Here is a 53,851-nt window from a genome sequence, read left to right as displayed (position 1 = left end):
CGACAGGAGCGGCGCCGGGTACCGGGTGGGGCCGGGTGACCCGCGTCGGGATCAAGCCTGACCGCCCAGAGCGGGGCACCCGGCCCCACCCCCACCGGCCCCGACGGGGAAGAAGGCGAAGACGGCGGCGGCGACGGCATCAGATTCCTCCCACAAAACGTCCCGGCGCCAGCCGCGCCTCCGGATCGAACCGGTCCTTCACCCGACGCATCAGCTCCAGCCCTTCCACCGGCCCCCACAGGTCGACCCGGTCGCGTACCCGGTCGGGGGCGGTCAGCACCACCGCATGCCCGCCGGCCGTTCCGGCCGCCCCCCGCAACTCCTCGACGACCCCGGCCACCCGGTCGGGTTCGGCGTTCGCCGGCAGCCCGGCGTAGAGGACCCCGGTGCCGGCCGAACCGCGTACCCGGATCGGCACGTCGTGCCGGTCGGCCACGGTCCGGGCCGCGCCGAGCAGGTCGGGTACGGCGGAGAGCACCCCGGTGAGCTTCAGCCCGGTGCCACCGGGCAGCCACGGGTACCGCGACCACCAGGGCGGCGGCGACCCGGCATCGACCAGAACCTCCAGATCGGCGCCGGTCGGACCCGGCCCCGCCGCCCCGGCCAGCAGTCGTCGGGCCGCCTCGGCCCGCCCGGCCACCCCGGCGGTGGTGCCGCCGATCAGCACCACCAGCTCGATCGGCCCGTCGACCGGGGCGTCGACCTCCAGCGCGTCCGGTACCAGCTGCGCCGCCCGCACGGTGGCGACCAGTCGTCCGACCAGGTCGGCGCCACCCGCCCCGGCCAGCGGGACCCGGCAGCGGACGTACGCCTGCGCGGCCGGCACCGGATGCAGCCGGAACGCGCACTCGGTGACCAGCCCGAGGGTGCCGTACGCGCCGGTCACCAGCTTGCCCAGGTCGTAGCCGGCGACGTTCTTCACCACCTTGCCGCCGGCGTGGGCGACCACGCCGTCGGCGCGGACCAGGGTGACCCCGATCAGCAGGTCGCGAACCGTGCCGTACCCCATCCGGCGCGGCCCGCTCGTGTTCGTCGAGACCACCCCGCCGACGGTGGCCCCGGGCAGCGGGTCGTCCAGCGCCAGCTGCTGACCGGCCGGGGCGAGCAGTTGTCGCAGTTCGGCCAGCGGGGTACCGGCCCGGACCACCACGATCAGGTCGCCGGCGGCGTGTTCGACCACGCCGGCGAGGCGACGGGTGTCGACGATCAGGTCCAGCGCCGTCGGCGGATGTCCCCAGTCGAGTTTGCTGCCGGAGCCCCGGGCGACCACGGTCAGACCGTGCCGTGCGGCGGCGGCCAGTACCGTCGCCACCTGCTCCGTCGTCGCGGGCTCGGCGACGAACCGGGCCGGTACGCCACCGACCACGTCCACCGGACCGGCCGGCCGGACCAGCCCGGCGTCCTCGATCGTGGCGAGCAGGTCAACCGAACCCGGTACGTCGGACATGGTCAGAACACCTCCGCGAGACCCGCCTCCTGCAGTGGATGGGGACCCTTGCGCCGGCCGGGCACCTCACCACAGAGCCGGGGCGTGGGGAAGATCTTGCCGGGGTTCGCCAGCGACCGGGGGTCGAAGGCGCACCGGAGCAGCTGCATCGTGTCGAGGTCGTCGTCGGTGAACATCCGGGGCAGGTACGTCGCCTTGTCCATCCCGACCCCGTGCTCGCCGGTGATCGACCCGCCGTACGCGACACAGAGGTCGAGGATCGCCCCGGAGAGTTCCTCGGCCCGGTCGGTCTGCCCGTCGATCGTCTCGTCGAAGAGGACCAGCGGGTGCAGGTTGCCGTCGCCGGCGTGGAAGACGTTCGCCACCCGGATGCCCCGCTCGGCGGCGAGTTCGCCGATCCGGCGCAGCACTTCCGGCAGCGCGGTCCGGGGGATCACCCCGTCCTGCACGATGTAGTCCGGGCTGAGCCGGCCGACCGCGGCGAACGCCGACTTGCGCCCCTTCCAGAACAGCGCCCGTTGCGCCTCGTCGGCGGCGATCCGTACCTCGAACGCCCGGTGTGTCCGGCACAACGTCACCACCTCGGCGAACTGGGCCTCCACCTCGACCGCCGGGCCGTCCAGCTCGACGATCAGCACCGCGCCGGCGCCGGCCGGATATCCACATCGGACGGCCGCCTCGGCGGCCTCGATGGCGAGCGCGTCCATCATCTCCACCGCCGCCGGGACCACCCCGGCCGCGATGATCGCCGAGGTCGCCGCACCGGCGGCGTCCGTCGTGGGAAAGGCGGCGAGCAGGGTACGTACCGACTCCGGCAACCGGACCAGCCGTACGGTGACCTCGGTGGCGATGCCGAGGGTCCCCTCCGAGCCGACGAACGCGCCGACCAGGTCGTACCCGGGGCTGTCCGGGGCCGCCCCGCCGAGCCGGACCAGTTCGCCGTCCGGGGTCACCACCTGCAGACCGAGCACGTGGTTGGTGGTGAAGCCGTACTTGAGGCAGTGTGCGCCGCCGGAGTTCTCCGCCACGTTCCCGCCGATCGAGCAGATCTGCTGACTGGACGGGTCGGGGGCGTAGTAGTAGCCGTGCGGGTGGGCGGCCCGACTGACCGCCAGGTTGATCACCCCGGGTTCGACCACCGCCCGCTCGTCGGCCGGGGCGACCTCCCGGATCTCGCGTAGCCGGGAGGTGACGACCAGTACCCCGTCCGGGTGCGGCAGGGCGCCGCCGGAGAGCCCGGTCCCGGAGCCCCGGGCCACGAACGGCACCCCGGCGGCGACACAGGACCGGACCACCAGGGCACACTCCTGGGCGGTGTGCGGCAGCACCACCAGGGCCGGCACGACCCGGTACGCGGCCAGCCCGTCACACTCGTACGTCCGCAGCCGGGCCCGGTCGTCGATCACCTGGTCGGCGTCGAGCCGGGTACGCAGTTCGGCGGCCAACCTCCCGATCGTCGCCGCGCGTTCCGCCGACCGATCCCCGTCGGGACCGGTCGTCGTCGATCGTCCGTCGTCGTCACCGGTCATCGCCGACCTCCGTTGCGGACAGCTTGTTACGGCATCCTCTCGTACGCGGGCAGCGTGAGGAAGTCCACAAATTCGTCCGCGACCGCGACCTCCGTGAACAGGGCCCGTGCCTCGGCGTACCGGTCCGGGTCGGCGTCGAGCCGGGCGATCTCCTCGTCGGCGATCCGTTCGACCAGTTCCCGGGTCACCGGCACGCCGGTGTCGAGGGTGACACCGTTGTGCAGCCACTGCCAGACCTGGGAGCGGGAGATCTCGGCGGTGGCGGCGTCCTCCATCAGGTTGAAGATGGCGACCGCACCGGAGCCGCGCAGCCAGCTCGCCAGGTACTGGATACCGACGCTGACGTTGTTGCGCAGTCCGGCCTCGGTGGGCCGGCCTCCGGTGGCGGCGACGTCCAGCAGTTGGGCGGCGTCGACCCGTACCTCGTCCCGGGTCCGGTCGAGCTGGTGTGGCCGGTCGCCGAGCACGTTGTCGAAGACCTCGCGGCAGACCGGGACCAGGTCCGGGTGCGCGACCCAGGAACCGTCGAAGCCGTCGTCCGCCTCCCGGGTCTTGTCCTCCCGGACCTTCGCGAAGGCGGTCTCGTTGACCGTCGGGTCGCGTCGGCTGGGGATGAACGCCGCCATGCCGCCGATCGCGTGCGCGCCACGCCGGTGACAGGTCCGGACCAGCAGTTCCGTGTACGCCCGCAGGAACGGCGCGGTCATCGTCACCGCGGCCCGGTCCGGGAGCAGGAACTCGGTGCCCCGGGTCCGGAACTTCTTGATCACGCTGAACATGTAGTCCCAGCGTCCGGCGTTCAGCCCGGCGGAGTGTTCCCGCAACTCGTAGAGGATCTCCTCCATCTCGAACGCGGCCGGGAACGTCTCGATCAGTACGGTGGCCCGGACGGTGCCGCGCGGGATGCCGAGCCGCTCCTGGGCGAGGACGAACACGTCGTTCCAGAGCCGCGCCTCGAGGTGGCTCTCCAGTTTGGGCAGGTAGAAGTAGGGCCCGGAGCCGGAGGCGAGCTGCGCCCGGGCGCAGTGGAAGAAGTAGAGTCCGAAGTCGACGAGTGCTCCCGCGATCCGCTCGCCGTCGACCAGGATGTGCTTCTCGGTCAGGTGCCAGCCGCGCGGCCGCACCACGATGGTGGCCAACTCGCCGTCCTGGCGCGGAAAGTACCGGCGGCCGTCCGGCGAGACGTACTGCAGGTAGCCGGCGATCGCGTCGCGGAGGTTGAGCTGCCCCTCGACCACGTTCGACCACAGTGGAGTGTTGGCGTCCTCGAGGTCGGCGAGCCAGACCTTCGCCCCGGAGTTCAACGCGTTGATCGTCATCTTGGCGTCGGTCGGCCCGGTGATCTCGACCCGCCGGTCGACAAGTCCCGGTGCCGGCCCCGCGACCCGCCACGACGGGTCCGCCCGGATGTGTTCGGTCTCCGGCAGGAAACCGAGCGTGCCGCCGGCGGCCAACGCCGCCTCCCGCTCCGCCCGCAGCGCCAGCAACTCCCGCCGCCGTGGCTCGAACTCCCGGTGCAGCTCCGCGAGGAACTCCAGCGCCTCCGCACTGAGAATCTCCGCGTACCGCGCACCCAGCGGGCCGGTGACCTCGATCATGCACGCCTCCAGGTGGGGAAGGGGCTCTCATTATCGCTTCCGGTGGAGGGCGGCACCCCTTCCCGACCTGCGCGGCTGATCACCGGTGGGTCAGCTGACCGCGCCGCCGTTGGCCCGGCAGGTGTCCCGGACGTGCCAGAAGTCGGCGAGGTAGTCGTCGTGCATGCCACGGCCCATGATGCGCAGCATCGCCTCGTCGGCCTGGCGCAGCGCCGAGACGTTGTAGTTGTGGCTGCCGGTGAAGACCCGGGGCACGATGTCGTCGTCGTACGCGCCGTCGATCAGCATGTACTTGTTGTGGGTACGGATGTCCCGGCCCGGCCCGACGTTGAAGTTGCAGCGGGTGACCTGCACGTTGCCGCCGAGCGCGTCGAGTACCCCGGCGTTGGCCTCGCTGTAGACCACGTCGACCCAGCAGCCGGCGTTGCGCAGGGCGGTCAGCTTCTTCGCCACCTCGGGTCGGTTGAACGAGTACATGTTGACCCGTACGTCGGTCTGTCGGCGGGTGCCGGCGTCGTCGTACGAGCACGAACTCACCGAGTCGAGCACACTGACGATGGTGTCGGTGGCCGGGTCGCTGACCGGCTGGCCGGACCGTTCCCGGCGGGGGAAGAAGTACGCCCGGTAGGTGGTCCCGGTCGGCGTGCCCCAGTAGTAGTTGTTGTTCCCGGTCGAGCTGTACCGGTGTGAGCGCAGGTCCGCGAAGTACTGTCGGTACGCCTGGTAAGTGGTCGCGTCGCTGAACGTCACCGCGTTGTTGTACGCCTCGTTCGCGTCCCACCAGCCGAGGTTGGCCGAGCCCTGGAAGACGACGTTGGCGACGGTGGAACCGTTGTCCAACACCACGCTCGACGCGGTCAGGAACTTGTTGTGGTTGTACGCGGTGACCGAGGAGGTGCTGTAGTCGATACGCCGGGTGCCGATGCAACCCCGGTCCTGGCTCGGGAACTGGTCCGCGCAGTGCACGATGTACGACCCGGCGGTGTCGTTCGCGCCGAGCACCGGCAGCAGCCGCTGGTACGGGCGCTGGCTGACCTGCTCGTGGTCGAGGATGATTTTGACGCGTACCCCGCGCTGGTGTGCGTTCAGCAGTCGGGCCGGCAGGTCCGGGGTGGTCGCCGAGTCGGTCACGTCGGTCACCCCGAAGCCGAACCACGACATCTGGATCTCGCCGCCGGCCGGTACCCGGTCGATGATCCGGGCCAGTTGGACGAAGATGGCGTTCTGCGCGGCGGTCGAACCGGTCGGCCGGTTGAAGACGGCCTTGTTCAGCACCGGGTCCGGCTCGACGGCGGCGGCCGGCCCAACCGGTGCGCCGATCGTGGCGGCGGCGACGGTGAAGACCAGTGCCGACCGTGTCGCCGATCGCGGAAAGAACCTACATATCGACATGCCTGGATCATCGCATCCTCGGGCGTCACGGACCAGGGCTCACCGCGTCGCGCGGAGTGTGAGCGACGAGACGCCCGGGTCCGGTACGGATCGACCACGGCCGGTGGTTGTCGCCGGTGTGAGCGGTCGGGATGTCGACGTGGTGGTGATCGGCGCGGGCCAGGCGGGGCTCTCCGCCGGATACTTCCTGCACCGGGCCGGGTTCGCCCCGGAAACCGGGTACGTGCTGCTGGACGGCGGGGCCGGTCCCGGCGGCGCGTGGCGGGAACGCTGGCCGACGCTGCGGCTCTCCGGTGTGCACGGCATCCACGACCTGCCGGGGATGGCGCTCGGCCCCGCCGACCCGGACCGTCCGGCCGCCGAGGTGGTGGCCGGGTACTTCGCCGCCTACGAACGGGAGTTCGGGCTGCCGGTGCACCGGCCGGTCAACGTGCGTTCGGTACACGACCGACCGGACGGCCGGCTCGACGTGCGTACCGACGCCGGCACCTGGACGACCCGGGCCCTGGCCAACGCCACCGGCACCTGGCGGCACCCGTTCTGGCCGGTCTATCCCGGGCAGAACACCTTCGCCGGCCGGCAGCTGCACACCGCCGACTACCGGGGCCCGGCGGAGTTCGCCGGCCGCCGGGTGGTGGTGGTCGGCGGGGGCACCTCGGCCGTGCAGCTGCTGGCCGAGGTCGCCGAGGTCGCCGCCGCGACCCGGTGGGTCACCCGCCGCCCGCCGGTCTTCGCCGAGCGGTTCGGCCAGGAACAGGGCCGGGCCGCCGTCGCCAGGGTGGAGGAACGGGTACGCGTCGGTCTGCCGCCGGGCAGCGTGGTCAGCGTGACCGGGCTGCCGTGGACCCCGCAACTGCGCCGGATGCACGAGACCGGGGTGTTGCGGCGGTTCCCGGTGTTCGACCGGATCGTCCCCGAAGGGGTGGTCTGGGCCGACGGTGACAGCTTCGCGGCGGACGTGATCCTCTGGTGCACCGGGTTCCGGGCCGTCCTGAACCACCTCGCGCCGTTGCGGCTGCGCGCGCCCGGGGGCGGCATCCCGATGGACGGCACCCGGGTCGTCGTCGACGAGCGGATCCACCTGCTCGGGTACGGGCCGTCGGCGAGCACGATCGGCGCGAACCGGGCCGGGCGGACCGCGGTACGCGAGATCCGGCGGCTGCTGGACCGGGTGTCGGCCGGGTCCGTCGCGGACGGCTGACCACCGCCTGGCGGCGGGCATAACACACGCCGCCGGACGGCTCACCGGAGTTGACGAATCAGGTTGGAAGCGGCAACGTAGGGCAAGTACGGCCTGTTGCCACACCCGCGAGTTCGAGAGAGACGCCGACCGCCGTACGTCAAGGCGCCAGCCCGGCCGCACGTCCGCGGCCCCTCCGATGGGCTGGCTACATGTTCGAGGCCTCCCCATCCTCTGCCGGCTCGCCCGCGTTTGGCACGGGTGTGTCGGGGGATGGTCCGGGGCACCCGCGTCAGGGGATGCGGCGTGCGGCCGGAGAGAATCCACAAGGAGTTTTTTATGCTCACGATGACCGAGAACGCCGTACTCGTGATCCGGGACCTGACCGCACAGCAGGAGGTGCCGGACGGCGCCGGGCTGCGGATCGTCAGCGACCTCGCCGCCGGGTCGCTCACCCTGGAACTCGCGGAGAGCCCGGCCCAGGGTGACCAGGTGGTGGACAGCGACGGTGCCCGGGTCTTCCTCGACCCGCAGGCCGCCCAGATACTCGACGACAAGGCCCTCGACGCGGCGGTGGACGCCGAGGGCACCGTGCAGTTCGGTTTCTCCGAGCAGCAGCCGCTCGGCTGAGCTCAGCACCTGGCGTGGTACGCCCGCCGGCGCCGGTACGGACCGGCCCGACGGGCGTACCGTCGTGCGTCGGCCCGACGGTAGAGTGACGCCCGTGCACCGGTGCTTTCCGATCACCCCGCCGCCGCGTTCCTGAGCGGGGCGACCAGGCCAGCGCGTCGAGCCGTCCCGGCCGACGTGCTGCTCCACTGTGGATGACTTCGATCCGGTGACCTGAGCCCGGGTACGCCCCGCTTCCGCGACCATCTCCCTTCTCGTCGCAGGAGCGCGTACGTCCATGCACACCTCATCCGAAGCGTTCACCTCGCCGGCCGTCGCCCGTCCCCGGCCCGGCACCGGCCTTCTCTTCCTGATCATCTCTGGCACCCTGTGGGGCACCGGAGGGCTGACCGGCAGCCTGCTCGGCCGGACCACCGCACTCTCCCCGGTCGCGGTGGCCGGTTACCGCCTCTGTGTCGGCGGTGGTCTGATCGTGGCCTTCCTCCTGCTCACCGGGCGGAGGCTGCCGCGTGGTCGGGCCGCCTGGACCCGGATCCTCGTCCTCGGCGCACTGGCCGCCAGCTACCAGGTCTGCTACTTCGGCTCGGTGGCGCTGACCTCGGTCAGCCTGGCCACGCTGGTCACCATCGGCGCCGCCCCGGTGCTGGTGCTCGCCGCCGAGGCCGTCTCCGGCCGTCGCCGGACAGACCGTCGGGCCGCCGTCACCTGCGGCCTCGCGCTGACCGGACTCGGCCTGCTGGTGGGTCTGCCGTCCGGCGACTTCGGCACCCCGGCCGTCCTCGCCAGCGCCGCCCTCGCCCTGCTCTCCGCGGCCGGGTTCGCCGCGATCACCCTGGTCGGCGCCCGACCGGTGGCGACGCTGGACGACCTCACCGGCACCGGACTCGGCTTCTCCGCCGGCGGACTACTGGTGACCCTCGTCGCCGGGAGTACCGTCGGGCTCGGGTTCGACCCGGACCTCCGGTCCGTGGGGCTGCTGCTCGCCCTGGGCGTCGGGCCGACCGCAGTGGCGTACCTGCTCTACTTCCGTGGGCTGCGGACCGTCCGGCCCGGTACCGCCGCGCTGGTGACGCTGCTGGAACCGTTGGTCGGCGCGCTGCTCGCCGCGGTGCTGCTGGGCGACCGGCTCGGCCCGGTCGGAGCGGTCGGCGCCGGGCTGCTCGCGGTGGCGGTGCTCCTGGCCACGGCGGCGCCGACCACCCGGGCCGGGGCGTCGGCGACCGCGCCGGCGGTGACCAGGTAACCGCTCGGCGGACAGGTCTGCTCGGCAGGCCCGGCCAGGTGGCACCCGGCCGGGCCGGCCGTCGGAGACGGCCGAGCTGAAAATCGATCCTCGAACGGGCTCACATCACACTCGATGCCCTTCTATTGTGGGCAGTCGTAGCCGGACGACCCCCTACGTCACGGCTACCCGTCCGGTGTCGCATCCGTTCGCCGGGCGGCCGAGCGTTTCCAGTCCTCGCGCCATGAGACCCCGGGGGCACCCCCATGCCGGAGAGTTCGCCTACTCCACCGCCGGACGGTCCACCCGCACCGGCTTCGTCGGCAACACCGCCGCAGGCAACACCGCCGCAGGCAGTACGGCCCCCGACGACGGATCCCGGACCGCCGCCGTCGTCGTCCGCTCCGCCCACCGGCCGCAAGATTCCCGACCAACCACCGGGATACCCGAACGCACTGGTCTGGCTGCGCGCCGGCATCCTCCGCGACTGGCGTGGGGTGCTCGGTGCCTTCGTCGCGACCTGGCTGTACGTACCACTCGCGCTGTTGCTCGGATTCTGGGCGGCGGTCGGGCTCGGGATCTTCGGGTCGCTCTCCGGCGGGCTGGACGTGACCGACCAGGTGCCCGCCGAACTGCTGGACACGCCGCTGGTCGGCAGCTTGCTCGACGCCTTCCTGACCCGGTCGGCCGGCGTGTTCGGCGGGTTGCTGGGGGTCGCCGTCGGTTTCCTCGGCGGTTTCCTCTACGTCGTGCTGGTGCCCTGGGGCGACAGCCTCGACAGCCCGGTCACGCTGGTGAGCGGCCTGGCCGGAACGGTCGCCGCCGCGATCGTGATCGGCGTGGCCTACACGCTCTACCGGGTACTGCTGGAGCCACGGCTGCTGCTGCTCTCCGGCGCACGCGCCCTCAGCGCACGCGAGCGGGCCGCGTTGGAGCCGGTGCTCCGGGAGTGTGCGCGCCGCCTCGGCCTGCCGACGGTGCCCCGACTGCTCATCGAGGACGATCCCGTCCTCACCAACGCCCGTACCTACTCGCGGCACATCGTGGTCACCACGAGCCTGCTGACCGAACCGACCGACGAGATCGAGGCGCTGCTCAGCCACGAACTCGTGCACTGGCGCACCGGCGACGAGGTCACCTCGGCCTTCGTACGCGGAGTGGCGTTGCCGTTGTTCCTGCTGCACGCGCTGCCGGTCTGGCTGATGCGCAGCTTCCCGCACCCGGCGACCAACTTCCTCGTCTTCCTCGTCTTCTGGCCGGTCCTGCTGACGATGAAGTACCTGGTCATGCCGCTGCACGCCCGCGACGTCCGGGCGGCGGAATACCGGGCCGACCTCGGCGCGGTCCACGCCGGCCGGATCGACGGACTGCGGGCGATCCTGGAGCGGCGCAAGTCCTTCGAGAACGGCCGCAGCGGGTGGGACGAGGTGGTCTGTGCCAGCCACCCCGCACACGAGCAACGGCTGGACCGGCTGGCACACCTACCCGCCACCTCCGGCGCCGGGTCCACCGGGGACGGCGGCGCCCCGTCCGGGTACGCCGTCGGGTTCGAGGACGCGGTGCCGGGCGGCCCCTCGCGTCGTACCGTGGTCGTCACGCTCGCGGTGCTGCTGGCCGGCTGCCTGGTCGCCAGCGGTCTCGGCATCGTGCAGTGGGCGTTCTTCGGGCCCCGGTCCGCGGTGAACGGCTACTTCTCCGCCCTCGAGGACCGCGACGCCGGCGCCGCGCTCGACTGGCTGGACCCGACGGTCCGCGAGGCCCTCGCGCAGGACGAGACGCTCGCCGCGATGGTCGCCTCCGACGACTACGAGCCGCCGACCGACGTGGACGTCACATCGGTGCGGCGCGAGGGTGACCAGGCGGTGGCGGACGTCTCCTACACGGTGGCCGGCACGCCGATGACCGTCGAGCTGCAGCTCCGTCGCGACGAGTCGACCTCGTTCGGTCTCCGCGGCTGGCACCTCGACGGTGGCCTCTCCGAGATGTCCGGCCCGGACCAGCCGGGCCTGCGGATCAACGGGGTGCCGGTCTCGGCGTCGGAGGGTGACCTCCTGGCGGTCACCGCGTTCCCCGGCCGGTACCTCGCCACCCTGCCGAGCAGCGTGTTGAGCGAGACACCACCGGTCCCGGTCGTGGTCGCGCTCGGCGGCCAGGGCGGCAGCATCGTCGTCACCCCCGCGCCGCGACCGGATCTGCAGAGCCGCGCCGAGCAGGCGGTCGAGGCGTACCTCGACAACTGTGTGCAGCAGGGGGCGGCGGCCGCGACGGGCTGCCCCTTCCGGTTGTACAACACGAGCGTGGAGAAGGTGCGGTGGACGATCACGGAGCAGCCGACGATCCAAGCCGAGTTGACGGGCGCGGCCACCGCCGCCGTCTCCACCCTCGAGGACGGCAGCGGCACGGTCACGGCCTCCTGGACGGCCGAGGACTACCTCGGCCAGTCGCGGCAGTACACCGAGGAGTACGAGTTCTTCGTACGCGGGGTGCTGGTGGTGAACGGCGACCAGGTCACCTTCCAGCCCCCCACCGACTGAGAGTGCTTGACAGCCACCCGACGAGGAGAAAGTGGAGCAGACCGTGACCGACCCGGACGCGGCGGCGTCGCTCGGGCAGACCGCCCGGCGACCGGCCGACCAACCGGTGCACCTGATCCTGACCGCCCACTCGGCGTCGTCGCCGCAGCAGGGGTTGGGCGACTGGCTCCGCCGGCACCCGGAGTACCGCAACGCGGTACGGGAGACCCGCGGACGTCAGGACGGGCGGGCGGGGTTCAGCGACGCGGTGATCATCGCGGTGGTGGCGCAGGCGTTGCTGCCCGGACTCTTCCAGGTGCTCCAGACCTGGGTGGCCCAGCAGCGCAGGGACACCCGGGTACGGCTGCGGGTCGGCGAAGCCGAGGTCGAGTTCCAGGTCACCGGGCGTACCGATCCGAAGGAGTTGCTGGCCGAGGTGACCCGGAGCCTGCCCGCGGTCGCCAGCCAGGCCCCGGCGGGCGGCACCGGGCCGGCGGCTGTGCCGGGGCCCACCGGTGGGGGTGTGACACCCCTCGGCGGCCAGTCGGGTGCTGGGACACCGGCTCCGGTCGACGGCGGCGGGGCCCCGGCAGCCTCCGGAGGCGAACCGGCGCCGACGGTTTCCGGGGGCGAACCGGCGCCGGTGGAGGATGTCGCCAGCGGCGGATAACAGCGCCGTGCCCGGGTCCCCGCCGGAACGGGATGGCCGCGGGCGTCGGCGGCGCCCGGCCCGAGGGCGAGGCGCTAGCCGGGGACGGCCGCCACCCTGTGGCCGGCGGGAACCTGGTCCAGGAGCCGGACCAGGTCCGGCAGCACCTGGCCCAGTGGTGCGTCGACGGTCAGCGAGGCGTGCTCGTCGCCCCGGGTCGGACCCTGGTTGACGATCACCACCGGGATGTCGTGCTTCGCCGCCCGGATCACGAACCGGCGGCCGGACATGACCGTCAGGGAGGAGCCGAGGACCAGCAGCAGCCGGGCCCGCTCGACCAGCTCGAAACAGGCCTGGACGCGGGCGGCCGGCACGGTCTCGCCGAAGAAGACGACGTCCGGTTTCAGTACGCCACCCGGACAGGCCGGGCAGTCGACCACCTGGAACCGTTCGGCGACCTCGTCGGGCAGGGTCACGTCGCCGTCCGGGTTGACCGTGTCGTACCGGGCGGTGAAGTCGGGGTTCGCGGCCCGCAGCCGCCGGTCCAGGGTCTCCCGGTCGGTCCGGTCGCCGCAGTCCAGGCAGGTGACGTGGGCCAGGCTGCCGTGCAGTTCGATCACCGACCGCGCGCCGGCCGCCTGGTGCAGCCCGTCCACGTTCTGGGTCACCACGCCGGCGAGCAGACCCCGTCGTTCGAGGTCGGCGACCGCGTGGTGCCCGGCGTTCGGGGCGGCTCCGGCCATCAGCCGCCAGCCGAGGTGGCTGCGGGCCCAGTAGCGGCGCCGGGCCAGCGGGTCCCTGACAAACGTCTGGTACGTCATCGGGGTGTGCCGGCGTGCCGCCCCGCTCGGTCCCCGGTAGTCCGGGATCCCGGACTCGGTCGACAGGCCGGCGCCGCTGAGCACCACCACGTCGCCGCCGGCCAGGAGTTCCGCCAGCGGGCCGTACCGCTCGGCTGTGCGCGTATCCACCCGTCCATGCTGCCTCGCCGGTGCCGGACCGGCGAGGCGGCATGTGGCGACGGTCACCGACGGGTCGGCGTACGGCGTCCGGTCCGGCGCCCCGGGGCAGCCGTCAGTGGACGACGGTGCACGGGGTGTCGCCGACCCGGAAGTCGCCCGGCGGTACGAACGTTCCGACGTACCGGCCGGAGAAGCCGAACTGGTACGGGGTGTCGGCCGGTGGCAGCGTCGGACCGTCCCAGACCGCGGGGGTCAGGGTGGCGCTGGTGCCGCTGCGCTGGATGCTGGCGTTCCAGACCTGGGTGATGGAGACGCTGGTGGCGATGGTGAACCGCATCGACCACCGGGGCGCCGGTTCGGGGCCGGACCAGGTGACGCTTCCGCTCACCCGGTAGCCGCCGTACCGGTCGACGGTGACACCGACGGTGCAGCCGAAGCCGCGCGGCGGCGTGGGTTCCTCGGTCAGCGTGGTGAAGGTGAGCGGTTCGGAGAGCGGACTCGTCGTGTAGCCCGTTCCGGGCAGGGCGGCGGCCCGGACCGCCACGGTGTACGACGTGTCCGGGGTGAGCTCGACGAGGGTCACCGAGTTGCGGGGCATGGAGAGCCAGCCCTGCCACTCGCCGTCGACCAGGCGCAGCATGGAGTAGCGGAAGACCGGGCCGTCGGGTGGGGACCAGGTCAGGGTGGCGCCGGTCGCGGTGACCGAGGCGGCCACCGGTTGGCCCGGCGGGGGGAGCGGGATCAGCGGGTCGGCCTGGGCCGGGGCCGGTGAGAGCGGCAACAGGGCCAGGCCGAGCACGGCGGCGAGCAGCGACGTGGGCAGCGTACGGCGGAGCATGGCGAGAGCCTTTCTGAGATCGTGATCCAACCAGTGCCCGGCTCGCATCGATATCTATCAAGCTCTGGTGGGCTCCGCCATCGGCCGGTCGGCTGTCGGCGGCCCGATGCTCCGGTGGCTGCCTGGTCGCATGGCCGTGTGGTCGCGGGCCAGCGTGTCCGTGATCGGACAGGCGTACTAACTGTGGTCAAGCGATAACGCAGAGTAGCGTCGATGTCGGAGGCACCGCCGTCCACCGGCCGGGGAGCCAACCGCTCGCCGCCCGCCTCCGTCCACTCCCTCCGGGCCGCACCCCGGCCCGACCAGGCAAGGAGCCACCACCATGTCCGAAGCCAACGACGCAGCCAAGGCCATCGAGGCCGAGTACGCCTCCGCCGAGCAGCCACCCGCCCTCGACGCCGACGCCGGGACCGAGGACGTCGGCCTGATGGCCGTACCCGCCACCGCCGCCGGACTGCCGGCGACCGCGCAGGGCCACTTCGCCGTGGTCAACGCGAACGGGACGCTGGCCCGGGGGTTCGGGGTGGTCTCCAGCGCCCGGCTGGCCCTCGGCCAGTACCAGGTGGTCTTCATCCAGTCGGTCGTCCGCTCGGCGTACACCGCCACCATCGGGCTGACCGGCAGCGTCGGCGCGTCCCCGCCCGGTGAGATCGCCGTGGTCGGCCGGGCCGGCAACGCCAACGGGGTCTTCGTACAGACCTGGAACAGCGCAGGCGCCCCCGCCGATCGCGCCTTCCACCTGCACATCTCGTCCTGACCCAGGTCGACCGCCGTACGGCGGGAGGCGCGAACCGACGTCGGGCCGGCGCGCCACCGGTCCGACGTCCCACCCCGGCCGGGCGGCGGCAGGCCCGGCCCCGGTCCCCGCGGTACGGCCCGGTACCGCGGGGACCGGCGTTTCCGGATTCCCTCCGGGCGACCGTTGCGAACGGGTGCCCTTTGCGGAGGGTCGAATCGATCGCCGACTCCTTAAGATCGGTCGATGCGTCGTATTCTGCGAACCGTCCTCGCCGGCGTTGTCGTCGCCGCCTGCCTCACCCCCGCCGCCCCCGCCGCCGCCGCGGTGACCAGCGGTGCCGTCTTCAACGATCCCACCAACCCCGACCGGCAGTACGCCATCGTCGACCACCTGCGCGGCCTGATCCGCGACGCCGCCACGGGATCGACCATCCGGATCGCGATGTACCACTTCAGCCTGACCCGGATGTCCGACGACCTGATCGCGGCGTACGACCGGGGAGTCAACGTCCGATTGGTGCTGGACAGCCAGACCCGGAGCAACCAGGCGGTCCTCGACCTCGTCGCCGCGCTGGGTACGAACCGGGCCAACCCCTCCTGGGTCACCATCTGCACGACCGACCGGGCCTGCATCGGCAACCTCGCCACGCCGATCATGCACAACAAGTTCTTCCTCTTCTCCCACACCTCCGGCTCGGCGAACGTGCTGGTGCAGAGCTCGGCCAACCTGACCGGCGACAACGCCGAGCGGTACTGGAACAACGCGGTGACGCTGGTCGGCAACACCGCCGTCTACAACTCGTACGTCGACTACTTCAACGACCTGGCCGCCCAGGTGAAGAACAACGACTACTACCGGAGCACGTCCAGCGGGAACGCCAAGTCGTACTTCTTTCCCCGGGCCGGCTCGGGCGCCAGCACCGACACGATCTACAACATGCTCGACGAGAACGTCAGTTGCGAGGGCAACACGTCGGTCGGCACCGAGACCGGGCGCACCATCATCCGGATCGGCATGTGGTATTTCAGCCGCAACCCGATCGCCAACAAGCTGCGGGAACTCGCCGACCGCAAGTGCTGGGTCGACGTCGTCTACACGACGATGGACGCGGACGTCCGGAGCATCCTCGACGGGCACGCCCGGATCAAGCTCTACCGGATCAGCGGCGACCGCATCGTGCACTCCAAGTACCTGCTGATCGAGGGGACGTACGCCGGACAGCGTGACACCAAGTGGGTGGTGACCGGCAGCCACAACTACACGAACGCGGCGCTGCGGGAGAACGACGAGGCGATGCTGCGGATCCAGTCGGCGACCATCCACGACCAGTACCGGTCGAACTTCTGGGCGCTGCGGGCCGCCGGGGTGCCGCAGACCTGATCCGCCGGGCGGATGTGGGACGCCGGCACGAGGGCGCGGTGGTGCCGGCACGAGCGCGCGGCGCCGCCCGATCGATCAAGGCGTCGCCGCGCTCCGGCCGTCTCCCGCCCGCGCAGCCCAGCGGCGGTACGCCAGCGGGGACCTGGCCCGCCGGTCCGGCGTGGTGGCCGTTCCGGCTACGTGTGGGGTTTCCCACCGTCCGGAGAAGCAAACCTGCCCCGGTACGGGACCTGGTAGAGCGGACGCCCCAGCCTCGGCCGCACCCGTGGCCCCGCCGGCAACCCTCTTCCCGCCGGCAACCGTCTTCCCGCCGGCCGCGCATCAGCTGTTGCCACCCTGGGTAAGGAACCGGGCATGGAGCACTTCACGATCGCCACCGTCGCCGAGGAGAGCCCGGACTTCCGGCGGGTGCTGTGGACCGGCAAGCACACCCAGTTGGTCATCATGACGATCCCGCCGGACGGAGAGATCGGCGAGGAGGTCCACGAGGAGATCGACCAGATTCTCACCTTCGTCAGCGGCACCGGAGAGGCACGGATCGCCGGTGAACGGCGGAAGGTGACGCAGGGCGACCTGGTCGTCGTACCGGCCGGAACCCGGCACAACTTTGTGAACACCGGCCCGAACCCGCTGGTGCTCTACACCATCTACGGGCCGCCGGAGCACGCCGACCAGGCGGTGCACCACACGAAGGAGCAGGCCGAGGCGCTGGAGGAGGCCGGCAAGGACGAACCGCCGACCGGGTGAAACCGGGCGACGTGGGTATCCGCGCCGGATGACCGACGTTCCGATCAGCGAGTACGCCTTCCTGTCCGACTGTCGGTCGGGTGCGCTGGTGAGCCGCGCCGGTTCGGTCGACTGGTGGTGCCCCGGCCGGTTCGACGCGCCGTCGGTCTTCGGTCGACTACTCGATCCGCAGGCCGGTTACTGGCTGCTCGCCCCGGTCGGGCAGTCGTCGCCCGGTCGGGGACCGTCGTCCGAGCGGGCCTACCTGCCGGGGACCATGGTGCTGCGCACCGAGCACCACACCGCCGACGGAGCGGTCGAGGTCGTCGACGCGCTCGCCGTCTCTCCCGGCGCCCGGGGGCACAAGATCGGCATGGCCTCCCCGCAGGTGCTGATCCGCGTCGTCCGCGGGTTGGCCGGCAGCGTACGGATGCGGGCCGAGTTTGTCCCGCGTCCCCAGTACGGCCTGCTCACGCCGTACCTGTACAACGGGTCCGACAGGCTGCTCAGCGACTGTGGGCCGGGCCGGCTGGTGCTGCGCGGCGACGTACCGCTGACGGCCCGGGACGACAGCACGGCGGTCGTCGAGTTCACCGTCTCCGCCGGTGAGCGGGTCGGTTTCGACTGCGCCTACGCGGAGACGTACGGTGATCCGGAGGCCGTGCTCGACCGGGTGGCCGCGGTCACCGACGCGGTCGAGGCGTGGCGCTCGATCCAGGCGATCCACCGCTACCAGGGGCGGTATCCGGAGCTGGTCCGGCACAGCGCGTTGGTGCTACAGGGCCTGACCTACCAGCCCAGCGGGGCGGTCGCCGCCGCCCTCACCACCTCGCTGCCGGAGGAGATCGGCGCGGACCGCAACTACGACTACCGGTTCGCCTGGCTCCGTGACTTCGCCTTCACCCTGCACGCCCTCTGGGTCGGCGCCTGTCCCGACGAGGCCGACCGGCTCTTCGACTGGATGGCCCGGTCCACCGGTCGGATCGGACCGCGCCCGCTACCGGTGATGTACGGCGTCGAGGGCGAGCGCTGCCTCGGTGAGACGAGCCTGGACCACCTGCGCGGCTACCGGAACAGCAGACCGGTGCGGATCGGCAACGAGGCGTGGCACCAGCACCAGCTCGACGTACTCGGCGAGATCATGATTGCCGCACACCGGCTGCAGAACACGCTGGGCGACTTCGACGACGCGCTGCGGACCCTGCTGGTCGGGATCGCGGACAAGGCCGCCGAGACGTGGCGGGAACCGGACGCCGGCATGTGGGAGGTGCGCGGCGAGGTCCGGCACTACCTGACGTCGAAGGTGATGTGCTGGGCGGCGTTGGACCGGGCGGTCCGGCTCGCGCCGAAGCTCGGTGACCGGGCCGACCCGGCACGCTGGACGGCCGTTCGGGACGAGATCCGGGCGACCGTGCTCGACCGGGGCTGGAATCCGCAGGTCGGTGCCTTCACCGGTGCCTTCGGCTCGCCCGACCTGGACGCCTCGGTGCTGGTGTTGCCGATCGCCCGGTTCCTGCCGGCGACCGACCCGAGAATGCGGGCCACCATCGAGGCGGTGCACGACCGGCTCGGCTCCGACGGGCTCATCCGTCGCTGGCCGGGCGATCCGGCCGGTTTTGTGCTCTGCGCCTTCTGGCTCGTCGAGTGCCTGGTCATGCTCGGCGAGATGGACCGTGCCACCGAGCTGTTCGAGCGGACCGCGCGCCGGGCCAACGACGTCGGGCTCTTCGCCGAACAGCTCGACCTGACCACCGGGGAACAACTGGGCAACTTCCCCCAGGCGTTGTCGCACATCGGGCTGATCAACGCCGCCTGGCGGCTGACCATGCCGGACCTCTCGGACCTGCCGTCGGACGACACCTCCTGACCGACGGCCCGGGCGGGCCCGGCCGGGCCAGGGGCCGGGTGATCAGCCGAGGTCGTCGGGCTTGGCGAGCAGGTCCAGGGCGAGGGCGGCGGTCCAGCTGAACGCCGGAGAGCCGATCCCCGCCCCGCTGTCCGGGTGGAAGTACTCGTGGTAGCCGGCGTCGCGGACCAGGCCGAGCAGGGCGGTCCGTAACGTGTCGGCCAGGGCGTCGTGCCCGTGCGTACGCAGGCCGCGCCAGAGCAGCCAGTTGATGTTGAACCAGACCGGCCCCCGCCAGTAGCGGTACGGGTCGAAGTCGGCGGCGAGGCGGTCGTAGCTCGGCACCGGCATCCGTTCCGAGACACCGAACCGGGGCGAGCTGACCGCCGCGACCAGGCTCGACACCTGCGCCTGCGGCAGGTCGGGCAGGACCAGCGGCAGCAGCCCGTTGACGCAGCGGGCCGGACTGCGCCGTCCGGTCCGCAGGTCCCGGACGTGGAACAGACCCGACTCCGGGTCGAAGAGCCGGTCGACCAGTGCCCGGGTGATCGTCGCCGCCCGGGCCCGGTGCGGTGCGGGGTCGGCGCCGACCACCTCGGCGATCCGGGCCAGCGCCCGTTCGGCGGCGCCCCGCAGCGCGTTGAAGCCCGGGCACTCGACCAGGAACGGATGCCGCCCGGCCAGGTCCGCGTCCCGATAGCCCCGGTCCCGGTACGACAGCGCGATGGTCAGGTACCGGGCGTAGTCCTCGTCCGTGGGCCGGTGGGTCGAGGAGACCACCTGGGTGTCCCGTCGGGCGTACCGGTGCAGTACGGCGAGGTCGGCCGGTACCGCGGCCAGCGCCTGGTCCCAGGCCGGGCTGTTGTCCAGGCCCGACTCCCACGGGTGCACGATCGCGCTCAGCCCGGCGCCGTCCACGTCGCGGGCGGTGGCCAGGTACTCCTGCTGGGCCACCAGCCGCGGATAGAGCCAGCGCAGTTCGGCGACGGCGGTTTCGCCGGGCCTCCGTAGCCAGGTCAGCCAGGCACCCAGGGCGTGCACCGGCGGCTGGACGATCCCGCTGCTCAGCCGTACCGGCCCCCGCTGGGCGCCGGTCGGCGGGGCCCCCGGGTACGGCTGAGTGCCGCCCCCGCCCCAGAACGTCGGCCCGGGAAAGTAGTCCCGCTCGGTGACGTTCGGGTCGAAGACGATGTGCGGCACCCGCCCGTCCGGCCACTGCGCCTCGAAGAGGCTGCGCAGGTCACGCCAGGCCCGGTCCGGCGCGATGTGGGCCAGGCCGACGCTGATGAAAGCCGCGTCCCAACTCCACTGGTGCGGATAGAGGGTCCGGGACGGCACGGTGTGGGTGCCGGTCCAGTTGGCGTCGAGGACCGCGGCGGCGCCGCGCCACAACGCCTCGTCGAGGTCACCGGCGGGTGCCGACGTACCGGTGGGATCGGTCGGCCCGTCTGCTCGGGCGTGCTTAGCCAGGTGGAACATAACCAGTCAACGCCCGTTTCCCGCGAGCCGTCGTTGTCTTCCGGCCCGCTGTCGCTGTCGGATTTCCGCCCACCGCCCGGCCGGCCCCCGTCAGTGATCACCGGGCGAACTACGGGCAATCTATGTCATCCGTCGACCACCGGCAGGCTGTCCACGTCGACGGTCTCCGGATACTTCAGACCGGCACCGGTGTTGAGCACCACGACCCGTTCGTCCGGCCGGATCCAGCCACCGGCGCGCAGCCGGCGGGCGGCGGTCAGGCAGGCCGCCCCCTCCGGGCAGAGCAGCAGACCCTCCCGGGCGCCGAACTCGTGCAGGTCGGCCAGGATCGCCTCGTCGTCGACCGCGATCGCGGTACCGGCGGTGTCGCGCAGCGCGGTGAGGATCAGTTCGTCGCCGAGCGGCGCCGGCACGTTGATCCCGAAGGCGACCGTCCAGGCGTCGGCCCATGGCTCGGCGCGGGTCGCGCCGGCGCCGAACGCCCGCACGATCGGGGCGCAGCCGGTCGACTGCACCGCGACCAGCCGGGGCATGGCGTTCCCGATCCAGCCCAGTTCCCGCATCTCCTGCAGTGCCTTGTGGATGCCGATCAGACCGACCCCGCCGCCGGTGGGATAGAGGATGACGTCCGGCACCCGCCAGCCGAGCTGCTCGACGATCTCGTACCCCATGGTCTTCTTCCCCTCCAGCCGGTAGGGCTCCTTGAGGGTGCTCGCGTCGAAGATCTCCCCGCCCGGCGAACCACCGGCGGCGGCGATGAGGGTGCCGACGTACCGGCCGGCGTCGCTGATCAGACCGTCGATCAGGTGCAGTTCGGCGTTGGCGGCGACACACTCCCGGCGGGTGATCGTCGGGGCGCCGAGCGGCATCGCGACCGTCGCCCGGAGCCCGGCCCGGGCCGCGTACGTCGCCCAGGCCGCGCCGGCGTTGCCGTTGGTCGGCATCGCCACGTGCTTGATGCCCAGTTCGGCGGCCCGGGAGACGCCGACCGCCGCGCCCCGGGCCTTGAACGAACCGGTCGGCACCAGCCCCTCGTCCTTGACCATCAGCTGGGGCAGGCCGATCGACTCCCCGTAGCGTGGCGCCGGCAGCAGCGGCGTCCAGCCCTCGCCGAGGGTCGTCACGTACCGGTCGTCGGCGACCGGCAGCAGCTCGCGGTACCGCCACAGGTCGGCCGAGCGTCCGGCGAACTCCTCCGGACGGACCGTCTGCCGGACCCTGGGCAGGTCGTAGCGGGCGAGCAGCGGGGAGCCGCAGGTGCAGAGATTCTGCGGACGGTCGGCGTCGTGGGTGGCGCCGCAGCGTGGGCATTCCAGGTGCGTGAGAAACACCGGCTGGCCTCCAGTACGTCGGGTCCTCCCATGATCCCCGGCACGGTCGCCGACCTTGGTGGTACCCGGTGCGGGCTGGATCACTCTTTTCCCGAAACCGATCGTCCGTTTCCTGCCGGGCAGGTTACCGGCGTCGGGTATGGTCCGCAGGCCGGCCGGCGAAGGCCGGAAACGCATGGTCCGGGCCGACCGGGGTAGCAGGTCCGGATGAGGACAGCCGACCGGGGCAGGAGGCCGAAGTGAGTCGAGTTGCCGACCAACCCACCGTCGAGCTGTCCGGTGGCCTCCGGATGCCGCTGCTCGGCTTCGGCACCTGGCAGATCACCGGCGATCAGGCGTACGACGCCGTCCGGGAGGCGCTCGACGTCGGCTACCGCCACCTCGACACCGCCACCATGTACGGCAACGAGGCCGAGGTCGGCCGGGCGATCCGGGACAGCGGGGTGCCCCGGGAGGACATCTTCGTCACCACCAAGCTGCCCCCGTCCCAGGTCGGAAAGGAACGGCAGACCATCGCGGCGAGTCTCGCCGCCCTCGACCTCGACCGGGTCGACCTGTGGCTGATCCACTGGCCGCCGTCCTCGGGCCGGCAGAGTCTTGCCGCCTGGCAGGAGTTCCGGGCCGTCCGGGACGAGGGGCTGACCCGGGCGATCGGGGTCAGCAACTACGACACCGCCGAGATCGACGCGTTGGTCGAGGCGACCGGGGAGACGCCGGCGGTCAACCAGATCCGCTGGGGTCCGGCGCTGTACGACGCGCGGATGGTCGCCGACCACCGGGACCGTGGCGTGGTGCTGGAGGGCTACAGCCCGTTCAAGACCACCAACCTGTCGGACCGGGTGCTGGCCGGGATCGCCCGCGCGCACGGGGTCACCCCGAGCCAGGTGGTGCTGCGCTGGCACCTCGACCACGGTTTCGTGGCCATCCCGAAGTCGGCGACCCCGGCCCGGATCCGGGAGAACTTCGACGTCTTCGGCTTCTCGCTCACCGAGGACGAACTGCGCCAACTCGACGCGATGGCCGGCTGACCCGGGCGGATCGACCGGCGGGGTGGGCGCCGGCTGCCCCAAGATCAGTCTCGCCGACTACCCTGACCGGATCCGCTGCCCGGGTTGACGTGCGCCGTCGTCGCCGTCGCCGCCGCCGGGTCGCGGCATCCGGACGGGGTGGGGCGAGGGGGGCACGTGATGGTGGGGGACCAGTTCTTCGGTGGATACGTGCCGCCGGGCCGGGGGGACGGCGGGCCGGAGCCCGACTTCGTCACCTGGCTGGTCTACGTCGACTCCGGCGACGACCCGGCGCGACTCGCCGCCCTGGCCCACTGGTGGTACGACGAGGCGTGCCGGACCCTGCTGCCGTACGTGCACCCGGCCGGCGCCGCCGCCCCGGCGACCTCGCTGACCGCGTTCGAGCAGGACCCGACCGGGCGGGGACGTCGTCGCCGACCGACCCGCTGGGTCGACGGACTCACCCCGGACTGCAGCCACCTGTCGGCCCGTTGGTTCGACGTTCCCCCACAGGCGATCGCCTCCGAACTGGACGTCTTCCTCGACCGGTTCGCCGGGTCCCGGCATGTCCGGCTGCAGATCTCGGTCGGCTTCGAGGCCCGGCCGGGCCGGCTGCCGCTGGTCGTACCGGCGCTTGTCGAACTGGCCCGCCGGGTCGGCGACGCGACGGACCCGGCGTACGGGGAGATCGTGGTCAACGCCGGCATCCTCGCCCCGGCCACCATGCTGGACGCGGCGCTGGGCCGGGACCCGTCCGCCTCGGCGGCGGCGAGCCGGCACCAACTGCGCGGTTACGAGTGGGTGACCATCTGCCCCCGGGAGCTGACCGGGCGGCTGGGCGGGCCGGACCGGCTGCGGGCCTCGGGGGCCTTCGCCGAGGTGTATCCGCTGCGCCACGGTGGCGTACTGCTCCGGGCGACCGACGATCCGGCCGACTACCGGGCCGACCGGGTGTGTGACGTGTTCCGGGCGCTGGCCCCGGTGCTGCCGCCCGGTCGTCCCGGGCAGTTGCCGACGGTGCCGCCGGTCGGTTCGGGCATGCTGTCGGCGGTGCCCGGCGTGCTGGCCGGCGACCCCGGCGGGCACGACCTGAGCCGGGTCGTCTTCTCCGACGCCCGGGACCGCGACGGGCTGGTCCCCGGCCAGCGCCTGGAGCTTGGCCCCGGCGGCGCACCCCGTACGCCGAGCGGATCGACCCTCAACTGAGTACGGGCCCGGAACCGGGCCGGTAGCCGGCTCGCGGCGTTCGGGTCGCGGACCGTCCGACCAGCGCGCCCCGGCCCGGCGCGGTCACCGGAGAGGACGGTGGCGGGAGCCGGGCCGGAGCCGCCGGTCTACGGGCCGCTGTTCGTGTCGGGCCAGGCGGTGATCCGTCCGGTGTCGGGGAGGTCCGGTGCGGCCGGGCTCTGCCCGGCGCCGGGGTTCGGGGCTGCCGGCCAGCCGGCGGCGAACCGGCGGGCCAGCGCCCCGATGATCAGCCGACGCTCCGGTACCCAGCCCAGGAACCGGGCGTGCAGAACTACCGGGTCCGGTCCGGGGTTCGGGTTGAGTGTGCAGAGGTCGGCGGTTGCCTCGTAGAGACAGATGCCGAGGTACACGAAGAGGGCCAGCGGGTCGAGCCGGAACTCGACGGGCAGTTTCGCCCTCGCCGCCGCGCAGGGCCAGTCGTTTCCGCAGGTCCGGCACGTCCAGGTGGGACGCCGGGGCGGGTGCTCCCGGTCGGGTCGGGCCAGCGCCGCGACATTCCGCATCACCACGACACCCACCTTTCAGAATCCGGGCTCGGCCCGGGACGTCTGGGCCGGGGTCAGTCGCCCCGCCCGTCCGATTCGGTGCCCGAGGTTCGTGGGGCCGTCCCAGGTCGGCCGTTGGTTCCATCCGCGTGGACGGGTGGTCGCGGGCGGACCGTCCGGGGTCGTCGGCGCTGGTGCCGGCGGGACCGAACCGGGGTGGAACGGCCGGGTCGGCTGCGGCGCCAGGTCGGGACAGGGCCACCGGAGGCCGCATCGGCAGTAGCGCCAGAGCCGCCGCCAGTCGCGTCGGTGTCGAGGACGGGGCTGTTGTTTTCGGGGTCGCATCGGTGAACCTCCGTGCTCTCGGTGGTCAGAGGGGCGGGGACCGCCCGGCGCGATACGGCGCTGCCGGTTGGGCGGCCCCCGCCGACGGAGCGACCCGTCGGGGTACGGGAGGGGCACGCAACGCCCGACGCGGGTTGGGTCGTGTTGTGCTCCGTCGATTTCCACTCTGGACCTGCCCCTATAGACAGTGGAAGATGAGTGGGAAGGAGTACTGGGGGATAACTGCTGGCTGACCTGGAGTGGGGGTGGATTACGTGAGTGATCTACGGGACGTCCTCAGAGCGGAGCGACGTCGGATGAGGATGACCAGAGATCAGGTGGGGAGGGCGGTCGGGCTCAGTGGGGCGTCGATCGCCGCGTTCGAGCAGGGCCGGTTGATTCCGCAGCCGGACACGGCAGTGCGGCTGGACCAGGTGTTCAAGACCGGCGACAAGATCCAGCGCGGGGCGGAGGAGGCCCGGGACGACGCCCGGCCGAGCTGGCTGCGCCCCTGGACCGAGCACGAGCAGCGGGCGACGATGCTGCGCAGTTTCGAGCACAGCCTGATCCCGGGACTGTTGCAGACCGAGGCGTACACCCGGGCGTTGCTGCAGAGCGGCCGGCTGCCGGACGACGTGATCGAGCGGACGGTGCAGGTCCGGCGGGAACGGCAGGCGGCCACCGTCGACCGGCCCAAGCCGCCGATGTTCTGCGCCGTCATCGGCGAGGCGGCGCTGGGTTACGGGCCGGCCGACGTGATGCGGGAGCAGTTGACGCACCTGCTCGAGGCGAGCCGGCGCCCCCAGGTGCAGATCCTGGTTGTGCCCCGGACCGCCGGCCTGCATCCTGGGCTGGCGGGGGCGTTCGTGCTCGCGACCCTGCCGCTGCGGCACCGGTCGGTCTATCTTGACGACCAACTCCGGGGCCGTACCGTGACCGATGGGGCGGACGTGGACGAGCTGGAGCGGTCGTGGGAGATCGTCCGGGGCCTGGCCCTGCCGGTAAACCTGTCGCAAGACCTGATCACGAAGGCGATCAATGACTATCACTGAGCCGAGCTGGCGCAAGAGCAGTCGCAGCAGCACCAACCAGGGCAACTGTGTGGAGGTCGCCGACAACCTGCCCGGCCGGGTGTTGGTCCGGGACACCAAGGACCGGGACGGTGGCACGTTGAGCTTCCGGCCCGCCGCCTGGCAGGCGTTCGTCAACCTGGCCAAGTCGCACGACTGATTAACGGCACCTACGACTGATCCGGCCGCCGCCGGCATCAGCGCGACGAGCGGCCCCCGGCCCGGGTGACATCCCAGGCGGGGGGCTTCGGCGCTCTCAGCACTGTCACAGCCGATCCGCGTCAAGATCGCCAATGTGGATCTTCTCGTGTCCGAGCGTCGGTGGTTGTCGGTTCGTCGGTTCTCCGCCTACGGGGCCGCCCTGGCGATGACGCCGTACCTGCTGATCAAGATCTCCTGGGTCGTCGGCGCCCTGCTGGGTCTGCTGCCCCGCGCGGAGCAGTTGAGCGTGCCGGGCTTCGTCTTCCTCAACGTGGTGACCATCGGGATGGCGGCGGCCGGGATCGCACTCGCCCTGGCTCTGATTCGACCCTGGGGAGAACGGATTGCCGCCGTACCGCTGCTCGCCTGCGGGTGGATCGGGTGTGGATTCCTGATCCCGATGATTCCCTACGCCCTGCTGGACTCGCTGTTGTCGGCCGACGACGGGGCATCCGGTGCCGACGCGGCTGTCATGCCCGGCTGGGAGGCGTCGCTGATCCAGCTCAGCTTCCTCGGCATGGGGATCGGGCTGGCCGTCGCACTCCCGCTCTATCTGCGCGGACGCTGGCCGGCCGCGTTTGTCGGCCGGGTACGGCCCGGCGCGGCAGCGGCAGCTCCGGAGCGGGCCCACCGGTCGTGGCCGGCGGTGACCGCCCTCGTGGCGACGACGGTTCTCGGTGTCACCGATCTCTACTGGGCGGCGGGCGGCACGCTGGGCCTGCGGCATCCCTCCGTGCGCATTCTCGAGTGGCATCTCCAGGCCGGCAATTTCGGCATCTGGTCGATTGTCGGCGCCGGGAGCGTCTGGGTCCTGGTCCGCGCCCGACACGCCGCGCTGCCGGTCTGGATACCGGTGAGCCTCGGCTGGCTCGCGTCGGGATTTCTCGTCGCCTGGAGTTGTTGGAAACTGCCGTTCGCGCTCTATCTGGCGGTGGCGTCACCGGCCGACACCGTGTGGCCGGAGAACCTGGCTGTCGCCGCCGTACACAACGCACTCGGCGTTGTCGCCGGCACGACGCTCCTGACGGTTCTCCTGCGGACCTACCGTGCCCGGCTCGACGGTGGCCATTCGCGGACCGTCGGTGCCGACCGGCCGACGGCGGCGTAGGAACCGAGCCGGTGGTCGCGGTGACCCGCCTCCGGCCCGGAGATCGGGCCGGAGGCGGGTGTCACGCTGGTTCTGTCAGCGGGTCAGGCCCGGGTGCAGGCTGAACCGTTGAGGGTGAACGAGGTGGGCGAGGAGTAGCTGCCGCTCAGCGTGCCCTGGTAGCCGAACGACGCGGTGCCGCCGGGGGCGATCGAACCGTTCCAACTGATGTTCCGGGCGGTCACCGCCGATCCGCTCTGCGTCACCGTGGCGTTCCAGGTGTTGGTCACCTGCTGCCCGGACGGCAGGGAGTAGTTCAACGTCCAGCCGTTGATCGGGCTCGAACCGGTGTTGGTGATGGTGACCGAGGCGGTGAAGCCGTTGTTCCAGGAGTTCGCCGTGTACGCCACCTGGCAGCCGGCGCCGCCCGGCGGGTTGGTCGGCGGGGTCGTCGGCGGGTTGGTCGGCCCCGGGTTGCCGCCGCCGTTGACCGAGGCGGAGAACGAGTTCACGCCGAGGCCGGCGCCGCCGATCCACGGCTCGAAGCCGGCCTGGATGCTGGTCAGGTACCAGGAGTTGGTGATCGCGCCCCGGTTGCGGGTGTCGTTGATGAAGTCCAGCACGCTGAAGTTCCAGCTGCTGATCGGGGACGACGAGACGTACGAGATGACGTTGTTGCCGCCGTTGTTGCCCCGCCACACCTCCCAGTTGCGCCCACCGACCGTGCCGTTGCCGACCGGGGAGCCGATCGGCTGGATCGAGCCCTGCCGGTTGAACCAGATCATGATCTCCATCTGGTTGACGCCGTCCCGCTTCGGGGTCGGGTCCAGCCAGATGTCGTACGAGGCGTTGTAGGTGGCGCCGCTGACGTAGTTGTAGCTGATGCTGCTGTTCGCACTGCTGATCTGGCTCACCTGCATCGGCAGGTTGGTGCCGGGGGAGCAGTTGGTGTAGTGGCAGCCGAGGAAGACCGACGGGTACGACACCGGCGCGCCGCTGGTGCTGCCCTGGCCGTCCTGCCGGGTGATGGAGAACCCGTTGTCGGTGACGTTGATGCACTGCTGGGCGGTGGTGCCCCAGCGGTTGTTCTGGACCACGTAGCGGCCCTGGATGGTGGTGGAGCCGTACTGGTCGCAGATCTGCACGTCGGCCTGGGCGGGGCCGGCGGCGCCGAACACGGCGATCGTGCCGGCGGCGAGCAGGCCGACGAGCGCCGCGAGGAGGGGGACGGGGCGTCTCATGATGCTCCTTGGCGTGGTGGGTGTCCGTGGAGATGTGTGGTGCCGCGCCGGTGATGGGCGTGCGGCGGCCATGTGTTGGGGAGCGCTCCCATGGCAGTTGGAGACACATTTACATGCTTCAAAATGGAAAGCAACCGGGAGGCGGTCGGGACGGCTTCTTGGGCCCATGGTGTGGCCGGTCAAGCTGTTCGGCAGGCTGAACGACGTACCGGATCGGTGGCGGGCGCGCGGCGGACGGTGACCGGAGGGTCAGTTGCCGGCGAGCAGGGTGCGGGCCGCCCGGACCTGGCCCACCGCGGCCCGCAGCGCCGTGACGATCCGCTGCTCGCTCTCCGGGCCGAGTCGACTGGTCGGTACGGAGAGACTGATCGCGTCCACCGCCGGGGTGTGCAGCGGCACCGCCATCGCGAAACAGACGATGCCCTCGGTGTTCTCCTCGCGGTCCACCGCGTAGCCCCGGTCCCGGACCGTCGCCAACTCGGCGTGCAACTGGTCGGGGTCGGTGACGGTGTGCCGGGTCAGCGCGGGCAGCGGCCAGCTCAGCAGCCGGTCGACCGCCTCGTCGGGTCGTTCGGCGAGCAGCACCTTGCCCAGCGCGGTGGCGTGTGCGGGCAGCTGCCGGCCGATCGCGCTGTACAGCCGGAGCGGATGGGTCGACTCCCGTTTCGCCAGGTAGACCACGTGTGGGCCGTCGAGTCGGCCGAGGTGCACGGTCTCGCCGAACTGGCTGGCCAACCCGTCGAGTACGCCGGCCAGCAGCCCGGTCGCGTCGTCCGCCTCCAGGTAGGCGGCACCGACCTGGAGGGCGCGTACGCCGAGCCCGAACCGGGTGCCGGTGGCGTCCACCTCCACCCAACCACGCTGGATCATCGTGCGGAGGATGCCGTGCAGGCTGCTCTTCGGGATCTCCAGGGCCCGGGCGAGTTCGACAAGTGACCGGCGCTGCGGGGATCCGGCCAGTGCCTCCAGCACGTCGAGGGTCCGGCCGGCGGACTTCACCGGCTGGAACGTCAGCCGGGTGTCGTCGCCGCCGGCGACGGCGACCGGCGCGGCCGGGTCGGCTGTGGTCCCGGCCGGGTCGGCGTCCCTGGTCGTCCCGGTCGTCATGGCGGCCACTCTAGTCGTCTTGACAGCGCCAACGGCGACAGTAGGGTCACCTACGTGACCAGTGTTCAAGATGATGAACAGTTAAAGAGTGTTCCGGAGACCATCGCCGCGACCCGGATCCTGCCCGTCGTGGTGCTCGAGAACGCCTCCGCCGCACCGGATCTGGCCGCCGCGCTCACCGCGGGCGGCCTGCGGGCCATCGAGGTGACGTTCCGGACGGCTGCCGCCGCCGACGCGATCCGGCTGATGGCCGAACGCCCCGACCTCCTCGTCGGCGCCGGTACCGTGCTCACCCCCGCCCAGGTCGACCAGGCCGCCGACGCCGGCGCGAGATTCGTGGTCAGCCCCGGCTTCTCCCCGGCCGTCGTCCGACACTGCCAGGAGCGGGGACTGCCGGTCTTCCCCGGTGCCGCCACCGCGACCGAGATCCAGATGGCCCTGGACGCCGGCCTGGAGACGGTCAAGTTCTTCCCGGCCGAGCAGCTCGGCGGCGTCGGGATGATCAAGGCGCTCGCCGCGCCGTTCCGGTCCGTCCGGTTCATCCCCACCGGCGGGGTCAACACCGGCAACCTCGCCGACTATCTCGGCGTACCGGCCGTGTTGGCGGTCGGCGGCACCTGGATGGTCGCCCCCGCGCTGCTCGCCGCCGGCCGGTGGGACGAGGTCACCCGGCTCACCACGGCCGCCGTCGCCGCCGCCCGGCCGGCCTGACCCGCCCCCTCCGCCACCATCAGTCGAAAGGCACGAAGATGCTGACCCTGCGTCCCGTCGAGGACTGCCGCTACGACCTGGTCTCGCTCGGCGAGGTCATGCTCCGACTCGACCCGGGCGAGGGCCGGGTCCGTACCGCCCGGACGTTCCGGGCCTGGGAGGGCGGCGGGGAGTACAACGTCGCCCGTGGGCTGCGCCGCTGCTTCGGCATGCGTACCGCGCTGGTCACCGCGTTCGCCGACAACGAGGTCGGACGGCTGCTGGAGGACCTGATCCTGACCGGCGGGGTGGACACCACGTTCGTGAAGTGGCTGCCGTACGACGGGATCGGCCGCAACGTCCGCAACGGGCTCAACTTCACCGAGCGGGGCTTCGGCGTACGCGGCGCGGTCGGCACCTCCGACCGGGGCCACACCGCGGCCAGCCAGCTCCGCCCCGACGACGTCGACTGGGACCACCTCTTCGGCACCCTCGGGGTGCGCTGGCTGCACACCGGCGGCATCTACGCGGCGCTCTCCGAGACCACGCCGGAGACGATCGAGGCGGCGATGTCCGCCGCGCGCCGGCACGGCACGATCATCTCGTACGACCTGAACTACCGGCCCAGCCTCTGGAAGGCGGTCGGCGGACAGGCCCGGGCCCAGGAGGTCAACCGGCGGCTGGCCCGGTACGTCGACGTCATGATCGGCAACGAGGAGGACTTCACCGCGTCGCTCGGCTTCGAGGTGCCCGGCACCGACGAGTCCCTCAGCGAGCTGGAGGTCGCCAACTTCCAGCGGATGATCGAGGCGGTGACCAAGGAGTACGACAACTTCCGGGTGGTCGCCACGACCCTGCGTACCGTGCGCAGCGCCACCGTCAACGACTGGGGCGCCATCGCCTGGTCCGCGCCGAGCGGCTTCGTACAGGCGACCCACCGGCCGAACCTGGAGATCCTCGACCGGGTCGGCGGTGGCGACAGTTTCGCCTCCGGGCTGATCTACCAACTGCTGGTCGGCGGCGACCTGGCGACCGCGGTCGAGTACGGCGCGGCGCACGGGGCGCTGGCCATGACCACCCCGGGCGACACCTCGACGGCGAACCTGAAGGAGGTCGAGGCACTCGTCCGTGGGGCGGGCGCCCGCGTCCAGCGGTGATCCGTCGCTGACCGGGGGGTCAGGCCGGGACCGCTGGCCGGCGGTTCCGGTACCCCGGCGATGAGCTGCGGCGGGACCGTTTGGATCTACCGCAGGAGGAGTCGCGGGGAGTAGTGTCTTGCCTTCAACGCGTGCCGCTCCTTCCGGAGGCGTCCCCATATGCCCGGATCCCCCCTGCGAATCCTCGTCGTCGGCGCGGGCATCGCAGGTCTCTCGGTAGCCCGCGCCCTCCGGCTCGCGGGGTTCCGGCCCGAGGTCACCGAGCGACTGCCCGGCCCGGCGGGCCCCACCGACGGCGGCATCTACCTGACGGGCAACGTCGAGCGGGCGCTACGGGAGATCGACCTGGACGGCCCGGTACGCCCGCTCGGCCAGGTGATCCGGCGGCAACGGTTCCTCGACGCCCGGGGCGGCCCGCTCTGCGAGGTCGACCTCACCAAGCTCTGGGCCGGGATTGGCGACTGCCGGGCGCTGCCCCGTGCCGACCTGCACCGGGTCCTGCTCTCCGGCGCCGGCGGCGAGGTGCGGTACGGCACGGTGCCACGCGCGGTCGACCTCGACACCGAGACCGTGACGGTGACCTTCGACGACGGCCGGCAGGCCGAGTACGACCTGGTCATCGGGGCCGACGGCCGACAGTCGGCGGTACGGACGCTGGCCGCGCTCGGCGGGCCGGCCCGCCCGGCCGGGCAGGTCGTCTACCGCGCCGTGGTGACCGGGCTGCCGTCGGTCGGCGAGTGGACCGGCCTGCTCGGCGAGCGGGCCGCGTTCGTCGTGGTGCCGATGGGCGCCGGTCGGCTGCACTGTCACGCCGACGTGACCGGTACCGCGCTTCCGGCCGATCCGCCGGCCCGGATCCGGGAGGTGTTCGGCGGCTACGGCGGCCCGGTGCCGGCCATCCTGGAGGCCTTGGAGGAGGTACGGGTCAGCCGTACCGACGAGGTGGAACTGGGCCGCTGGTCACGGGGACGGGTGGTGCTGGTCGGCGACGCCGCGCACGCGACCGCACCGACCCTGTCCCAGGGTGCCGCGATGGCGATCGAGGACGCCCTGGTGCTGGCCCGGATGCTGGGCCGGTCGACGACGGTGCCCGAGGCCCTCGCCCGCTACGAGAGCCGCCGTCGGCCCCGGATCAAGTGGGTGCTGGACCGGACCCGGGACCGGGACCGTACCCGGGACGTGTCGCCGGCCCTGCGGGACCCGCTGCTGCGTGACCGTGGTGCCCGGATCTTCCGGGACCACTACCGGCTCCTGGTCGACCCGGCCTGAGCCGGTCGGCGGCCGGCGGTAGAGACGGCGGCCGGCGGAGAAGACGCGGGAAGCGGCGCCGGGACACGTGCCGGGACAGGCGCCGGACGAGGGAATCGGACGACGCGGACGGGTCAAGTCGTACCCGACGCCGGACCCGCCGCTGGCGGGGACTATTCTGCCTGCGAGGTACGGCCCGCAGATCAAGAGCGCGTGCCGAGTGGGACGAACGAGAACCGGAGGCCACTCGTGACCACCGTCGCACCTAAGCCGATCGTGACGCGGCCATGGCCGGTACATAAGCCGGTCAAGGGCTCGGCACTGGCCCGGCTGCTGCGTACGACGGACGCGAAGCAGATCGGGATCATGTACATGGTCACCGCCTTCGCGTTCTTCATGATCGGTGGCCTGATGGCGCTGCTGATGCGCGCCGAGCTGGCTCAGCCGGGACTGCAGTTCCTGTCGGCGGAGCAGTACAACCAGCTCTTCACCATGCACGGCACGATCATGCTGCTGTTCTTCGCGACGCCGATCGTCTTCGCGTTCGCGAACTACATCGTGCCGATCCAGATCGGCGCGCCCGACGTGTCGTTCCCGCGACTGAACAGCTTCGCCTACTGGCTGTACCTGTTCGGCGGGACGATGGCGCTGGGCGGGTTCCTGACCCCGCAGGGCGCGGCCGACTTCGGCTGGTTCGCGTACACGCCGCTGAGTAGCGTCGAGCACTCGCCCGGCGTCGGCGCGAACCTGTGGATCATGGGCCTGGCCATCTCCGGCCTGGGCACGATCCTCGGCGCGGTCAACATGATCACCACCGTGCTGACCCTGCGCGCGCCCGGCATGACGATGTTCCGGATGCCGATCTTCACCTGGAACATCCTGGTCACCAGCCTTCTGGTGATCATGGTCTTCCCGCTGCTGGCGGCGGCACTCTTCGCGCTGGCCGCGGACCGGATCCTCGGCGCGCACGTCTTCGCGCCGGAGACCGGCGGACCCATGCTCTGGCAACACCTCTTCTGGTTCTTCGGCCACCCCGAGGTCTACATCGTCGCGCTGCCGTTCTTCGGCATCATCAGCGAGGTCATCCCGGTCTTCTCCCGCAAGCCGATCTTCGGCTACAAGGGACTCGTCGGCGCGACCATCGCCATCGCGGCGCTGTCGATGAGCGTGTGGGCCCACCACATGTTCGCCACCGGCCAGGTGCTGCTGCCGTTCTTCTCGTTCCTGAGCTTCCTGATCGCCGTACCGACCGGTATGAAGTTCTTCAACTGGATCGGCACCATGTGGCGCGGCCAGATCAGCTTCGAGACGCCGATGCTCTGGTCGATCGGCTTCCTGGTCACCTTCCTCTTCGGTGGTCTGACCGGTGTGCTGCTGGCCAGCCCGCCGCTGGACTTCCACGTGTCGGACTCGTACTTCGTGGTGGCGCACTTCCACTACGTGCTCTTCGGCACCATCGTCTTCGCGGTCTACGCCGGTATCTACTTCTGGTTCCCGAAGATGTTCGGCCGGATGCTCGACGAGCGGCTCGGCAAGGTGCACTTCTGGCTGACCTTCATCGGCTTCCACACCACGTTCCTGGTGCAGCACTGGCTCGGCAACGAGGGCATGCCCCGGCGGTACGCCGACTACCTGGCGACCGACGGCTTCACCACGCTGAACATGATCTCCACGATCGGCTCGTTCATCACCGGTATCTCGACCCTGCCGTTCATCTACAACGTCTGGAAGTCGTACAAGACCGGTCCGGTGGTCGAGGTCGACGACCCGTGGGGTCACGGCAACTCGCTGGAGTGGGCGACCAGCTCGCCGCCTCCGCTGCGGAACTTCGACCGGATGCCGCGGATCCGCTCCGAGCGGCCGGCCTTCGACGCGAAGTTCCCCGAACTGGCCGCTGGCGGACAGTCGCTCGCCGGCCCGCCGGAGGGTGGCGCCAAGCCGCTCACCAGCGAGTCCGACGGTGGCGCCAGCTACCAGGAGGACACCGAGACCAACGTCGACCAGCGGTAGCCGTAGAAAGCGATCGCGGCCGGTACCCCGGACGGGTACCGGCCGCGCGGCTTTTCAGCGCCGCTGTCGGGGGGTCAGCCGACCGGCGGGTCGTCGTTCCAGGAGGCCCGGACCAGCGCCCGTTCGGTGGCGGCGAGCTGGGTGGCGGCGGCCACCCAGGCCCAGGCGTACCGGTCCGGATCGGCATCCACGACCCGGCCGAAGGCGTCCCGCCCCTGCCGCTCCGACTCGGCCACCAACGCGGTCGCCAGCTCGGCGGCCATCGGAAAACCGGACCGCCGCAACAGTCCGGCCAAACCCGAACCAGCGCTCCGGGCCGGGCCGGCGATCGCCTGCCGGCCACCCGCGACCGCCGACTCCACCAGCCGCCGGACCCGCCACAGCGGAGCGTCGCCCACCGGGTCCGGCCCGGAGCCACCGACCGGTGCGTCCGGGAGCACCGGCTGCGACGCCGGAAGATGCCCGTTCTGGAGTACGTCGTACCCGAGGTCGGCGTGGCCCTGCCAGTCGTCCGGCAGACGCAGGGTCGACTCGGCGCCCGGCACCGGGGCGACCGCCAGCGGCCGCAGCGTGCTGGCCCGCCCGGTGTCGAGCCGGGCCACCACCCGGATCCGCAGACCGGGCCGGGACGCCAGCCGGCGCAGGTTGGCCAGGTGCGCCAACGTCGGATGCGAGCTGACCGGCATCAGCCGGATCAGCGGGCCGGTGGCGCTACGCTCCACCGCTGCCACAGGCTGGTCCGATCCGGCTGCCCCCACCGTTGCCGAGAGTCCCGCCGACGTGGCCGTGGTCGCCGACGGCTCCGCGGTCGTGGCTGTCGTCACCGCAACCGGCGAGAGTTCCCGGGCCAGGAGGTGGTCGCCGTACCCGCCGATGACCACCAGGTCGGCGCCGACGAGCTGTTCGGGCCCGCCGACCGGGTCGTCGCCCGTACCCGCCTCGGCGGCGTTCAGCTGGGCGTTCACCACCTCGGCCAGCGGACGGGCGAAGAGCTGCCCCAGCGGGCCGGCCGACCAGCCCGGCCCGGTGACCGGGGTGGCCCGTACCCCACGACCGGAGCCGAGCCGCCCGTCCGGTGAGACCGTGGTGCCGGTGACCAGGAGACCGGCCCGGGCGAGCCGGGCATGGCTGACCCCGGCCGGGCCGAGGTCGACCGGAGCGGTGGCGACACTCAGCGCCCGTCCCGGCTCACCCGGCTGTACGTCGGAGACGGAGAACCACCGGCCCTCGTCGTCGAGCAGGTGGGTCACCACCCCGGCATAACCGGTGGCGCTGATCACCGGCTCGCGGCAGACCCCGTACACCCGGAGGTTTCCGCCGGGCCGGTAGCTGCGGCGGCTGATCCCGACCAGGCCGGGGTCGGTGGCACCGGCGGCGAGCCGGCCCGCGGTGAGCAGCAGGTCGTGCAGTTCCTGGACCAGGTCGGTGAGCCGATGGTCGGCACGCCGGTCCCGGGCCGCCCGCAGGCCACGGACCACCCGCAACGCGGCACCCTCCGCGCGGGGCAGCGCGGCCAGCCGGGCGCTGTGCGCCGCCCGGAGCAGTTCCGCCTGGAGCACCGCTCCCGAACCGGGTACGCCGGCGGCGAGCACCGCCGCCGCGGCCCGCCACAGTCCGGCCGCCGCCGCACGCTGGGCGGCGTTCGGGCCGGCACCGGTACGGGCCCGGGTCCGGGACGCGGCCCGACCGGTGCCGGTCGAGCCGACGTCAGCCGTACCGTCCTCGCCGGCGGCGCGGTCCTCGGCGCTGCGGTCCTCGGCGCCGCTGGTGGCGGTCGACGCCGGCGCCGCGACGGGGTCGGCCACCGGGCAGGCGGCGAGCGCCGCCGCGCGGTGCAGGCAGCGGGGGGCCAGCAGACAACTACACCGGACCTGGTCCGCCTCGGTGACCGTCCCGTTCGGCCCGGGTACGAGCAGCACCCGGGTTTCCGGCCCCCAGTCGACCAGGATCCCGTCCGGGCTGCCCTGGCGGGGCGCACCGCCGATCCGTTCGACAGCCGTGTCGAGCCGGCCGCGGAGCCGGGAAGGCAGCGCGCCCGTGACCGCCGCGACCAGCTCCGGTGCCACCGGCGGCAGGACGACCGGGTCGTGCTCCGCCGACCCGGCGGGCGGCGCGGATACCGTGGCTGTGCTCAATGGGTTCCTCCGCGGAGCCGGTCGCCCACCCAGCGGGCGAGTTCAAGCGGGCTGAGTGCGGCCACCGGCATGCCGGCCGCGACGAGCTGCTGGGCGATCGGCACCGAGTACCGCGGCACCCCGTGGTCGTCGAGCGCGGCGCAGCCGAGCAGGTGAACGCCGGAGGTGGCCAGCGAGCGCACCTCGCCGAGCAGGCCGGCGAGCGGGTAGCCCTCCTCGAAGTCGCTGACCACCACGACGATGGTGCGACTCGGCACGGTGACCAGCGAACGGGCGTGGGCCAACCCGGCGGCGATGTGCGTACCGCCGCCGACCCGGACCTCCAGCAGCAGCGAGAGCGGGTCGGCAACCCGGTCCGACAGGTCGATCACCTCGGTCGAGAACGCGAGGAAGTGTGTCGACAGGGTCGGCACCCCACCCAGCACGGCGGCGGTCAGCGCCGACCACACCACCGAGGCCTCCATCGAACCGGAGACGTCGACGACAAGCACCAGCCGCCAGTCGGCCTGCCGGCGGGCGAGGGTGTTGAAGACCGGCCGTTCCGGGATCACCACCATGCGGCCGTCGTCCAGCCGCCGGGCGTGCGCGAGGTTGGCCCGCAGGGTCCGGTCCAGGTTGAGCCGGCCCGCCGGACGTCGGGTCGGTCGGGGCGTGGCCAGGCCGGTCAGCGCGGGCCGCAGTTGGGTGGCGAGCTGCCGGGTGAGTTCCTCGACCAGCCGCCGGACCAGCGGCCGGAGCCGGGCCAGCCGCTGCTCGGGAAGGCCACCGGCGAGGGAGAGAACCGTGGTCAGCAGCTCCACCGAGGGGCGTACCGAAGCCGGGTCGAGTTCGGTGAGCACGTCGGCCCGACCGGATTCCGCCGCCCGGGCCAGCACCTCCTCCCGGACCCCGGCCCCGAACAGTGCCTCCAGTTCGTCGGCCCACTCCCGGGCGGTCGGGAACGAGGCGCCCTGACCGCCGCCGGAGCCGCCGGTACCGCCACCGATTCCGGCCGCACCCTCGCCCCGGCCCGCGCCGTAGAGCTCGTCCAGGGCGTGGGCGTGCCGGCGGGCGTGTTCCGGCAGCAGGTCGGGTTCGCGGCCGAGCAGCAGCCGCCACCGGTCCGCCGGGCTGAACCGGCGTACGGCGGAACCGTCGGACCCCGTCGCCGGCTCGGCCGGACCGGTCGACTCGGCCACGACGGCGGAGTCGCCGGGGTCGGAGCCGGTCGACCCCGCGACGGTCGGGGTGGAGCCGGCCGCGGCCAGGGCGGGGACCGGGATGCCGAGGGCGGTGAGCGCCTCCCAGCCTGCCGTGTCGGCGCTGGCCCAGCGGGCCAGCAGGCCGGGCGGGGCGGCCAGGGTCAACTCGATCCGGTCACCGAGGCGTTCGGTGACCGTCTCCAGCAGTTGGTCCCGGGCGGCGGGGGAGAGGGCGTCGAAGCCGCCCCGCAACGCCGGCAACCGGTCGAGGAAGTCCCGGTCGGCGAGCTGCTCGACCCGGTCCAGCAGTGGGTCGAGCGCGACCGGGGCGGACTGCAGCAGCGGACCGGCGGCGGTGAGCAGACCACTGAGCAGCCGGTGCAGCCGACGGCGGGCGTCCGGGTTCGTGCCGGCGTCGACCCAGCCGGCGACCCGGACCCCGAGCACGTCGGGGCCGTCCAGGTCGAGCAGGACCCGGGCGGCGAGCGCGGCTCCCTGCACGATGGGTGCGCCGCTCCGCCCGAGCCGGTCCAGGGCGTCGTCGAGACGCAGACCGATCCGGTGTTCGCCGGCCCGGAGCGCGAGCGCGACGAGTGCGGCGGCATCCGCCGGATCGTCGCTGCCGGCGAGCCCGGGCAGCCCACGGATGGCGGCGTCCAACAGCACCACCGCCAGGTCGGCGGCCTGGCTCCGGCTCTCCACCGTGGTGCCCGGCAGGTGCTGTCGGCGCAACGCCTCCAGCAGGTCGAGCGCGGCGAGCAGTTCAGGCAACGTGGCGGCGGCCGGCAGGACGGTGACGGCCAGGGTGAGCCGGTCGGTGACCAGTTCCGGCAGGTCAGCCCGGGCGGCGTCCTCCAGGCCGGCGATGACCTGCGCACACGTCGGTCCACCCTCGGCAACCTGCTGACGGAACCGCTCCCGCAGCGTGCCGGTCGCGGCGAGGGCGGCGGTCACGCCCCGCACCCCGGCCAGGTCCAGCAGCGCGGCGATGGCGGGGTTCCAGGCGACCCGCCACCGGGTGCTGAGGGCGCTCCCGTCCCCGACCCCGGCGACCTCGACCGGCGTACCGTAGTGGATGCCGCAGATCCGGAGCCGGCGCAGCAGGGTCTCGCGCCGACCGTCGAGTGCGGAGCGGAGCGGGTCGAGCCGGAGCTCCCGGGGCGCCGGGTCGTCGGGGTGCGGCAGCCGGAGCGCGACGAGTTCCGCCTCGACCGACGGGCCGAGCCCGGAGCGGGGCGTGCCGGGCGCCAGCCGACCCCGGTCGGTGCCGACCAGGACGGACTCCAGCGCCCGGGCCAGGGCACGACCACGGCCGAGCAGTTCACCCTGCCCCAGCACGGTGGTCACCGCTTCCAACAGCTCGCCCCGACCGGGCGCCGGCAGGGCGCGCAGCCGGGCCAGGTCCTCGGCCATCCGCAGGGTCTCGGTGGCCTCCCCGGTGCCCGCCGGGTGCCCGGCGGAGCGCAGTGCCCGGCACAGTTCGGTGACCGCCCACGCCGCCGCCTGCCGGACCCGTTCCGGGTCGCCACCGGCGGTGAACACCGCCTGCTGCCAGCGCGGGTCGCGGATCCCGGCCGCGTAGCCGGAACGGGAGTCGAGCAGGTCGAAGGCGTACGCGACCAGGGACGTGGCGACCGTGCCGCCGTCGGTCGGGTCGACCGTCGGATCGGTCCGCGGGTCGACCGTGGCCGTGGTGCGGATCGTCGTACCGGTTGTCGAGGCGATGTCGGCGACCGGCGTCGGGCCGCCGTTCGTCGGGTGGCCCTTCGTCGGGTCGGTGGTGACCGGCTTGCCGTTCGCCGCGTCGACGGTGGCGGTGGCGGTGACGCCGGTCGGGGTGACCGGAGACGGCTCGACGAGAGCGGGGGCGTGGAAGGCGCCGACCACCGCGACGACCCGTCGCCCGCCGGACGCCGCCGCCGCGATCACCTCGCGCATGTGCCGCTCCCGGGCCAGATCCCGGGCCGGTACGCCGACGCCGGTCTCCGCGTCCTGACGCATCGCCCAGCCGACCCCCAGGGCGGCCCGGCGGACCGCCTCGGCGGAACAACCCGGTGCGCGTACCTCGACCGCCCGGTCCCACAGATCGTCATTGCCACGACCGGTGCCGCTGGCCGCCAGCGCGGCGGCGAAACCGGTCGCGGCCGGCCGCTCGTCCAGCGGAGCATCCGCCCGGCCGTCCACCGGCCCGTCTGTCGGGCCATCCACCGGCAGGGCCGGAGCGCCCGACCAGCCGGAGTCGGCCAGCGGCAGGTCACAGCAGCGCACCTCGACGCCGTGCTCCCGGGCCCAGCGGATCGCGGCCAGCTCGGGGGAGAAGTCGGCGAACGGATAGAAGCCGAGCGGACCGTCGCCGCGCACCCCGGCCAACGCGACCGGTGCCCGGGTGGCCGGATCGGCCAGGTACGGCAGCCACCGCTGGAAATCGCTCGGCAGCTCGACACAGAGCACGTCCGGTACGGCGGCGTCGAGCAGCGCCGGTACCACCGCCGCCAGGGCGGGACTGTGGTGGCGTACCCCGATCAGGTACGGCGTTGTCGACCCGGCGAGGGTGGCCAGCGACTCCCTCGGGTCGGCCGCTGCCGTGGTCGTCACCGAAGGGTGGGCCGGTGCGGTGGTGGTCGTCACCGAAGGGTCGGCCGGTGCGGTGGTGGTCGTCACCGAAGGGTCTCCCGCAGGTCCCAGAGCCGCCGCCACATCGGCGAACCGGCCTCGGCCCGGCGACGTACCGGACCGTCCCAGTAGCCGACCAGCCGGCCGTGGTCAGCCTCGTCGTCCTTGCGGACCACCCCGAGCAGATGCCCGGGCAGCAGGTCGAGCGGATCTCCGGAGGAGAGGTATGCGGTGGCCAGGCCGAGCGCGGCGGCGACCTGCACCGCCTCGGCGGTGGACATCACGGTGCCCGGACGCTCCACGTCCCAGCCCTCCGCCGACCGGCCGGCCCGCAGATCCCGGAAGACGGTGACCAGGGCGTCGAGTACCGCGTCGTCGACCGCGTACCCGGCACCGGCCCGCTCGACGGCGGCGGTCGCCTGCCGGCGGACCAGCGCCATCTCGGTGGCCGCGTCGGCGATCGGCGGCACCGTCTCGAAGTTGAACCGCCGCTTCAGCGCGGCGGACATCTCCGACACGCCCCGGTCCCGCAGGTTTGCGGTGGCGATCACGCTGAACCCGGGCACCGCCGGGATCACCCCGGCCGGGGTGTCGGCGAGTTCGGGCACGTTGATCCGCCGGTCGGAGAGGATCGACACCAGCGCGTCCTGCACCTCCGGCAGACAGCGGGTGACCTCCTCGACCCGGGCCACCCGGCCGGTCCGCATCGCGGTGAGCACCGGCGACTCGACCAGCGCCTGCCGGGTCGGGCCCTGGGCGAGCAGCAGCGCGTAGTTCCAGCCGTACCGGAAGGCGTCCTCGGTGGTGCCGGCGGTGCCCTGCACGGTCAGCGCGCTGGTGCCGCAGATCGCCGCGGAGAGCAGCTCGGAGAGCATCGACTTGGCGGTACCCGGCTCGCCGACCAGCAGCAGGCCGCGCTCGCCGGCCAGGGTCACCACACAACGCTCGACCAGGGCCCGGTCCCCGACGAACTTCGCCGGTACGACCAGCGTGTCGGGCAGGTCGGCGCCGTCCGAGGCGGTCCGCCGGTCGGCTGGCAGGGTGAGCGGTTCACCGCCGCTGCCCTGGACGAAGGTGACCACGGCCCGGGGGGTCAGTGCCCAGCCCGGCGGTCGGGGCCCGTCGTCGTACGCGGCGAGGAAGGCCAACTCGGTGGCGTACCGGATCTCGGCGGGCAGGATCTGCCAGGCCGGGTCGGCGGTCGCCGGCCCGGCGGCGATCGGGGTGCTCGTGCTCTGTTCGGTCGTGGTCACCGCGGGTCCCTGGTCTCTTTCTGCTCGTGGATCGGGGCAGGCACTGCTCGTGATCTGGACAGGTTCTGGGTCTGTACGCAGGCTGGTGTCCGGTGTGGTGCGCGACCCTGCGGTCGCCGGGCCGGGCCGTCCGGGCGGGTCAGCGGCGACCCCGGGCAGGGTTGCGCAGTTCCTCGAGCCGGGGCATGTCCCCGTCGCGGAGCCGCTGCCAGGCCCGCCGGTACAGCTCCGCCGCCGGTCGCAGCGGAAGGTTGGTGTCGAACGGCGGACGCGGCTGGCCCGGGATCGTGAACAGCGGCTGCTTCCACTGCTCCATCGGCAGCCGTGGGCTGGGGTTGTCCAACCAGGGGCCGGGCAGGAAGAGCGAACGCCCGGCCCGGGCCCGGGTGGCGGAGACCACCAGGTCGGTGCCGCCGAGTTCGGCGCGGGCCGCCTTGAGCCGGGCCGGCTTCCACCCGGTCCACCGGGCCACGTTCCGGTCGGTCGGATCGGGCATCGCCAGCAGCATCAGGTACGTCGCGGCGGCGTCCGGGCCGAAACCGTGTGCGGCGGCGACCTCGGCGACCAGATCCGGCACCGAGCGGGTCGGATCCTGCGGCCACCAGGTGCCGTCCGGATCCCGGCCACCGGCGACCGGATCACCCGGGTCGACGGCCAGGGCGGCGAAGCCGGCGTCGCGGACCAGCCACAACGCCGCCTCGACCGGGAACATCTGCTGGGACCCGCCGCGCAACGCCGGCAGGAACGGGTCGGTGCCGGTCTCGTCGAGCAGAGCCACCAGAACACCCGGGTCGGGCCGGTTGTTGGCGGTCGCCAGGACGACGGCGCCGTACCGCTCCCAGCCGCTGCCGGTCTCGGTCGGACTGCCCGCCACCTGTCGGAAGGCGTCGAGCCAGACGTAGCGGCCGAGGTTCAACAGCAGGTCGGGGTTGGCCAGCCGGTCCCGGAGCGCGGCGAACGCGGCGGGGAGCGCGGCACGGAACGGGTCACCGACGGCGGTGTGGTGGGCCACCCAGGCCGCGGTGGCGACCATGCCGACCAGGATCTCGGCGGTGAAGCCACGCGCCTGCTGGTCCACCGGCTCGACCCGGTTGTGTCGCACCGTCCAGGTCAGGTCGGTGCTCAGCTCCGGCGAGGCCGCCGGTTCGAGCAGCGCCGGCAGGGATTGCTGCGGCCCCCAGCCGACCTGGACCTCCTTCACCGCCTCGGCGAGCAGCAGCTCGGGGATGGCCGGCCGCCGTCCCAGCAGCGCGACCCAGACCTCCGCCGCCCGGGCCACGTCCGGGCCGTCCGTCCAGAGCCGCGCCGGATCGTCCGGGAGCAGGGCCGCGAGCACGGCCCGCCGGAAGTCGGGGGCGAGGGTGTGGAGCTGCCGGCGGGCGTACCCGACCTCGACGGTCTTGAGGTTCAGCAGCTTGCGGGTCTCGGCGTCGAGGGCGGCACCGGTGTCGACCAGCGGCAGCCCGGCGAGCAGCAGGGTGGCCACCGCCCGGGTGACGCCGGTGAGTTCGACAAACCGGTCGACCGCCGCCGGCTGCCACGGCAGCGGCCCGCGCGCGGCGTACTCGGCGAGGAAACGCGAGACCCAGCCCGCCGGCCGGTTGTCGCCGACCGACGCCGAGTCCAGGACGGTGTACGGCGCCGGCACCTCGAACGCCCCGGACGGGTCGTGGTACAGCGTGTGGAAGAGGTACCCCGGGGTGGCCGCCCCCGACTGCTGGTAGTTGTGGCAGGCGAGGAACGTGCCGGCGGCGACCGGCAGGACTGCCCGCCAGTGGCCGGCCCGGTTCTTGCCGTCGGGCCGCTTCAGGTGTTGGGCCGCGACGTGCAGGGTGAGCCGCCGCCAGCGGGCCGGGTCGCCGACGGTGACCAGGTCGAGCGCGTCCAACTCGGCGAGCAGGGCGCACAGGGCGTCCCGGGCCGGCTGCGGGGTGGTCGCGACGGCCGCCCGGTAGGCGAACGCCGCGGAGTCGCCGAGCGTGGCCGGCCAGTCCAGCACCGGAGTCGGCAGGGAGGTCCCGTCGAGGTGCAGTTGCGGCCGCGGATCCGGCGCTGTCGCGGCGATCGCCCGGCGCAGCGTACGGAACTGTTGGACTGTCGACTTCGCCGTCGCCGTGCTCAGGTGCCGGACGCCGAGCCCGTCCAGCGCGGCGGAGAGCTCCTGGTCGTCCGGGCCGGTGACCGGCTCCTCCCGGCTCCCCGCCGGTGCCGCCCGCAGCCGGTCGGTCAGACTGTCGAAGGTGTTCTGCCGGGCGATCGCGAACCGCAGTACGCCGAGCACCCCGGCCACCAGCGCCTCGTGGTTGAGTTGCGGGATGGCGGCGCGGACCAGTTCGGTCAGTTCGACGTCGGCGGCCTGGCGTTCCTCCTTCGAGAGCGGCTGGCGGGCCTTCTCCCGGACCTGCCGGGTCGCCTCCTGTTCGAGGGCCGCCTTGACGAGCGCCCCCACCGTCTCCCGGTCGATCCGGCGCAGCGCGGCGGAACCCTCCGGGTCGCGGGCCCGCAGCTGGTGCCAGTACGCCCGGGGCGGCATCGGCACCGTCGTCGGGGAGTAGGCCTTGCTCGACCCGAGCACCGCCGTGACCACCCCGTCCGGGTCGACCAGACTGTGGTCGGCGAGCAGCGCCCGGGGCCGGTCGTCGCCGGGCAGGGTCAGCGCGCCGACCGGCAGCCGGCGGTCGGGCACGGTGACCCGCCGGCCGGCCAGGTCCTCGCCGCGGGTCGACCCGTCCGGGAGCCGCACCACCCGCCAGCCGAGCAGCCCGTCGACCGGTACGCCGAGCGGGGACACCCGGGCCGACGGCGCGGGCCGCAGCCAGCTCGACGTGTCGAGAGAGCTCCCGGCCGGAGCGTCGGCGAGCGCGTCGGCGAGGAAGGCAGGCAGGCTCGCCCGGCCGTGCTCGCCGCTGACCGGGTCGTACTCGAGCCACCGGGCGCCCTGGGTGTCGTGCCGGGCGATCCAGTACGACGTACCGTCGCTGAGCAAACTCCGCCCGCGCGGCACCTCGGTGTCGCCGACGTGCAGCACGCCGGATCCGGTGGTGCGGCCGCCGCCGGCCAGCGGCAGGGTGACGGTGTCGTCCTGGCGCGGGTCGCCCTGCATCGGCTGCGGATCGCGCACCGTGGACAGGTGCCAGTAGCCCCGTAGCTCGTAGCTGTGCTGCTGGGAGTACCAGTAGACCAGCAGCTCCCCGTCGACGTAGCGGAACCCGGGGTCGCGCCAGGGGGAGTCGCCGGGCGGGATGCGCAGGTCGTGGCAGAGCAGCGTGCCGTCCGCGTCGATCACCCGGGCCCGGGTCGGCCCGGCGACCACCAGGTGCGGCCAGGCGTCCGCGACGATCCGCCGCTGGTAGGCACCGGGGCCGACGACGTCGTCGAGCGCCTCCTCCCACGCCGGCCACCCCAACTCGTCGAAGAGCCCGCCGCGCAGGGTGCGGACGACGTGGCCGACCAGATCCGGTCGGGTGGCGGCGGCGACCTCGTCCGGGGCCAGTGCCAGCGCCTCCCGGGGCAACGCCTTGAGCCGCTCGGCCGTGTCGTACAGGTCCGGCAGCGCCGCCGTCGCGGACCCCCGGGCCCACTCCCGGACCCGGCCGGCCAGCAGCGGCCGGCTGCCGGGCCGCTCGGCGAGCAGCCGGATGACAAGCCGGTTGTGTTCCTGCGGCTGACCGAGCCAGCGGATCAGCGCGACACGGTACCGCTCGTCGCCGGCGACTCCGGACAGGTCGCGCGGCTGTTTGCCCTCGGCCCAGGCGCGCAGGTCGACGCTTTTGTCGTCGGGACCGTCCAGCGGTATCCCCAGCGACAGCAGCAGGTCGATCAGGTCGAGATCGGGGACGAACCCGAGCGACGTCCGCGACGCGGTGAGTTCCCGGCGGACCTGGTCGGCGAGCCGGACGATCAGCGTGTCCAACTCGGGCAGCGGATCCGGCCTGCGGTAGCGGTGGGCGTACCGGGCGGTGAGGAAGCGCCCCAGCCAGCCGGCCGTCCCGTCCGCCGGGCGCTGGTCGGCGGGGAGTGTCGGATCGACGAGCCCCTCGACGGCGCCGGTCCGGGTGAGGACCTCCAGCCACTGCGGCAGCGCCTCGTCGTTGTCGCGGGGCATCAGGTTCAGCAGCGTGCCCCGCACACTCCGGTCGTGTTCGGCCAGTCGGACCAGGTCCGGCAGGTGCGCCTTCCACCAGGCGGTCGCCCCGAGCGTGGCGGGCAGGCTGATCAGGTCGGTCAGGTACGCCAATTCGCGCGCCTGGGCCCCGGCACGGTCGCCGGCCTTCTCGGCGTTGCGGACCAGCCGACGTACGGTGGTCGCGAGCGTCGCCGCCGGCACCAGTCCGGCCGCGACCCCGCGTACGGAGAGCCCGCAGAAGCGGTCCAGCGCCTCGCCGGCGGGCAGCCGTGCGGCGAGTTCCTTGGCGTATCCGGCGAGCGCGGTCGCGGAGAGCGCCCCGGCGAGCGCGAACTCCAGGTACACCTCGTCGAGCCGGTCCGGGTCGACGGGCAGCCCGTGTTCCGCCTCGGCCTTGCGGGCCCGGTTGAACAGCTGTCCCGCGTACGACTCCTCCTGCTCGGCGAGTAGGACCCGGCCGGCCTGTTCGTAGAAGGTGGGCAGGAAATGCGGTACGGACCGGGCCAGCCGGCCGGCGAGGGCGTGGTACGCCTCGACCGCCTGCTTCGGCTTGCTGCGTGCCTGGTCGGCGATGCGCCTGAGTTCCGGCACGATGGCCAGGGCCTGCCGGCCCTCCTCCGGATGGTGCACCAGCACCCACTCGGGGAACCCGAGTGACTGGCGTTGCCCGAGCCCGACCGGTACGGGTTCGTCGACCCGGCGCAGGCCGAGGAACTCGGCGGTGGCGTCCTCCCCGGTGCCCAGGTCGGCGGCGACCAGCCGGACCACCGGCCGGTCGTCCAGCACCGGATGCCGGTAGGTGCGGGCGGTCAGCGGCACCGTCAGCTTGTCGGCTGTCCCGTCGGCCGGACCGTCGTCCGTTCCGCCGGCCGGACCGTTGCCCGTTCCGTCGGCCGGAGCGTCGTCCGTTCCGTCGGCCGGACCGTTGCCCGTCCCACCGGCCGGACCGTTCGGCAGCGGTAGCACCGCGCCGGCCGCCAGCAGTTCCTCCAGCTCAGTCGCCACCGGGGTCACGCACCCTTCTCCGCATCGGCCGGTTGGCCGCCGGTCAGTGCCGCGGCCATCCGGATCCCCTCCGACCAGGCCACCGGACCGACCTCCGGTAGCGGTAACTGCCGGCCGTCCCGCAACCGCCAGGAGAGACCGCCCATGGTCCAGTCCGACCAGTAGTCCCCGTCCAGCCAGGCGGTCGCCTCGACCGTGCGCCCCGCCTCGTGGACCCGGCAGGTGACGACCGAGCCGGACACCTGGCAACCGAGCGAGGTCGCCCTGGCGACCAGCGCGCTCCGGGAACCCAGCTTGGCCCCGCGGAAGTCCGACACCTCGGTCGCCCGCTCGCCGACCTGCGCCGGCTTCGGCCAGACCGTCCGCAGGAGCTGGTCGACCCGCTGGGTCAGGTTCAGCTCCAGCGCGAACTCCCGCAGGTCCGCCAGGTACGGCAGCAGCACCGGATGCGGCAGCCGTACCGTCTCCGCCGACAGTCGCCGGCTCTCCCCGTCGAGGTCGACGACCCCCAGCAGGCCATCTGTGCTGACGTCGCGCAGGAAGCCGGGCACCGCCGGGTCGTCACCGAGTACGACCAGGTCGCGCAGTGCCTCCTGCCAGGCGGGATCGGGCCAGACCCGGGCGAGCAACACGGTGGGCACCGGAACCGACGACACCATCCAGGAGTCGACCCGGGCGCGGCACGCGACCGTGTGTCGGTCGAGCCATTCGGTGAGTTGACGCAGCCGATCCACCTCGGGGTGGTCCCGCAGCACCTTGGGCAGGGACTTCAGCGGGCGGCCGGAACCCCTGCGGGCGGCCGACCGGGCGACGACCCTGCCCTCGATCAGCGAAACCTCGTACGCCTCGCCCGCCGACAGCCAACCCACCGGTAGACCCCTCCGTCACTGGTGATCTCCGCACCGCCGCCGGCCGTGCGCCAGACGGGCAGGGTACGACGGTGCGGAGCGTGGAAAGCCCCCCGGCCCGGCCGGGAACGCGTGGAACGTTAGTCAGCGGCACCGACAAAACCGGGTCGCGCCCGGGGCAGAGTACCGGGGTCGGCCGATGTCGGGGATCCCGACGTGCCAGTGTGGACACCGGGGGTGCGGCAAAGGCGTGCGGGCCGACTGTCGCGTCGGTCAGCGGTCGACGGTGGCCGGGGTGGCGTGCCCGGTCACCGGCGTGGCCGACCCGCGCCGTGACAGCCTGACGAGGATCAGGGCCAGGGCGATCCCGGCGCCGGTCAGGCCGGCGGTCGCGAAACCCCACGACGGGCCGGCGACGTCGATCACCGCACCGGCCAGTGGGGAGCCCAGCGCAATCCCGGTGGTCAGCGCCGAGTTGTGCAGTCCCATCGCCTCACCCCGGACCGCGGCCGGGGCGAGCCGGCTCACCGCGTCGGCGGAGGCCGCCAGGGACGGGGCGCAGAGCAGACCGGCCGGTAACAACGCCAGTGTGAGTCCCCACCACTGGCCGCCGCCGAGGCCGACCGGCACGGTGGCCAGACCGAGCAGCAGGGTCAGGTACAGCGCCGACGGCGGTCGGCGTACCGCGCCGTACGCGAAACCGCCGACCAGGGAGGAGGCGCCCCACATCGCCAGCACCAACCCGGTCCAGGCGACCTGGCCGGAGTCCCGCAGCACCGCCACCACGGCGACGTCGGTGCCGGCCAGCACCAGTGTGGTGGCGGCGGTGGCGGCCAGCAGCCCGAGCAGTCGGGGGGTCAGCCACTCCCGGCGGGCGGGCGGACGGCCGGGCGTGACCGGCTCGTCCCCGGCCCGGACCGGCGGGTCGAGGACAAGGAGCGCCACCCCGGCGAGCACCAGGCCGGTGCCGACGGCGACCAGGGCGGCCCGGGGCGACACCGAGGTGACCAGCAGCACCGCCAACGCCGGACCGGCCATGTAGGACAGTTCGACCGCCATCGAGTCCAACGCGTACGCCGGTCGGCGGTGCGCCTCCGGGACGAGCGCGGCGAGCGACTGCCGGACGACCCCGAACACCGGCAGGTTGACCAGGCCGCCGAGCAGGGCGGTGCCGAGCAGCACCGGATACGACATCGACTGTGCGGTGATCCAGAAGACGCCGGTGCCGAGGGTGGCCAGGATCAGCATCGTCCGCAGTCCGCGCCGGTCGACCAGCCGCCCCAGCAGCGGGGCGCCGACCGTACTGCCGACGGTCAGCGCCGCCCCCACCAGGCCGGCCGCGCCGTAACCTCGGTGGAGGTGGAGCACGACGTACAGGGTGAGGGTCACCGCGGTCATGGTGGCCGGGATCCGGGCCACCAGGGCGACCAGCACCAGGGAACGGACACCGGGCAGCGCGAGCGCTGTCCGGTAAGGGGCTAGATTCATTGGGCTCCGTACCTCCGGCTGCTCATCCTGCCGGTCGGGCACGGTCGACCCGCAACCGGATTACGTGCCCGGGGTGCCGAGCACAGGCGTGCCGTGCAGGGTGACCCCGGCCTCGCGCATCGAGTCGAGCGCGGCCCAGGTGGTGCCCTCGGCGACCCCGGCGGTCAGGTCGAGCAACACACTGGTCGCGAAACCCTCCCGCGCCGCGTCCAGGGCGGTGGCCCGGACGCAGTGGTCGGTGGCGATGCCGACCACCTCGACACTCTCCACCGAGTGCCGGCGGAGCCAGTCGGCGAGCTTCTCCGCCCCCTCGGCCGCCCCCTCGAAGCCGGAGTAGGCGGCCTGCCACTCGCCCTTGTGGAACACCGCCTCGACCCGGTCGGTCGCCAGGTCGGGGTGGAACTGGGCGCCGTCGCTGCCCACCACACAGTGCGGGGGCCACGACCCGACGAAGTCCGGCTCCGCGCTGAAGTGCGGACCGGGGTCGATGTGGTGGTCCTTGGTCGCCACCACGTGGTCCCAGCGGTCCGGCTCGGCGGCGAGCAGCCGGGAGATCCCGGCGGCCACCGAGGCGCCGCCGGCGACGGCGAGCGACCCTCCCTCGCAGAAGTCGTTCTGTACGTCGACGACGATCAGCGCTCGGCTCATCGGTCCCGTTCCCTCTCAGCTCGTCGGATGGTGGCAGACCTACGTCTGCACGATGACCGGGATGGTCGGGTCCCCGGCGGAGAGCTTGAGCCCCTCCCAGGGGATGGAGATCAGGCACTGCCGCAGGTGCTCCCGGGACTCGGCGAGAGTGGGAAGACCGTCCACCGGCTCGCCGTTCACGACGTACGGGCGCTGCAGGGCACGGTCGTGCGGGCGGGGTTCCGGGGCGCCCTGCGGGACGACGATCTCCTCGGTGGCGGTGCCGCTGGGCTTGTGCCGACGTACCGCGGTCTTCCGGCCGCCGACGGTGGCCTTGTGCTCGGAGCGCTTGACCACCGGCCGCCCGTCGACCTCGACGAGCTTGTAGACCAGCCCGGCGGTCGGCGCGCCGGAGCCGGTCACCACGGCGGTGCCGGCGCCGTACATGTCGACCGGTTCGGCGGCGAGCGCGGCGATCGCGTACTCGTCGAGGTCACCCGAGACGATGATCTTCGTTTCGGTGGCGCCGAGCGAGTCGAGCAGTTCCCGGGAGTGCCCGGCCAGCACCGACAGGTCGCCGGAGTCGATCCGGACCGCCCGCAGTTCCGGCCCGGCGACCGCGATCGCGTTCCGGATCCCCTGGGCGATGTCGTAGGTGTCGACCAGCAGGGTGGTGTCCCGGCCCAGCGCGGCGACCTGGGAGGCGAACGCGGCCGGCTCGTCGTCATGCAGCAGGGTGAAGGCGTGCGCGGCGGTGCCGGCGGTCGGGATGCCGTAGCGCCGCCCGGCGGCCAGGTTCGAGGTGAAGCCGAAGCCGGCCAGGTAGGCGGCGCGGGCGGCGGCCACCGCGGCCGCCTCCTGGGCCCGCCGGGCACCCATCTCGATCAGCGTACGGCCGCGGGCCGCGGTGACCATCCGGGCCGCCGCCGCCGCGACCGCCGAGTCGTGGTTGAGCACCGACAGGGTCAGGGTCTCCAGCAGTACGCACTCGGCGAAGGTGCCGGAGACGGTCAGGATCGGCGAGTTCGGGAAGTACAGTTCCCCCTCGGCGTAGCCGGTGATGTCGCCGGTGAACCGGTAGTCCGCCAGCCACCTCGCGGTCGGCTCGTCGACCACCCCGGTGTCCCGGAGGAACGCCACCTCCGCCTCGTCGAACCGGAAGTCGCGGAGCAGTTCGACCAGGCGCGTCGTGCCGGCGACCACCCCGTACCGCCGGCCGGTCGGCAGTCGGCGGGTGAAGACCTCGAAGACGCAGCGCCGGTCGGCGGTGCCGTCCCGCAGCGCCGCGCTGACCATGGTCAGCTCGTAGTGGTCGGTGAGCAGGGCGGGATGGGAACTGTGCACCAGGCCAGCCTAAGCGTGCCCGGTCGGGCGGTGTCGCTCAGCGGTCCGGGTCGGCCTCGGGCTCGGGCATCGAGCGCAGCGCCGGCCAGAGTTCGCCGCGACCGGTGACGCCGAGCTTGTTGTAGACCCGCTGCAGGTGGTTCTCCACCGTCCGGGTCGAAATATAGAGCTGCTCCGCGATGTTGCGACTGGCCAGACCCCGGGCGGCCAGCCGGGCGATCTGCCGCTCCCGGTCGGTCAGCGCCGGCTGCCGGACACTCAGCGCCGGGGTCCGGAGTACGTCGCAGCGGCGCAGCAGTTCGGCGAGCCGCAGGTTCGCCTCGTGGGACCGGACCGACCGGGCCGCGCGCAGCCGGGAGACCGCCCGACTGGTGGCCTCGGCGGCGAAGACGTTCAGCTCCAGCTCGGCGAAGGCGTCGGCGACGGCGAGCAGCTGGTCGCCGGAGTGGGCGTACTCGGCCCGGGCGTGCCGGGCCATCAGGGACGGCAGTGGCCCGTCGACGGTCTCGCTCAGTTCGGAGAGCCGCTGCGCCACGCTCTGCCGCCGACCGGTGATCGTCGGCTCGCCGACCTCCACGTCGGCCCGGCCGAGCCGGACCAGGTCGTGCAGGGCCAGCACCTCGTGCCCGGCGAACCCGTCACCCTGCAGCCGGTGCACCAGATCCCGGAGCAGACCGACCGCCCCGGCGACGTCCCCGGTGGCCGCCTGGACGGTGGCCCGGGCCTGCTCCAGCCAGGGGTAGAGGATCGCCATCCCGGAGCTGTGCGCCCGGTCCGACTCGGCCATCGCCTCGGTCGCCGAGTCCACGTCGCCGCGCATCGCCGCCGCCTGGGCCCGCTCGGCGTGCGCGAGGCCGGCGAAGACCTGGCTGGTGGCGAGGACGGCGCAGGCGCCGAGACTGGTCCGCAGTGCCTCCCCGGTCTGGCCCCGCAGCCGGGCCGCCTGGGCGCGCAGGATGGACAGGTAGCCGGAACCGAGCCGGAAGTCGCCGGCGTCGGCCAGGTCGGCGAACTCGGCGGCGACGATGGCGTCGATCCCGGACAGGTCGCCGGCGAGCGCGAGCCGGGTGCCCCGGGCCAGTTCCAGGGCGAGTTGCAGGTACGGCATGTCGGCCCGCCACTGTGCCGCCTCGGCCGCGACGCCCTCGACGGCGCGGCCGCTCAGCGTCAGCTCGCCCCGGGCCGCCTGCAGGTGGGCGATGGTGCACCGGGCCAGTCCCCGGGCGGCGACGGTGGCCGCCGGCCGGTCCAGCACCGAGCGGCTCAGCCGCAGCGCCTCGGCGCACTCCAGCCGGTGCAGCCGCATGATCGCCTCGAACGCGACCACCCGGGCCCGGTCCGCCGGGTCGGTGAGCCGCCCGGCGTCCGCGGCGATCTCGGCCACCGTGGACTCCCGGTTGAGCCCCCAGTAGGAGACCATGCCGCGCACGGTCAGCCACCGGGCCCGGCGGGTTTCCGAGGTGAGCTGGTCGGTGACCGCGTCGAGCACCCCGATCGCCTCGGCGGCCCGGTCGCCGAACATCAGGATGGTGGCGAGCAGTTCGGCGGCCTGGTAACCGCCGCCGGTGTCCAGCGCCGCCCGGGCCAGCCGGGCGGCCAGCGGTACGTCGAACTGGCTGAACGCCTGGGCGCCCGCCTTCAGCAGCAGGGCCGGATCCTGGGCGGTGCCGGAGTCGAGCCGCCACACCGCGACCCGGAGCAGGTCGTCGCGGCGTCGGGTGCCGACCGCCTCCACCAGGTCGGCGAGCTGGGCGCTGAGCCGACGGGTCCGGGTGACCGGGCAGCGCCGCCGGACCACCTCGCCGTAGAGCGGGTGGGCGAGGCGTACGTCGGAGCGGCGGTCGTGGGTGACGACCCGGATCAGTCCCCGTTCCTCGGCGACCTCCACGTCGGCGTGGTCGGTGGCCCGGGTGAGCAGGGCCAGCCCGATCGGCTCGCCCATCGCCACCAGCTCGACCACCGTCCGGACGCCCTGCTCCAGCTGGCCGATCCGGGCGTCGACCAGGTCGTCCAGGCTGGGCGGCAGGTGGCTGCGGCCGGTCCACCGCCACAGCCCGTACGCCCGGCTCAGCTCGTTGCTCGTCTGCGCCGCGATGACCAGCTCACGGAGCAGCAGCGGATTGCCGGCGGAGAGCCGGTGCAGCCGGTCCGCCGACGGTCCGTCGACCGGCTCGCCGAGCATCGCGGTCAACAGGTCGTCGGTCTCGCCCAGGCCGAGCGGTTCGAGCTCGGCGTGGTCCACCAGGTCGTCGGTCCACAGCGCCCGGATCGGCAGCGGCACCGGCTCGCCGCTGCGGAGCGTCCCCAGCACGGTGGCGTTGTCGGAGCGGGCGATCAGATAGACCAGCGCGGCCGAGGAGGGGTCGAGCAGGTGGGCGTCGTCGATGCCGATGACGATCCGTCGCCCCGCCGCCTGCTGGTGCAGTGCGTCGACGGCCCAGCGCATGATCCCGGCCGGGGTGAGCCCGGCCGGCTGGTCGGCCGGCAGCACCTGGGCCAGGCCACCGAACGGGATGCCGGCGGTGGCGATGTTGGCCGACGCGGACCAGACCGCGCAGCCCAGTGCGGGCAGCTGCTCCAGGCTCTGGGCGAGCAGTCGGCTCTTGCCGACGCCGGCGCTGCCGCTGACGAAGAGGCCACGGCCTCCCGGACTGGTGGCGGCGTTCACCAGTCGGCTGAGTTCATCCGTCCTGCCAACGAACCTCCACCGCCCCATCGGGGCAGCATATAGACCGAAGGGCAGCTGCGCCCGTCCCGTGACGGAGTGAATTTGAGTAGTTCATCGATGAGGCAATGAGTACCGTGGATACTCGCAGCGTGTGGGCATCGACACATAGCGTTCCGGCATTCGGGCGGATGTCGCATCGACCGAATCGTCGAGGGTGGATTGGTCGA

Annotated in this window: 38 protein-coding genes; 18 read left to right on the top strand and 20 right to left on the bottom strand. The window is 72.8% G+C overall.

The window, feature by feature from the left end; genetic code table 11:
- Nucleotides 1-139: 139 nt before the first annotated feature.
- The 4 genes from ABGB05_RS22450 to ABGB05_RS22435 all read right to left on the bottom strand — a co-directional run bounded on the left by ABGB05_RS22450 (nucleotide 140) and on the right by ABGB05_RS22435 (nucleotide 5,966).
- Entirely contained in the window at nucleotides 140-1,447 is a 1,308-nt protein-coding gene (locus tag ABGB05_RS22450; protein ID WP_347655428.1) for an FAD-binding oxidoreductase, read from the bottom strand.
- Between the two features lie 2 nt (nucleotides 1,448-1,449).
- Nucleotides 1,450-2,976 carry an FAD-linked oxidase C-terminal domain-containing protein gene (locus ABGB05_RS22445; protein WP_347655427.1) on the bottom strand — a complete coding sequence of 509 codons (1,527 nt, stop codon included), beginning with the start codon at nucleotides 2,974-2,976 and terminating at the stop codon, nucleotides 1,450-1,452.
- 26 nt (nucleotides 2,977-3,002) lie between these two features.
- The gene (gene aceB, locus ABGB05_RS22440; protein ID WP_347655426.1) at nucleotides 3,003-4,574 is read right to left on the bottom strand and encodes a malate synthase A; all 1,572 of its coding nucleotides are present in this window, start codon (nucleotides 4,572-4,574) and stop codon (nucleotides 3,003-3,005) included.
- Nucleotides 4,575-4,664: 90 nt separating this feature from the next.
- Nucleotides 4,665-5,966 carry a phospholipase D-like domain-containing protein gene (locus ABGB05_RS22435; protein WP_347655425.1) on the bottom strand — a complete coding sequence of 434 codons (1,302 nt, stop codon included), beginning with the start codon at nucleotides 5,964-5,966 and terminating at the stop codon, nucleotides 4,665-4,667.
- 118 nt (nucleotides 5,967-6,084) lie between these two features.
- Here ABGB05_RS22435 and ABGB05_RS22430 point away from each other — a divergent pair, with 118 nt between their 5' ends.
- The 5 genes from ABGB05_RS22430 (at nucleotide 6,085) to ABGB05_RS22410 (ending at nucleotide 12,181) form a co-directional block, all read left to right on the top strand.
- A complete protein-coding gene (locus ABGB05_RS22430) occupies nucleotides 6,085-7,167 on the top strand; it encodes an NAD(P)-binding domain-containing protein (RefSeq protein WP_347655424.1) in 1,083 nt (360 codons plus the stop codon).
- Nucleotides 7,168-7,485: 318 nt separating this feature from the next.
- Nucleotides 7,486-7,776 carry an adhesin gene (locus ABGB05_RS22425; protein WP_347655423.1) on the top strand — a complete coding sequence of 97 codons (291 nt, stop codon included), beginning with the start codon at nucleotides 7,486-7,488 and terminating at the stop codon, nucleotides 7,774-7,776.
- A gap of 277 nt (nucleotides 7,777-8,053) precedes the next feature.
- Nucleotides 8,054-9,019, top strand: a complete 966-nt coding sequence (locus ABGB05_RS22420) for a DMT family transporter (protein ID WP_347655422.1) — start codon at nucleotides 8,054-8,056, stop codon at nucleotides 9,017-9,019.
- Nucleotides 9,020-9,264: 245 nt separating this feature from the next.
- Nucleotides 9,265-11,532, top strand: coding sequence for a M48 family metalloprotease (locus ABGB05_RS22415; protein WP_347655421.1), 2,268 nt, complete (start codon nucleotides 9,265-9,267; stop codon nucleotides 11,530-11,532).
- 31 nt (nucleotides 11,533-11,563) lie between these two features.
- Nucleotides 11,564-12,181: a hypothetical protein gene (locus ABGB05_RS22410; protein ID WP_347655420.1), complete on the top strand. Its 618-nt coding sequence runs from the start codon at nucleotides 11,564-11,566 to the stop codon at nucleotides 12,179-12,181.
- A gap of 74 nt (nucleotides 12,182-12,255) precedes the next feature.
- Here the strand turns inward: ABGB05_RS22410 and ABGB05_RS22405 are convergent, their stop codons facing one another.
- Together ABGB05_RS22405 and ABGB05_RS22400 are read right to left on the bottom strand one after the other, a co-directional pair.
- Nucleotides 12,256-13,131, bottom strand: coding sequence for an NAD-dependent protein deacetylase (locus tag ABGB05_RS22405; RefSeq protein WP_347655419.1), 876 nt, complete (start codon nucleotides 13,129-13,131; stop codon nucleotides 12,256-12,258).
- A 103-nt stretch (nucleotides 13,132-13,234) separates the two neighbouring features.
- Nucleotides 13,235-13,960, bottom strand: coding sequence for a cellulose binding domain-containing protein (locus ABGB05_RS22400; RefSeq protein WP_347655418.1), 726 nt, complete (start codon nucleotides 13,958-13,960; stop codon nucleotides 13,235-13,237).
- A gap of 322 nt (nucleotides 13,961-14,282) precedes the next feature.
- Between ABGB05_RS22400 and ABGB05_RS22395 the strand changes: the two genes are divergently transcribed.
- The 4 genes from ABGB05_RS22395 to ABGB05_RS22380 all read left to right on the top strand — a co-directional run bounded on the left by ABGB05_RS22395 (nucleotide 14,283) and on the right by ABGB05_RS22380 (nucleotide 18,672).
- Complete coding sequence (locus ABGB05_RS22395; protein WP_347655417.1) at nucleotides 14,283-14,717, top strand: hypothetical protein; 435 nt, start codon at nucleotides 14,283-14,285, stop codon at nucleotides 14,715-14,717.
- A gap of 225 nt (nucleotides 14,718-14,942) precedes the next feature.
- Nucleotides 14,943-16,079, top strand: a complete 1,137-nt coding sequence (locus ABGB05_RS22390; protein ID WP_347655416.1) for a phospholipase D-like domain-containing protein — start codon at nucleotides 14,943-14,945, stop codon at nucleotides 16,077-16,079.
- A 354-nt stretch (nucleotides 16,080-16,433) separates the two neighbouring features.
- Nucleotides 16,434-16,826, top strand: a complete 393-nt coding sequence (locus tag ABGB05_RS22385; protein WP_347655415.1) for a cupin domain-containing protein — start codon at nucleotides 16,434-16,436, stop codon at nucleotides 16,824-16,826.
- 28 nt (nucleotides 16,827-16,854) lie between these two features.
- Nucleotides 16,855-18,672 (top strand): glycoside hydrolase family 15 protein, encoded by a 1,818-nt coding sequence (locus ABGB05_RS22380; protein ID WP_347655414.1) that lies wholly within the window; start codon nucleotides 16,855-16,857, stop codon nucleotides 18,670-18,672.
- 42 nt (nucleotides 18,673-18,714) lie between these two features.
- On the opposite strand, the gene ABGB05_RS22375 is transcribed toward ABGB05_RS22380, so the two are convergent.
- Complete coding sequence (locus tag ABGB05_RS22375) at nucleotides 18,715-20,130, bottom strand: hypothetical protein (RefSeq protein WP_347655413.1); 1,416 nt, start codon at nucleotides 20,128-20,130, stop codon at nucleotides 18,715-18,717.
- A 125-nt stretch (nucleotides 20,131-20,255) separates the two neighbouring features.
- Nucleotides 20,256-21,461, bottom strand: a complete 1,206-nt coding sequence (locus ABGB05_RS22370) for a threonine synthase (RefSeq protein WP_347655412.1) — start codon at nucleotides 21,459-21,461, stop codon at nucleotides 20,256-20,258.
- 290 nt (nucleotides 21,462-21,751) lie between these two features.
- On the opposite strand from ABGB05_RS22370, the gene ABGB05_RS22365 reads away from it, so the two are divergent.
- Nucleotides 21,752-22,489, top strand: a complete 738-nt coding sequence (locus tag ABGB05_RS22365) for an aldo/keto reductase (RefSeq protein WP_347655432.1) — start codon at nucleotides 21,752-21,754, stop codon at nucleotides 22,487-22,489.
- An 84-nt stretch (nucleotides 22,490-22,573) separates the two neighbouring features.
- The gene (locus ABGB05_RS22360; protein WP_347655411.1) at nucleotides 22,574-23,674 is read left to right on the top strand and encodes a hypothetical protein; all 1,101 of its coding nucleotides are present in this window, start codon (nucleotides 22,574-22,576) and stop codon (nucleotides 23,672-23,674) included.
- A gap of 128 nt (nucleotides 23,675-23,802) precedes the next feature.
- Here the strand turns inward: ABGB05_RS22360 and ABGB05_RS22355 are convergent, their stop codons facing one another.
- Nucleotides 23,803-24,225, bottom strand: coding sequence for a hypothetical protein (locus ABGB05_RS22355; protein WP_347655410.1), 423 nt, complete (start codon nucleotides 24,223-24,225; stop codon nucleotides 23,803-23,805).
- Nucleotides 24,226-24,785: 560 nt separating this feature from the next.
- On the opposite strand from ABGB05_RS22355, the gene ABGB05_RS22350 reads away from it, so the two are divergent.
- The 3 genes from ABGB05_RS22350 (at nucleotide 24,786) to ABGB05_RS22340 (ending at nucleotide 26,904) form a co-directional block, all read left to right on the top strand.
- On the top strand, nucleotides 24,786-25,577 hold the full coding sequence (locus ABGB05_RS22350; protein ID WP_347655409.1) for a helix-turn-helix transcriptional regulator: 792 nt from the start codon (nucleotides 24,786-24,788) through the stop codon (nucleotides 25,575-25,577).
- Entirely contained in the window at nucleotides 25,570-25,755 is a 186-nt protein-coding gene (locus ABGB05_RS22345; protein ID WP_347655431.1) for a DUF397 domain-containing protein, read from the top strand. The genes ABGB05_RS22350 and ABGB05_RS22345 overlap by 8 nt, the downstream gene beginning before the upstream one ends.
- A 165-nt stretch (nucleotides 25,756-25,920) precedes the next feature.
- Nucleotides 25,921-26,904, top strand: a complete 984-nt coding sequence (locus ABGB05_RS22340; RefSeq protein ID WP_347655408.1) for a hypothetical protein — start codon at nucleotides 25,921-25,923, stop codon at nucleotides 26,902-26,904.
- 83 nt (nucleotides 26,905-26,987) lie between these two features.
- Here ABGB05_RS22340 and ABGB05_RS22335 read toward each other — a convergent pair whose 3' ends face one another.
- Nucleotides 26,988-28,124: a cellulose binding domain-containing protein gene (locus ABGB05_RS22335; protein WP_347655407.1), complete on the bottom strand. Its 1,137-nt coding sequence runs from the start codon at nucleotides 28,122-28,124 to the stop codon at nucleotides 26,988-26,990.
- Nucleotides 28,125-28,373: 249 nt separating this feature from the next.
- A complete protein-coding gene (locus ABGB05_RS22330; RefSeq protein ID WP_347655406.1) occupies nucleotides 28,374-29,231 on the bottom strand; it encodes an IclR family transcriptional regulator in 858 nt (285 codons plus the stop codon).
- 54 nt (nucleotides 29,232-29,285) lie between these two features.
- Between ABGB05_RS22330 and eda the strand changes: the two genes are divergently transcribed.
- From eda to ctaD, 4 genes are all read left to right on the top strand, one after another.
- Complete coding sequence (eda, locus tag ABGB05_RS22325; RefSeq protein ID WP_347655405.1) at nucleotides 29,286-29,942, top strand: bifunctional 4-hydroxy-2-oxoglutarate aldolase/2-dehydro-3-deoxy-phosphogluconate aldolase; 657 nt, start codon at nucleotides 29,286-29,288, stop codon at nucleotides 29,940-29,942.
- A 38-nt stretch (nucleotides 29,943-29,980) separates the two neighbouring features.
- Entirely contained in the window at nucleotides 29,981-31,078 is a 1,098-nt protein-coding gene (locus tag ABGB05_RS22320; protein WP_347655404.1) for a sugar kinase, read from the top strand.
- A gap of 159 nt (nucleotides 31,079-31,237) precedes the next feature.
- Nucleotides 31,238-32,347, top strand: a complete 1,110-nt coding sequence (locus tag ABGB05_RS22315) for an FAD-dependent monooxygenase (protein ID WP_347655403.1) — start codon at nucleotides 31,238-31,240, stop codon at nucleotides 32,345-32,347.
- Nucleotides 32,348-32,575: 228 nt separating this feature from the next.
- A complete protein-coding gene (gene ctaD, locus ABGB05_RS22310) occupies nucleotides 32,576-34,336 on the top strand; it encodes a cytochrome c oxidase subunit I (RefSeq protein WP_347655402.1) in 1,761 nt (586 codons plus the stop codon).
- A 74-nt stretch (nucleotides 34,337-34,410) separates the two neighbouring features.
- On the opposite strand, the gene ABGB05_RS22305 is transcribed toward ctaD, so the two are convergent.
- From ABGB05_RS22305 to ABGB05_RS22265, 9 genes are all read right to left on the bottom strand, one after another.
- Entirely contained in the window at nucleotides 34,411-36,471 is a 2,061-nt protein-coding gene (locus tag ABGB05_RS22305; protein WP_347655401.1) for a hypothetical protein, read from the bottom strand.
- Nucleotides 36,468-40,313, bottom strand: coding sequence for a DUF5682 family protein (locus ABGB05_RS22300; protein ID WP_347655400.1), 3,846 nt, complete (start codon nucleotides 40,311-40,313; stop codon nucleotides 36,468-36,470). Before ABGB05_RS22300 ends, ABGB05_RS22305 begins: the two co-directional genes overlap by 4 nt.
- Nucleotides 40,310-41,518, bottom strand: a complete 1,209-nt coding sequence (locus tag ABGB05_RS22295; RefSeq protein ID WP_347655399.1) for an AAA family ATPase — start codon at nucleotides 41,516-41,518, stop codon at nucleotides 40,310-40,312. Before ABGB05_RS22295 ends, ABGB05_RS22300 begins: the two co-directional genes overlap by 4 nt.
- Before the next feature lie 139 nt (nucleotides 41,519-41,657).
- Complete coding sequence (locus ABGB05_RS22290) at nucleotides 41,658-46,649, bottom strand: hypothetical protein (protein WP_347655398.1); 4,992 nt, start codon at nucleotides 46,647-46,649, stop codon at nucleotides 41,658-41,660.
- Nucleotides 46,650-46,654: 5 nt separating this feature from the next.
- Nucleotides 46,655-47,518 carry a DUF4132 domain-containing protein gene (locus tag ABGB05_RS22285; protein WP_347655397.1) on the bottom strand — a complete coding sequence of 288 codons (864 nt, stop codon included), beginning with the start codon at nucleotides 47,516-47,518 and terminating at the stop codon, nucleotides 46,655-46,657.
- A gap of 252 nt (nucleotides 47,519-47,770) precedes the next feature.
- A complete protein-coding gene (locus ABGB05_RS22280) occupies nucleotides 47,771-48,985 on the bottom strand; it encodes an MFS transporter (RefSeq protein ID WP_347655396.1) in 1,215 nt (404 codons plus the stop codon).
- Between the two features lie 60 nt (nucleotides 48,986-49,045).
- Nucleotides 49,046-49,633 carry an isochorismatase family protein gene (locus ABGB05_RS22275; protein ID WP_347655395.1) on the bottom strand — a complete coding sequence of 196 codons (588 nt, stop codon included), beginning with the start codon at nucleotides 49,631-49,633 and terminating at the stop codon, nucleotides 49,046-49,048.
- Between the two features lie 39 nt (nucleotides 49,634-49,672).
- Nucleotides 49,673-50,956, bottom strand: a complete 1,284-nt coding sequence (locus ABGB05_RS22270; RefSeq protein ID WP_347655394.1) for a nicotinate phosphoribosyltransferase — start codon at nucleotides 50,954-50,956, stop codon at nucleotides 49,673-49,675.
- A gap of 37 nt (nucleotides 50,957-50,993) precedes the next feature.
- Entirely contained in the window at nucleotides 50,994-53,672 is a 2,679-nt protein-coding gene (locus tag ABGB05_RS22265; protein ID WP_347655393.1) for a LuxR C-terminal-related transcriptional regulator, read from the bottom strand.
- Nucleotides 53,673-53,851 lie beyond the last annotated feature (179 nt).

This window comes from Plantactinospora sp. B5E13 (genome assembly GCF_039871775.1).
Lineage (GTDB): Bacteria > Actinomycetota > Actinomycetes > Mycobacteriales > Micromonosporaceae > Plantactinospora.
This window is presented reverse-complemented; position numbering and strand designations above follow the sequence as displayed.

Bases quoted from the DNA above. Each gene is read 5' to 3' on its own strand.
- ABGB05_RS22275 (WP_347655395.1), bottom strand. From the start codon at position 49,633: ATGAGCCGAGCGCTGATCGTCGTCGACGTACAGAACGACTTCTGCGAG.
- ABGB05_RS22380 (WP_347655414.1), top strand. From the start codon at position 16,855: ATGACCGACGTTCCGATCAGCGAGTACGCCTTCCTGTCCGACTGTCGG.
- ABGB05_RS22390 (WP_347655416.1), top strand. From the start codon at position 14,943: ATGCGTCGTATTCTGCGAACCGTCCTCGCCGGCGTTGTCGTCGCCGCC.
- aceB (WP_347655426.1), bottom strand. From the start codon at position 4,574: ATGATCGAGGTCACCGGCCCGCTGGGTGCGCGGTACGCGGAGATTCTC.
- ABGB05_RS22335 (WP_347655407.1), bottom strand. From the start codon at position 28,124: ATGAGACGCCCCGTCCCCCTCCTCGCGGCGCTCGTCGGCCTGCTCGCC.
- ABGB05_RS22315 (WP_347655403.1), top strand. From the start codon at position 31,238: ATGCCCGGATCCCCCCTGCGAATCCTCGTCGTCGGCGCGGGCATCGCA.
- ABGB05_RS22265 (WP_347655393.1), bottom strand. From the start codon at position 53,672: ATGGGGCGGTGGAGGTTCGTTGGCAGGACGGATGAACTCAGCCGACTG.
- ABGB05_RS22445 (WP_347655427.1), bottom strand. From the start codon at position 2,976: ATGACCGGTGACGACGACGGACGATCGACGACGACCGGTCCCGACGGG.
- ABGB05_RS22365 (WP_347655432.1), top strand. From the start codon at position 21,752: ATGCCGCTGCTCGGCTTCGGCACCTGGCAGATCACCGGCGATCAGGCG.
- ABGB05_RS22450 (WP_347655428.1), bottom strand. From the start codon at position 1,447: ATGTCCGACGTACCGGGTTCGGTTGACCTGCTCGCCACGATCGAGGAC.
- ABGB05_RS22420 (WP_347655422.1), top strand. From the start codon at position 8,054: ATGCACACCTCATCCGAAGCGTTCACCTCGCCGGCCGTCGCCCGTCCC.
- ABGB05_RS22425 (WP_347655423.1), top strand. From the start codon at position 7,486: ATGCTCACGATGACCGAGAACGCCGTACTCGTGATCCGGGACCTGACC.
- ABGB05_RS22395 (WP_347655417.1), top strand. From the start codon at position 14,283: ATGTCCGAAGCCAACGACGCAGCCAAGGCCATCGAGGCCGAGTACGCC.
- ABGB05_RS22415 (WP_347655421.1), top strand. From the start codon at position 9,265: ATGCCGGAGAGTTCGCCTACTCCACCGCCGGACGGTCCACCCGCACCG.
- ABGB05_RS22385 (WP_347655415.1), top strand. From the start codon at position 16,434: ATGGAGCACTTCACGATCGCCACCGTCGCCGAGGAGAGCCCGGACTTC.
- ABGB05_RS22330 (WP_347655406.1), bottom strand. From the start codon at position 29,231: ATGACGACCGGGACGACCAGGGACGCCGACCCGGCCGGGACCACAGCC.
- ABGB05_RS22320 (WP_347655404.1), top strand. From the start codon at position 29,981: ATGCTGACCCTGCGTCCCGTCGAGGACTGCCGCTACGACCTGGTCTCG.
- ABGB05_RS22400 (WP_347655418.1), bottom strand. From the start codon at position 13,960: ATGCTCCGCCGTACGCTGCCCACGTCGCTGCTCGCCGCCGTGCTCGGC.
- ABGB05_RS22375 (WP_347655413.1), bottom strand. From the start codon at position 20,130: ATGTTCCACCTGGCTAAGCACGCCCGAGCAGACGGGCCGACCGATCCC.
- ABGB05_RS22435 (WP_347655425.1), bottom strand. From the start codon at position 5,966: ATGTCGATATGTAGGTTCTTTCCGCGATCGGCGACACGGTCGGCACTG.
- ABGB05_RS22280 (WP_347655396.1), bottom strand. From the start codon at position 48,985: ATGAATCTAGCCCCTTACCGGACAGCGCTCGCGCTGCCCGGTGTCCGT.